This window comes from Nostoc sp. DedQUE08 (assembly GCF_034530895.1).
In the GTDB taxonomy this organism is placed as follows: domain Bacteria; phylum Cyanobacteriota; class Cyanobacteriia; order Cyanobacteriales; family Nostocaceae; genus Nostoc.
In genome coordinates, this window is sequence record NZ_JAVRCD010000051.1 from 1 (window position 1) to 57,671 (window position 57,671).

General features: G+C 42.5%; 40 protein-coding genes, 1 tRNA gene, 1 pseudogene and 1 riboswitch (1 of these 43 running past the window's edge). Of the genes and pseudogenes, 16 read left to right on the top strand and 26 right to left on the bottom strand.

All coding sequences use genetic code 11. The features are described 5' to 3' along the window. Nucleotides 1-255: 255 nt before the first annotated feature. A complete protein-coding gene (locus RMY64_RS27190; RefSeq protein WP_322701638.1) occupies nucleotides 256-1,239 on the top strand; it encodes a CHAD domain-containing protein in 984 nt (327 codons plus the stop codon). 192 nt (nucleotides 1,240-1,431) lie between these two features. Here RMY64_RS27190 and RMY64_RS27195 read toward each other — a convergent pair. Together RMY64_RS27195 and RMY64_RS27200 are read right to left on the bottom strand one after the other, a co-directional pair. After that, nucleotides 1,432-1,710: pseudogene (locus RMY64_RS27195) on the bottom strand (heavy metal translocating P-type ATPase); the annotation flags it as partial. 330 nt (nucleotides 1,711-2,040) lie between these two features. Further along, complete coding sequence (locus tag RMY64_RS27200; protein ID WP_322701639.1) at nucleotides 2,041-2,277, bottom strand: hypothetical protein; 237 nt, start codon at nucleotides 2,275-2,277, stop codon at nucleotides 2,041-2,043. 86 nt (nucleotides 2,278-2,363) lie between these two features. Here RMY64_RS27200 and RMY64_RS27205 point away from each other — a divergent pair, with 86 nt between their 5' ends. Beyond that, entirely contained in the window at nucleotides 2,364-3,728 is a 1,365-nt protein-coding gene (locus RMY64_RS27205) for an LLM class flavin-dependent oxidoreductase (protein WP_322701640.1), read from the top strand. A gap of 25 nt (nucleotides 3,729-3,753) precedes the next feature. Here RMY64_RS27205 and RMY64_RS27210 read toward each other — a convergent pair whose 3' ends face one another. Further along, a complete protein-coding gene (locus tag RMY64_RS27210) occupies nucleotides 3,754-3,903 on the bottom strand; it encodes a hypothetical protein (RefSeq protein ID WP_322674452.1) in 150 nt (49 codons plus the stop codon). Between the two features lie 47 nt (nucleotides 3,904-3,950). On the opposite strand from RMY64_RS27210, the gene RMY64_RS27215 reads away from it, so the two are divergent. The 5 genes from RMY64_RS27215 (at nucleotide 3,951) to RMY64_RS27235 (ending at nucleotide 10,188) form a co-directional block, all read left to right on the top strand. Next, nucleotides 3,951-5,489 carry an amidohydrolase family protein gene (locus RMY64_RS27215; RefSeq protein ID WP_322701641.1) on the top strand — a complete coding sequence of 513 codons (1,539 nt, stop codon included), beginning with the start codon at nucleotides 3,951-3,953 and terminating at the stop codon, nucleotides 5,487-5,489. A gap of 116 nt (nucleotides 5,490-5,605) precedes the next feature. Continuing rightward, nucleotides 5,606-6,274 (top strand): dienelactone hydrolase family protein, encoded by a 669-nt coding sequence (locus tag RMY64_RS27220; RefSeq protein WP_322701642.1) that lies wholly within the window; start codon nucleotides 5,606-5,608, stop codon nucleotides 6,272-6,274. A 154-nt stretch (nucleotides 6,275-6,428) separates the two neighbouring features. Continuing rightward, nucleotides 6,429-7,049: a GDSL-type esterase/lipase family protein gene (locus RMY64_RS27225; protein WP_322701643.1), complete on the top strand. Its 621-nt coding sequence runs from the start codon at nucleotides 6,429-6,431 to the stop codon at nucleotides 7,047-7,049. Between the two features lie 109 nt (nucleotides 7,050-7,158). Then, nucleotides 7,159-8,157: an aldo/keto reductase gene (locus RMY64_RS27230; protein ID WP_322701644.1), complete on the top strand. Its 999-nt coding sequence runs from the start codon at nucleotides 7,159-7,161 to the stop codon at nucleotides 8,155-8,157. Between the two features lie 150 nt (nucleotides 8,158-8,307). Further along, nucleotides 8,308-10,188 carry an ABC transporter ATP-binding protein gene (locus RMY64_RS27235; RefSeq protein ID WP_322701645.1) on the top strand — a complete coding sequence of 627 codons (1,881 nt, stop codon included), beginning with the start codon at nucleotides 8,308-8,310 and terminating at the stop codon, nucleotides 10,186-10,188. Between the two features lie 142 nt (nucleotides 10,189-10,330). Here the strand turns inward: RMY64_RS27235 and RMY64_RS27240 are convergent, their stop codons facing one another. The 19 genes from RMY64_RS27240 to RMY64_RS27330 form a co-directional block, all read right to left on the bottom strand. Then, complete coding sequence (locus RMY64_RS27240; protein ID WP_322701646.1) at nucleotides 10,331-12,628, bottom strand: tetratricopeptide repeat protein; 2,298 nt, start codon at nucleotides 12,626-12,628, stop codon at nucleotides 10,331-10,333. After that, the gene (locus RMY64_RS27245; protein ID WP_322701647.1) at nucleotides 12,585-13,931 is read right to left on the bottom strand and encodes a P-loop NTPase fold protein; all 1,347 of its coding nucleotides are present in this window, start codon (nucleotides 13,929-13,931) and stop codon (nucleotides 12,585-12,587) included. The genes RMY64_RS27240 and RMY64_RS27245 overlap by 44 nt, the downstream gene beginning before the upstream one ends. An 863-nt stretch (nucleotides 13,932-14,794) precedes the next feature. Further along, the gene (locus RMY64_RS27250) at nucleotides 14,795-16,159 is read right to left on the bottom strand and encodes a hypothetical protein (RefSeq protein WP_322701648.1); all 1,365 of its coding nucleotides are present in this window, start codon (nucleotides 16,157-16,159) and stop codon (nucleotides 14,795-14,797) included. Nucleotides 16,160-16,522: 363 nt separating this feature from the next. Next, nucleotides 16,523-17,464 (bottom strand): hypothetical protein, encoded by a 942-nt coding sequence (locus RMY64_RS27255; protein WP_322701649.1) that lies wholly within the window; start codon nucleotides 17,462-17,464, stop codon nucleotides 16,523-16,525. A gap of 1,079 nt (nucleotides 17,465-18,543) precedes the next feature. Further along, entirely contained in the window at nucleotides 18,544-20,775 is a 2,232-nt protein-coding gene (locus tag RMY64_RS27260; protein WP_322701665.1) for a pentapeptide repeat-containing protein, read from the bottom strand. Further along, complete coding sequence (locus RMY64_RS27265) at nucleotides 20,768-21,793, bottom strand: zinc-dependent alcohol dehydrogenase family protein (RefSeq protein ID WP_322701650.1); 1,026 nt, start codon at nucleotides 21,791-21,793, stop codon at nucleotides 20,768-20,770. The genes RMY64_RS27260 and RMY64_RS27265 overlap by 8 nt, the downstream gene beginning before the upstream one ends. 444 nt (nucleotides 21,794-22,237) lie before the next feature. After that, on the bottom strand, nucleotides 22,238-22,630 hold the full coding sequence (gene aroH / locus RMY64_RS27270; RefSeq protein WP_409882178.1) for a chorismate mutase: 393 nt from the start codon (nucleotides 22,628-22,630) through the stop codon (nucleotides 22,238-22,240). Nucleotides 22,631-22,783: 153 nt separating this feature from the next. Continuing rightward, nucleotides 22,784-24,532: a cupin domain-containing protein gene (locus RMY64_RS27275; RefSeq protein WP_322701651.1), complete on the bottom strand. Its 1,749-nt coding sequence runs from the start codon at nucleotides 24,530-24,532 to the stop codon at nucleotides 22,784-22,786. A 432-nt stretch (nucleotides 24,533-24,964) separates the two neighbouring features. After that, entirely contained in the window at nucleotides 24,965-25,876 is a 912-nt protein-coding gene (locus tag RMY64_RS27280) for an SDR family oxidoreductase (RefSeq protein ID WP_322674440.1), read from the bottom strand. After that, nucleotides 25,876-26,865 carry a hypothetical protein gene (locus RMY64_RS27285; protein ID WP_322701652.1) on the bottom strand — a complete coding sequence of 330 codons (990 nt, stop codon included), beginning with the start codon at nucleotides 26,863-26,865 and terminating at the stop codon, nucleotides 25,876-25,878. The genes RMY64_RS27280 and RMY64_RS27285 overlap by 1 nt, the downstream gene beginning before the upstream one ends. Nucleotides 26,866-27,255: 390 nt before the next feature. After that, the gene (locus tag RMY64_RS27290) at nucleotides 27,256-29,361 is read right to left on the bottom strand and encodes a calcium-binding protein (RefSeq protein WP_322684409.1); all 2,106 of its coding nucleotides are present in this window, start codon (nucleotides 29,359-29,361) and stop codon (nucleotides 27,256-27,258) included. Between the two features lie 137 nt (nucleotides 29,362-29,498). Further along, a complete protein-coding gene (locus RMY64_RS27295; RefSeq protein ID WP_322674437.1) occupies nucleotides 29,499-30,647 on the bottom strand; it encodes a 3-oxoacyl-ACP synthase III family protein in 1,149 nt (382 codons plus the stop codon). A gap of 26 nt (nucleotides 30,648-30,673) precedes the next feature. Then, nucleotides 30,674-32,476, bottom strand: a complete 1,803-nt coding sequence (locus RMY64_RS27300; protein ID WP_322674436.1) for a ScyA-related TPP-binding enzyme — start codon at nucleotides 32,474-32,476, stop codon at nucleotides 30,674-30,676. 52 nt (nucleotides 32,477-32,528) lie between these two features. Then, entirely contained in the window at nucleotides 32,529-34,049 is a 1,521-nt protein-coding gene (locus RMY64_RS27305) for a long-chain fatty acid--CoA ligase (protein WP_322674435.1), read from the bottom strand. A 184-nt stretch (nucleotides 34,050-34,233) separates the two neighbouring features. Beyond that, nucleotides 34,234-35,658, bottom strand: coding sequence for a cytochrome P450 (locus RMY64_RS27310; RefSeq protein ID WP_322701653.1), 1,425 nt, complete (start codon nucleotides 35,656-35,658; stop codon nucleotides 34,234-34,236). Nucleotides 35,659-35,676: 18 nt separating this feature from the next. Continuing rightward, nucleotides 35,677-37,380, bottom strand: coding sequence for an aromatic amino acid ammonia-lyase (locus tag RMY64_RS27315; protein WP_322701654.1), 1,704 nt, complete (start codon nucleotides 37,378-37,380; stop codon nucleotides 35,677-35,679). Between the two features lie 76 nt (nucleotides 37,381-37,456). Beyond that, nucleotides 37,457-38,557: a 3-deoxy-7-phosphoheptulonate synthase gene (gene aroF, locus RMY64_RS27320; RefSeq protein ID WP_322674775.1), complete on the bottom strand. Its 1,101-nt coding sequence runs from the start codon at nucleotides 38,555-38,557 to the stop codon at nucleotides 37,457-37,459. Nucleotides 38,558-39,586: 1,029 nt separating this feature from the next. Beyond that, nucleotides 39,587-40,399 (bottom strand): DUF3102 domain-containing protein, encoded by an 813-nt coding sequence (locus RMY64_RS27325; protein WP_322674774.1) that lies wholly within the window; start codon nucleotides 40,397-40,399, stop codon nucleotides 39,587-39,589. 435 nt (nucleotides 40,400-40,834) lie between these two features. Beyond that, nucleotides 40,835-40,957: a hypothetical protein gene (locus tag RMY64_RS27330; RefSeq protein WP_322674773.1), complete on the bottom strand. Its 123-nt coding sequence runs from the start codon at nucleotides 40,955-40,957 to the stop codon at nucleotides 40,835-40,837. A 78-nt stretch (nucleotides 40,958-41,035) separates the two neighbouring features. Between RMY64_RS27330 and RMY64_RS27335 the strand changes: the two genes are divergently transcribed. Beyond that, on the top strand, nucleotides 41,036-41,716 hold the full coding sequence (locus RMY64_RS27335; protein ID WP_104905234.1) for a HEAT repeat domain-containing protein: 681 nt from the start codon (nucleotides 41,036-41,038) through the stop codon (nucleotides 41,714-41,716). 75 nt (nucleotides 41,717-41,791) lie between these two features. Next, a complete protein-coding gene (locus tag RMY64_RS27340) occupies nucleotides 41,792-42,358 on the top strand; it encodes a phycobiliprotein lyase (RefSeq protein WP_322701655.1) in 567 nt (188 codons plus the stop codon). 319 nt (nucleotides 42,359-42,677) lie between these two features. Here RMY64_RS27340 and RMY64_RS27345 read toward each other — a convergent pair whose 3' ends face one another. Continuing rightward, a complete protein-coding gene (locus tag RMY64_RS27345) occupies nucleotides 42,678-43,181 on the bottom strand; it encodes a 2TM domain-containing protein (protein ID WP_322674770.1) in 504 nt (167 codons plus the stop codon). Nucleotides 43,182-43,696: 515 nt separating this feature from the next. On the opposite strand from RMY64_RS27345, the gene RMY64_RS27350 reads away from it, so the two are divergent. Next, nucleotides 43,697-44,413 carry an ROK family protein gene (locus RMY64_RS27350; protein ID WP_322684401.1) on the top strand — a complete coding sequence of 239 codons (717 nt, stop codon included), beginning with the start codon at nucleotides 43,697-43,699 and terminating at the stop codon, nucleotides 44,411-44,413. Between the two features lie 955 nt (nucleotides 44,414-45,368). Next, nucleotides 45,369-45,923, top strand: coding sequence for a peptidoglycan-binding domain-containing protein (locus tag RMY64_RS27355; RefSeq protein ID WP_322701656.1), 555 nt, complete (start codon nucleotides 45,369-45,371; stop codon nucleotides 45,921-45,923). Nucleotides 45,924-46,008: 85 nt separating this feature from the next. On the opposite strand, the gene RMY64_RS27360 is transcribed toward RMY64_RS27355, so the two are convergent. The 3 genes from RMY64_RS27360 to RMY64_RS27370 all read right to left on the bottom strand — a co-directional run bounded on the left by RMY64_RS27360 (nucleotide 46,009) and on the right by RMY64_RS27370 (nucleotide 54,356). Then, a complete protein-coding gene (locus RMY64_RS27360) occupies nucleotides 46,009-48,429 on the bottom strand; it encodes a sucrose synthase (RefSeq protein ID WP_322701657.1) in 2,421 nt (806 codons plus the stop codon). Nucleotides 48,430-49,206: 777 nt separating this feature from the next. Next, complete coding sequence (locus RMY64_RS27365) at nucleotides 49,207-53,826, bottom strand: ATP-binding protein (protein ID WP_322701658.1); 4,620 nt, start codon at nucleotides 53,824-53,826, stop codon at nucleotides 49,207-49,209. 457 nt (nucleotides 53,827-54,283) lie between these two features. Further along, nucleotides 54,284-54,356: transfer RNA gene (locus tag RMY64_RS27370), tRNA-His, on the bottom strand. A 124-nt stretch (nucleotides 54,357-54,480) separates the two neighbouring features. On the opposite strand from RMY64_RS27370, the gene RMY64_RS27375 reads away from it, so the two are divergent. The 5 genes from RMY64_RS27375 to RMY64_RS27395 form a co-directional block, all read left to right on the top strand. Beyond that, a complete protein-coding gene (locus RMY64_RS27375; protein WP_322701659.1) occupies nucleotides 54,481-54,864 on the top strand; it encodes a DUF4359 domain-containing protein in 384 nt (127 codons plus the stop codon). A 139-nt stretch (nucleotides 54,865-55,003) separates the two neighbouring features. Beyond that, nucleotides 55,004-55,750, top strand: coding sequence for a sirohydrochlorin chelatase (locus RMY64_RS27380; protein WP_322701660.1), 747 nt, complete (start codon nucleotides 55,004-55,006; stop codon nucleotides 55,748-55,750). After that, on the top strand, nucleotides 55,747-56,526 hold the full coding sequence (cobA, locus tag RMY64_RS27385; RefSeq protein WP_322701661.1) for a uroporphyrinogen-III C-methyltransferase: 780 nt from the start codon (nucleotides 55,747-55,749) through the stop codon (nucleotides 56,524-56,526). The genes RMY64_RS27380 and cobA overlap by 4 nt, the downstream gene beginning before the upstream one ends. A gap of 49 nt (nucleotides 56,527-56,575) precedes the next feature. Next, a riboswitch (cobalamin riboswitch) is annotated at nucleotides 56,576-56,738 on the top strand. A gap of 21 nt (nucleotides 56,739-56,759) precedes the next feature. Continuing rightward, nucleotides 56,760-57,179, top strand: coding sequence for a DUF1636 family protein (locus RMY64_RS27390; RefSeq protein ID WP_322701662.1), 420 nt, complete (start codon nucleotides 56,760-56,762; stop codon nucleotides 57,177-57,179). Then, nucleotides 57,179-57,671: the 5' portion of a cobalt-precorrin-6A reductase gene (locus RMY64_RS27395; protein WP_322701666.1), read on the top strand. 245 nt of this gene lie beyond the right edge of the window; only the first 493 of its 738 coding nucleotides appear in the window; the start codon lies at nucleotides 57,179-57,181; its stop codon lies off the right edge, out of view. Before RMY64_RS27390 ends, RMY64_RS27395 begins: the two co-directional genes overlap by 1 nt.

The following is a 57,671-nucleotide window of genomic DNA, read 5'->3' on the forward strand; positions in this document are numbered from 1 at the left end:
AAGGAATAAAGCTGTACTGAGTTTTTTTCACGCAATCAAATATGAGTCCTATATATCTCATCTCAACTTAAGGGGGATGAGATGATTGTAATCCTTTGATAGATATTGCATATTTATAAGATAAGATGCAACTATCAATAGTTATAAGCATACCTGGCAATCCTCATAGCTAAAAAAATATCAAAAGTAGATGCATTTTTTTAAAGAATGTTGTTATTATGCAATAACTTCGTGAGGTAATAATTGAGATAAATTATGAAATTAGCTACACAAACTACAGTAAAAACTCTCGGTGACTATGCCTACCAAGCGATTGAAAAACACTTTAATAAAACCTTGAAGTGGGAAAAATCAGTAAAGAAAGATGAAGATCCAGAAGCGCTGCACCAAATGCGAGTGGGAATGCGCCGCCTACGGACAGCGGTAACTCGGTTTGGGCTAGCAGTGGATCTGTCGAAACCAGTCAGCGATAAAAATATTGGTAAAATAGCTCGTCGTCTTGGTAATCTGCGAGATTTAGACGTACTTAAAGAAAGTTTGGAAAACAATTATAAACCAAACTTACCCCGCAAAGAACAGGAATCTCTGCAAACAGCTTTTACAGCTTTGGCGAAACAACGTGAAGATGTAGAATCGAGCGTACAGAAAACATTAAACGATGAATCTTACAAGTCTTTAAAAGATGCATTGGATAAGTGGTTAGAAAAACCTACTTATCAACCTTTGGCATCTATTGCCATTCAGCAAGTACTACCAGACTTACTTTTACCAGAAGTGAGTAACTTCTTATTGCATCCAGGTTGGCTAGTTGGTACTGAAATTGTAGAATCAGAAGTGAAGATCCAGAAAAACTGGAAACCAAAAAAGATAGAAAAACAATTGACAACAGAAGGTGAAAATATTCATAGTTTGCGAAAAGAAGCTAAACGTATACGCTATCAAATGGAGTTATTTACTGACTTATATGGCGAGTCTTACGAAGCTTATATTACAGAAGTGAAAAATATCCAAGAAATTTTGGGTACGATGCAAGATAGTGCCGTTTTAACTGACTGGCTTGGAGATGTATATAAATCAGAAATTCACACTAAGTTGCCCACCCTTGCTAATTTATTAACTGAAAATCGTTATCAGTCGTGGCAGCAGTGGCAACCTTTGCAAGAACGGTATCTTAAAACTGAAACCAGACATAGTTTTCATTTAACAATACTGCACCCACTTTCAGGAGTAATCAGTTAAAAGTTACTCTTTGTTGTTACAGCTAGTGGATATAGAAGTTCTCCTAATGTGTTATCACTACTGGTTTAGCCCTGTTTTGTCACTCTTGGAAAATAATTGAAGCAAGATTCTGAAACTTTGATTTAGTCAACCTTTGAGCCTCTATTTTCTAATAGTAACTAAACTTTGTAGCCAAAACCTGAAAATTAATGCAATGGGAATTTTTTGCTTGTCGCCATTGCGTTCCACCCAGACGAATTGCCCTAGAGAACTAAGTAAATCTAGAGTTTGTTGAGCAGAAGAACGAGCCGTGCGATCGCGGATATTTTCACCGACTTCAATTAAACCGAGCATCAGCGATGGTGTGAGAAATTGCCCTTCGAAGTTAGTAATCGCGATCGCCATCAAATCCAAAAAGTCAATATTCAATTTTCGTTCTACACTAATACCCTCCCATGCTCGTTGGATAACGGGTAGTGTAGCAATGGCGATGGGAAGCACCACTATCAAACCCCGACGATCGCCATGCTACCCCGACACTTAGCGACGTGAATGCATTGATTCATTATTCAATCATAGCCACTTTCAGCAGAGCCTCCCAGAATGGATTCCCAGCCTGGAGCCTGGGAACCAGTCAGGGCTAGGGCTATATCTTAACTTAGTGTCATTCGGTCAAAGGAACCTAGAGAATTGTGCAATAAGCTTTCAATACCATAAATAACTATATACTCAGTAAATAATTAATTTGCAATACTTAATGTTTGAAAAACTAATAATTAGTTTTTCGTGTTATTGTGATTTCCAGCACATCTTTTTTTGTATTTATTGTGTAGGCTCTATCTGGTAAGTAAAATTACTAGATAAATTTATGGTGATTAGAGCGCCAAACAGCAGAATTCCTAATTCTGCTGTGGTATTAACCTGACTTACAGTTCGGTTATTTGATTTTTGAGCAATTAGATAGGTAACTGAACGGCAAGTTACTAGAAAAGCTTTGCATGACAACATTGAGTGTCTAGCAAGAGGTGAATGCCTACCTTTTGTAGCAGTAGTAATCATAACTGGCGTAGCGCAAATCAGCCATACCGAGCCTAAGCTTTCTCTACGAGACGCTCCGCTAACGCACTATAAGCAAAGAAAAATATATGAGTACAACACGCAAAATTCGTTTAGGTGCATTCATTCAAGCCACCGGACATCATGTCTCTGCTTGGCGACACCCCAATTCACAAGCAGATGCGGGGCTGAATTTCGAGCATTACAAAGAAATTACCCAAACCGCCGAACGCAGCTTATTCGATGCAGTTTTTTTAGCAGATAGTCCAGGAGTCTGGGGCGGCGCTCCAGAAACTCAGCATCGCAATGGGAAAATTGCCCATTTTGAGCCTGTTACCCTCTTCTCGGCCTTGTCCTCTGTAACTCAAAACATCGGCTTCATTTCCACCGCTTCGACCACTTATGAAGAACCCTACACCCTGGCACGTAAGTTTGCTTCCCTAGACTACTTGAGTAAAGGCCGGGCCGGGTGGAATGTAGTCACAACAGGCAATGAAAATGCTGCACGTAATTTCGGACTTGAGCATCACCCAGAACACAGCCAGCGTTATGAACGAGCTGAAGAGTTTGTGGAAGTGGTGAAAGGTCTATGGGATAGTTGGGAAGACGATGCTTTCATCCGTGACAAAGAGTCTGGTGTCTATTTCGATCCTGATAAACTGCATACATTGAACCACAAGGGCAAATATTTCTCTGTAAAAGGCCCTTTAAACGTTGGTCGTCCGCCCCAAGGTTATCCGGTGATTGTTCAGGCTGGAGCCTCCGAATCGGGACGGGACTTAGCTGCACGCACTGCTGAGGTGATTTTCACCGCCAATCAAACCCTAGCCGATGCCCAAGAGTTTTATGCTGATGTCAAAGGTAGGCTAGCACAATATGGGCGATCGCCAGACGATCTCAAAATCATGCCTGGTGCTTTCCCAATCATTGGCCGGACTGAATCAGAAGCTCAAGAAAAGTACGAATTCTTGCAATCGTTAATCCATCCCGATGTCGCCTGGGGGATTTTAAAGAACTATTACAAGGGTGTGGATTTGTCGAAATATTCTTTAGATGATGTGGCTCCCGAACTACCCAGCGACACCAACACTAATAAAAGTCGTCTCAAACTAGTTAGAGATTTGGCTACTCGTGGCACTCTCACGCTGCGCCAGTTGTATCTTTCTCTTGCTACTGCACGAGGTCATCGCACCATACTCGGTACTCCCGAAACCATTGCCGACCAGCTAGAAGAATGGTTCAACAACGGTGCAGCCGATGGCTTTAATATCATGCCGCCAATCCTTCCCACAGGATTGGATGAATTCGTTAACCTAGTTGTTCCCGTCCTGCAAAAACGCGGACTGTTCCGTACTGAATACGAAGGCAGTACTTTGCGCGAAAACCTGGGATTGCGTCGTCCGGCCAATCGTTTTGCTGCTAAACAACTAGATGAAAGATTGGTGTTGGCGTAAATGACTTTTCATGTCTGCACTGTGTTTACAGTGCTGTAGTGTAAATGAATTTTTCACGGATGCTTATGCCATACCTTTTAAATTGCACTTTCTGTAGATCGCCACCTACAGACAATTGTGGAGAGACGCGATAAATCGCCGTCTCTACAGGAAATGTATTTGTCAATAGCAGCATTGGATGCTGAAAAAACCTGTAATTTTTGTTGTAGGGAAGGAAAAAACATGACTGAATATAGCCGATTGAAGACTTCACGCTCTGCTGCAATCAGAGCAACCCTTGATTATCCGGTAATCGACACCGATGTTCATACCAATGATTTCACGCCAGCTTTTGAGGATTACATCGCTAAGTACGGCGGTGTGAAACTTGTAGATGAGTTACGCAAGACGGAAGCCTCGCGCCTCAACTCTAAGAGCAACGGTAAAGACTGGTATCAACAAACTCCTGAAGAACGTCAATACAACCGCACAATCCGATCGCCTTGGTGGGCTAGAGTTACTAAAAACACATTGGATCTTGCTACTTACACCCTTCCCGGATTGCTCTATGAGCGTCAGGCAGAGCAAGGATCGGACTATTCGGTGCTGTTTCCCAACAATGTTTTAGCATCGGCTGGAGCGAGTGCAGAGAATCGTCAAGCATTGCAACGCGCGGTTAATCACTATCATGCTGATATTTACCGGAAATATAGCGATCGCTTGACACCGGTAGCTGGTATCCCATTAACTACTCCCCAAGAAGGCATTGAGGAGCTAGAGTTTGCGGTGAAAACACTGGGCTTAAAGGTGATTAATATCACTGGCGGTGTGAAACGGCCAATCAAAGCGATCGCTGATAAATATCCAGCCGATAAATTCCCCGAAATCGCCAAGTATGCTTCTTATATCGACTTCTACGGACTAGATAGTGAATACGACTACGATCCTTTCTGGGCAAAGGTCGTGGAACTTGGCGTACCTGTTACCACCCATTACGGCAGTCAGGGTTGGACTGGTCGCTCCTCCATCAGTAACTACATGAACAACCATATCGGTCACTTCGCCGATGGTTCGGAAGCATTTGCGAAGGCGCTGTTCTTCGGCGGTGTTACCAAGCGTTTTCCGCAGTTGCGTGTAGCGATGCTGGAAGGTGGTGCAGATTGGGGTGCGCGTGTCTACATTCATTTGGTAGATCGGTTCTTGAAGCGCAATATCAAGGCACTGGAAAACTACAATCCAGCGTTGACGAATTCTGATGAGTTGTTTGAAATATTTGAGCGCTACGGTGCAGAAGTGACTCAAGGGTATTCCCTCGATAAGGATGAATTGACCAAGACTGTACTAGGAGCTTCATTCAGCCGTCATAGCCGTGCGCCGATTGGTAGCGAATTGGACGATTTTGCAGCCGCAGGTATTGAAACAATTGAAGACATCCGCGATCGCTGGGTGAATAGTTTCTTCTTTGGTTCCGAGTCCGACGATCGCACCATCGCTACGGCATTTAACGACAAAGCCAATCCCTTGGGAGTTAAAATCAACGCCATCTATTCCTCCGATGTTGGTCACTGGGATGTACCAGACTTAACTTCTCCCTTGGCTGAAAGCTGGGATCTCGTACAAGAAGGCGTCCTGACCGAAGCCGACTTCAAATCCTATGTATTCGCTAATCCCTACAAGTTTTACACCCAAGCTAACCCCGATTTCTTCAAGGGTACAGCGATCGAATCTAAGGTAGGTAACAGCGAATTTCAACAAGTGGACAAGAGTTTAGTAGTGGCATAAAAGCCGAGATCATGGCGTGGGGCTAGATGAGGAAAAATAATCAATGTCCCATGCCCACTTGCCCTGAGCGAAGCCGAAGGGATGCCCAATTCCCAATTAAATTAGGAGTCATAACAATGCCTGTTGAACAACGCTCTCATGACACTAACAATGGTTCCTTGCCTTACCTTTTCTCACCTGTTTCTGACAATGTCAAGCAACCTGCACCCTTAGTACTTTTTCTGCATGGAGGACGCGATCGCGGGACGGATTTGAATGTACTACTGAAATGGGGTTTACCTCGTTTCGTGGATTTATCCGACTCATTGCCTTATGTCTTCGCTGCACCCCAAATTCTGGCTGAACAGACTTGGGCAGATCGAGCAGATGATGTGCTTACTTTGCTTGATGAACTGATTGTTTCTCAGCCTGTCGATCCAGCGCGGGTGATATTAGCCGGGTTCAGCTTAGGCTCGGCGGGTATCTGGCATATCGCTGCTTTACATCCCGATCGCTTCGCAGGTTTAGTACCTGTGTCTGGACGTGTACCAAAAACATTAGCAGAAAGCGAACTAGCTGCACTCAAAAACATTCCCGTTCAGATATTCCAAGGTGGACAGGACAAAAATCTGCCGATTGAGGATACAGAGCATTTTGTTGAGCGCTTACGCAAAGTCGGGGGGAAAGTCGATTTAACAGTGCTACCAGAAGGCGATCATTTTATTGCAGATGAGGTATACGGCGATCCGAAGTTGCAGCAATGGCTAATTTCCCAGAATCGGCGTGAAATTTCTGTAGTTGCTTGAGGTGAAATGTTCAAAAACTAACTTGCAATATTCTCTGAGGTAGGCAGCGTCCTGCCTGCCTAACATAACAATATATTAATATCTTCTAGAATCATGAACATAATGCTTCTTCTCAAGTCAAAGCCGAACTTTTTCGGCAAAATTTAGTTGACTTATGTCAGATTATCGCAAAAAAATCAGAATTTGTTTTATTGGTGAATCCTTTGTCAATGGCACAGGCGATCCAGAGTTTCTGGGTTGGACAGGTAGAGTGTGCCGCAATGCTGAGTCAAGAGGATACGCTATCACCCATTACAACTTGGGGGTGCGGGCAGAGACAAGTCGGTATCTCAAACAACGTTGGTACTCGGAAGTCTCGTATCGTCTCCCAAAAGAATTTGATGGTCGAGTAGTGTTTTCCTTTGGGGCAAACGATTCAGGATGGGCGGGAAAACATCAAGGAATCGAACTTTCAGAGTCGATCGCAAATGCTCGCAGTATCTTAAGCCAAGCAAAGCAACTCTATCCGATCTTGATGGTTAGTCCGCCACCCTGTGGTGATGTCGATCAAGAAAAAAGAAATCAAATTCTTGCAAATCTGTCAAAGGAATTCGCATTGGTTTGTAATGAAGTAGATGTTCCGTATCTCGATGTGTTTTCTCCTTTGCTGAAGTCCCCAATCTGGCTAGCGGAAGCAAAAGCTAATGACGGCGCTCACCCAAAAGCTGATGGTTATGCAGAATTTGCTGCGATCGTCCAAAACTGGGAAGGTTGGTTAAATTGGTTCACACCTTAAAAATCATGGCTTAGTCGATGTGTCAGGGTTTTAGTTTTGCGTTAGCGAAGCGGAACGCACGTCGCATTCTATTTAAAATTTCCACACTTTCTCAATTAACAACATCTTTATGACTTTACCAACCACTAATCTCGGTAAAACTGGATTGACCGTTTCGCGTCTTTGTCTCGGCACTATGACCTTTGGTTTACAAACCGACGAAGAAACTTCTAGGCAAATCCTCGACACCGCCGCCGATGGCGGAATCAATTTTTTAGATACAGCCGACGTTTATCCCCTCGGCGGCGGACTTGCTACTGCGGGACGCACCGAAGAAATCATTGGGCGCTGGCTCAAAGGCAAACGCGAACATTTTATTTTAGCTACCAAGTGCGTTGGTCGAGTTGGCCCTGCACCTTGGGATCAAGGGGCTTCGCGTAAACATATTTTGGATGCGATCGATGCTTCTCTGCGACGCTTGGAAACTGATTATATCGACCTGTATCAGTTGCACTCCGATGATGCTTCAACTCCCCTTGATGAAACTTTGGAAGCGCTGGATGCAGTGGTTCGTGCTGGCAAGGTGCGCTACATCGGGGTTTCTAACTTCTTAGCCTACCGACTCGCCCGCGCTTTGGGTCGTGCTGAAACGCGCAATCTAACCAAGTTCGTCTCAATTCAGCCCCGTTACAACCTGTTATTCCGCGAAATTGAGCGAGAACTATTGCCTCTTGCCAAAGAAGAAGGATTGGGTGTAATTTCTTACAATCCTTTGGCGGGTGGTCTACTTACAGGCAAACACAATTTTACTCAAGGCCCCACATCAGGTACGCGTTTTACGCTAGGTGCTGCCGCAGAACGTTATCAAGAACGCTACTGGCGCGATCGCGAATTTAATACTGTTGAAGATTTACGCACGGTAGCCGATCTCGCCGGATTTTCCCTCACCACTCTAGCAGTGGCTTGGGTTTTATCTAATCCGATTATCACTGCCCCCATCATTGGCGCTAGCCGTCCAGAACAACTTGCTGATAACCTCAAGGCACTAGAACTAAAACTTGACGACAATTTGAAACAAAAGTTAGATGACATAACAGCCGAATACCGAAGAGGAGATTCTCTTCGTTAGAAACTAGGGACGCAGCGAATAACAAATGACAAATGACAAATGACTCAAAGTGGAGTACTTCTAAAAGTCTCTAATGCCATCGGGCGGCTTATCTAGTCGTCCATTTTTATCTGGTAGAAAAGTGAAAATGATGCTAAGAGATCGACTTTCATGACTAAAAAAGCTAGACAATCCAAATCCTTTCAACGTGCCCCTGATGCACCAGATTTGCCATCAACTCCATTTAAGTTCATTTGCTATTTTGTTAACCAGTTTCGCTGGTGGTATGTGTTAATGGTAATCCTGGAGGTAATACACGCAACTTGTGGCATTATGTTGCCTTATGCTATTGGCGAGATCATTCGGGGCGTGACGCGATCGACCGGCGATAGCAAGCCGATTTTTGATGCTATGAAGCAACCCTTGATGTTATTCATCGGCTTGAGTGTGGGTGAAGTGGTATTTGGACGCTCGGCTGGACTCTTACAAACGATTCTCCATCCCATCCACCGACAGCACATTGTGCGATCGCTATATGCCTACTTACAACACCATTCGCATCGCTACTTAAGCAGCAGTTTTTCCGGGGCATTGGCACATCGGATTAGCGAAACTTCTCTGGGTGTTACCCAAACGATGCAAATGATGATTACTGAATTTATGCCAGTAATTGTTGTGTATTCCGTCGCCACGACGATACTGTATCGCGCCTATCCTCCACTGGCTGCACTCGTGGGAATATGGGCAGTTCTCTTCATCAGTATTTCGTTTTGGCTGGCAACTCGCTGCCGATTTTACTCCCGCAAAGCCGCAGCCGCCAGAAGTGAGACAACTGGCATCATTGTAGATACAGTCACAAATCTCACTAGTAGCCGACTGTTTGCTCGCTTCGGTTTTGAACGACGTTATTTGAACGAGCAATTAAGGCACGAACTCAAACACGTGAGAGAGTCCAACTGGTACTCGGAGCGCATTCGCTGGTTTCAGTTCATCTCAGCAGCCATTCTGAAAATTAGCACACTGTATTACTCGCTCTCTCTTTGGAGTCAAGGAAAGATCGCTACTGCTGACTTTGTTGTAGCAACCAGCTTATCACTGTTGATCATCAGTGAAGCGCGTAATTTGAGCCGCCGCTTTCTGGAATTTTTTGAACACGTTGGGAATGTCGCCAATGGTGTTTTCACCATCGTTCAACCCCACGAATTGGTAGATCGCGAGAAAGCGATCGCCCACTCAATCACTCAAGGTAAGATTGAGTTTCAGCGGGTGAATTTCAACTACACAGAAGAGAAGAAAGTTTTCAACAACCTTTCTGTCACCATTCAAGCGGGACAGCGTGTCGGACTGGTGGGCTTGTCCGGCTCTGGAAAATCCACCTTTGTCAATCTGATTCTGCGTTTATTTGACCCACAATCTGGACAGATTATCATTGATGGGGTCGATATTCGAGACATGACTCAGGATGCACTACACGCTCAGATCAGCTTAATTCCCCAAGATCCATCTCTGTTCCATCGCACTTTGCTAGAAAATATTCGTTACGGACGCTTGGATGCAACCGATGAGGAAGTGATGGAAGCTTCGCGAAAAGCTCATGCTCACGATTTCATCGTTCAAAGTAAGGATGGTTACAATTCTCTGGTAGGCGAACGTGGTGTTAAGTTGTCTGGGGGGCAAAGACAGCGGATTGTAATCGCACGGGTAATTCTCAAAGATGCGCCGATTCTGATTTTAGATGAAGCCACCTCTAGCCTCGATTCAATTACCGAAAAAGCGATCCAAGATACCCTCGACTTAGCAATGAATGGCAAAACGGTCATCGTAGTAGCTCATCGATTATCTACCATCGTCCATCTAGATAGAATTCTGGTGTTCGACAAAGGTCGAATTATCGAAGATGGTTCCCACACCAAACTGCTGGCACTCGGCGGCGCTTACTATAGATTATGGAAAATGCAAGCAGGTGGATTTCTACCGGAAAATCTCGACGAGGAACGCATACGCGAGGTTCGCACTGATGCGGATAACGTCGAAAAGGGAATGATTGCTTGACAGGTTGAAGCTGGACTTGCTGACACCATACTCATTGTAACTTTTAAGGATAACTGGAGAAGGATCGCTCTCCCAAACCAATCAAGCAAACGCGTAGATGCAACGCAGCTTGTCGTTAGACATCGCACATCGCCCATATCCTCTACTCCAGTAAACCCTCTAAAATTTCCCGTGCTACCTTAGACCAATATTCATCCTGATACTCAACATATATCTCCAACGCTGCCTGCAAATTAGTCCTAGCCTCTGCATAGTTTTCCTCTGCTTGTGCAAGCGTTCCTAAACAATAAAGCGTGAGAGCTTGCGAATAGCGATCGCCAAATTCGATATATATTTCCAGGGCTTGTTGATAATAATCCCGTGCCTGGTCGTATTGGCGCAACTCTTGGGCAACCCTTCCCAACTGGTGGTAAGTGCTAGCACTCGCATAGCGATCGCCAAATTCGATTTTGATTTCCAGGGCTTGTTGATAATAATCCCGTGCCTGGTCGTATTCCCGCAACTCTTGGGCAACCCTTCCCAACTGGTGGTAAGTGCTAGCACTCGAATAGCGATCGCCAAATTCGATATATATTTCCAGGGCTTGTTGATAATAATCCCGTGCCTGGTCGTATTGGCGCAACTCTTGGGCAACCCTTCCCAACTGGTGGTAAGTGCTAGCACTCGCATAGCGATCGCCAAATTCGATTTTGATTTCCAGGGCTTGTTGATAATAATCCCGTGCCTGGTCGTATTCCCGCAACTCTTGGGCAACCCTTCCCAACTGGTGGTAAGTGCTAGCACTCGAATAGCGATCGCCAAATTCGATATATATTTCCAGGGCTTGTTGATAATAATCCCGTGCCTGGTCGTATTCCCGCAATTGTTGGGCAACCCTTCCCAACTGGTGGTAAGTGCTAGCACTCGAATAGCGATCGCCAAATTCGATATATATTTCCAGGGCTTGTTGATAATAATCCCGTGCCTGGTCGTATTCCCGCAATTGTTGGGCAACCCTTCCCAACTGGTGGTAAGTCCTAGCACAGTTATAGCGATCGCCAAATTCGATTGTGATTTCCAGGGCTTGTTGATAATAATCTTGTGCTTGGTCGTATTCCCGCAACTCTTGGGCAACATTTCCCAACTGGTAGTAAATCCTAGCACAGTTATAGCGATCGCCAAATTCGATAAAGATTTCCAGGGCTTGTTGATAATAATCCTGTGCCTGGTCGTATTCCCGCAACTCTTGGGCAACGATTCCCAAGTTGTGGTAAGTCCTAGCACTCGAATAGCGATCGCCAAATTCGATAAAGATTTCCAAGGCTTGTTGATAATAATCCCGTGCCTGGTTGTATTCTCGCAAGTCTTGGGCAACGTATCCCAAGTTGTGGTAAGTGCTAGCACTCGAATAGCGATTGCCTAATTCGATTTCGATTTCTAGAGCTTGTTGATAATAATCCCGTGCCTGGTGGAACTGTCGCATATCCAGAGACACATTACCTAAATAAAACAAGGAATTGGCGATAGCACGACGATTTTTCTGCTTTTTGGCAATATCTAAAGCTTGTTGATGATAGCTGTTTGCACTTTCAAACTGTCGTTGCTGCTGATAGCTTTCACCTAACCGATTAATGACTTCGATTTGTAAGGAATAATCAGGGAATTTCTTGGTAATTTCGCAAGCTTTTTCTAAATACTCTCTAGCTTGGATTGGTTTGTGCTGACTTAAATATGCTTTGCCCAATTCATTTAAAATATTACCACAATTACGGAGATTTTCTGGGCTGGGTATTTCTCCAGTTGGGTTATATTCCATCAACAAGCCATGTAATAAATCGATGCGTTCTTGTTGTTCTGGTGTTGGTAAGCGTTCTATATTTGTGTCTGCATTCAGAGTATTGGCAATTGCCCTATCTCTAGTCGATTCTGTCGTTTTAAAGCGAAATAAACCTGATTTCCAAGCCCAAAAATCAGGTGCAAATTTTGCTAACCGCGAAATTGCATAATCTGGCAAGATAAATAAAAGCGGATGAGGTACACTTTGACGATAGGAATCGCGGACGAAGTTTAAATCTTGTAAAACTGGTGGATAATCTCCAAAAACACCAATCGATTTTTCTAAATTCCGAATTAATAAAACAATTTTTTTATTTGTTTCTTTAGTAATTTTGGCTAATTGCTCCACCAATTCATCCCGCAGAAATCGCAAATTCTTTTCAGGAAAATCTAAAACCACAAATTGGATTTCTTCACATTGAGGATTCTGTTGCAATCCAGCAATTAATAAATCTATATCTGGTGTAAAGTTAATTTCAATAAAACCTAACGTAAATTTTTCTGCAAAATCGACAAATGTCACCAATTCAGCAAATTCATCTTGATTATAGGCAATAAATTTACCTATTTCGGCTTGAAGTTCACTGTTTTTGTGCTGATTGGAGAGCTTCTTGGAAGAACTCATTTCGCTTCACCACTGGATTTGGATAATTCCACCGTTTATCACCGTTATATTCCAATACGGAAGTATTAAATAACATTAATTGTCCAATTTCATCTTTACTAACATTTTTAGTTAAACAAACCTGAGCCAAATGAGGGTAATGTTCTTCAGGAATAAACCGCTCAAAACTAAATTGTTGCTGTTTAACTGCATACTCTATATCTTCAGACATAATTTTTGCGTGTTTTTTGGTACTCGCTGTTTGACATGCAGAGCGCATCATTTGCATTAGCTGACGCACATGGCCACCACTTGCTTTTGCTAGTTCTAATAATTGATTACGGCTCTCAAAAATTGCATCAATATCAACCCGCTTTTCAATTACACTTGCCATCGCATCTAAGCCTGTCTGATTATAATTTAGATCGCATTTATGCCGCTCAAACTCATAGATATTAATCATCGGCACAATATGAGGATTACCATCAAATTGATTTAGGGGATTTTTTGGCGAGCAAAGAATTGAAATTGGTACTGTATAAATGATTGTACAATTTAGTTCTTGCATCTGAGCCGCGTAATCAAAGAACAAATGTTCTGCTACCACAGGAGGAACCCGATCTAAATTATCGAAGATAATTAATAAACCTTTACACTCAGGAAATTTTTGTCGCAATTTTGTGTAAGCGTCGATTAATAATAGATTAGTATCAGATTTGAGGCGAGATAAATCTTTTTCTAGAGTTTGCCGAATAGTTGTCTTTTGCTTGTCCGAGCCTTTAATTTGTGCCAGCAATTTGACCATTAGTTTGGCAAGAAATGGCGCAGTAGGGCTGAGAGTTGCTTCTGCCTCGACGTTGACTGATTTCTCGACACTTTGCTCGTTTTCTTGAGTGATGTCTTTAAACCATAATTCAAAACTTTTTAATAAATCTTGATTAAAAGTCAAACCTAATTTTCGTAATTCAAATTCAACTTGTTTAATTACAATCAAATATAAATCTGTATACCGGGTATCATTAATATCTGTCTCTTCGTTTGCTTCCAAATAAATAACCCGATAATTATTTTCCCAAAGACTCTGAATTTTTTTTAACTCCGTACTTTTTCCACAACCGCGATGTCCGGTAAATAAAATTGTTGTAAAATCACCTGCTTCTTGAAAATCCAAAATTGTACTGACATTATCAATAGCCGAAGTTTTCCGCACCAGCGACAGATCGACATAATACCGTTCCATTTCTGCTGGTTCAAGCGGCTCAACATTACAAGCCAAAAAAGCCGCTTTAAGAGTATTTGCACGCTGAAAACTTGAGTGAGGCATTCTTTTGAGCAGATAACAATCACCAACTTTTAAATTTTAAGCGATCGCCCATCAAATTTAGCAAATACAGCTATAGGACTCATAAAACTCCGCGCGGAAGTTCGGAAATTAGTTATGATTCCTACAATCATTGCACCCCAAAGAGCCAAAGCTATGCTTTGTCTCCCCTTTTCTTGGTATCAACACTTGTAACTCGCTTAACCTTGAACACTAGTTGCCAAAATTGAAGCGTTTGCAACAATTGCTCTTTCATGTATAAGAAAGGTTTAAGTATTTCCAAGAAAGGTATAAGCAGTTGCTGCAAAGACTTCATACTTTGCAACAATTACTTGTTCATGTATAAGAAAGGTTTAAGTATTTCCAAGAAAGGTATAAGTAGTTGCTGCAAAGGTTTCATGCTTTGCAACAATTACTTGTTCATGTATAAGAAAGGTTTAAATCATTGCAACAATTGTTGTAATTAACTTATATCATGTCCGCATAATTAGTTATGCAAACCACAGTCATTACACCCCACCCCCAACCCCTCCCCGCTTGCAGGGAGGGGAGATAAAGCGTAGCTTTGGCGAGGGTGGGGTTCTTCGGATTTAATAAGCAATCAAGTGGACATAATATTATGAGTTGCTCTATAGTGCGTCACTTCGGCTGCGCCCTTCTCTACAAGAGGCTGCGCCCGAAGCGTAGCTATAGGACTAGTATTTGATTTCTGAAAAAACTCAGTACAACTAAGAAACCTTCTTTCCTGTCGCCTATTGCCTATTGGACAGCATCAATTCTCGCTAATTACTGCTGTAAGTTAACCTGGTAGAGAAACATAAAACAGGAAGTGCGATCGCAATTAGCTGAGAAAGATTGAATTTACGTTAACAGTGTTGTTGTTTTTTGAACAGTGACAACAGCAAACACACCAGTCCCATTACTAACAATGGCACTGAAGCAGCAGGTTCTGGGACAGGCTGAGGGTTTTGCACAGGCTGATAATTGATGAAATTTCCTTGAATTGGGCTGAGTGATGCCAAAAGTTGCTCAATATCCTTAGATATATTAGTGTCATTACCAACACTTTTAGAAGAGATGAGGCGGTTAAAGGTTTGGCTACTCGATTTATCAAAATTTCCTGTGAACCCAAGAAAATTTTGACCTATTTTACCTATCAGAGAGTCAATCAGATTGTTAACATCAGTTTTTATCCCAAGTGGGGATAACTTTAAACTGCTGAGATTATTGACGTTTCCAATCGTTGTATTGTCAGTCTTTGTTAACCAATTGCCATTACCAATAATTTCATTTCCATTGGTAAAAACCCAGTTACCATTACCAATAATTGTATTATCTTTACCAAAATCCCAATTGCCGTTTCCAATGGTTGCGTTGTCGCTGCCAAAGTGCCAATTACCATTACCTAGTGTTGCATTATTACTTCCCTTGTCCCAATACCAGTTGCCGTTACCAAGGGTTGTGTTATCCTTTCCAAATAGCCAGTTGCCATTTCCGATAATTGTGTTGTCATTATTAAAGTTCCAGTTACCATTACCAATGGTTGCACTGTTACTGCCAGAATCCGAGTTAAAATTACCAATAGTTGCGTTATTACTACCAGAGTCCTTGTTACCATTGCCAACCGGTGCGTTGCTCTGATTAAAAGTTTGGCTACCTGAATTAGATGTATTCCCAGTGTTACTAAAAGGTATATTGTTACCAAGGACTTCTTTCAACGGATCGAAAGGCGATTGTTGAAGCAGACCTCCAGCACCTGCGATCGCATTACCACCGCCTGCAAATGGGTTGTCAGCGCCACCTGCGATCGGATTACCACCGCCTGCAAATGGGTTGGTAGCGCCACCTGCGATCGGATTACTGTTACCTGCAAAAGGGTTGTTAGCCCCACCTGGAATGGGATAACCACTGGCTGCAAAAGGGTTACTACCTCCTGCCAATGTCTTGTCAATATTCTTGAAATAGTTATCACCCAAAACTAACTTTAATCGTTCAAAGATTAATTTCTGAAGCCCACTGCCACCATCACCTGCAAACGGGTTAATACCGCCACCTGGAATGGGATTGTTACCGTTACCTAATAACAGATTGCTACTACCCGTTAACAGGCTGCCTTCAGCAGAAAAACTGCTATTGGCAGCAAAGGAATTAGCACTATACAGATTGCTAGCGCCACCTGAACTTAAGGGATTAACTCCACCATTAATGGGATTGACAGCAGACGCTTCCATTGGCACTAATTCTCCTATTTATTAGTTAAAAATTTATGGAGTCTTCAGTACCTGTTATACAAATTATGAATTTGCTCAACCCAAAATCTCTTTAATAATAAAGGCTTTAATAATCTTCCCATCAAATTAATAGAAAGTATTGCTTAAACTTTTATCTCTAAAGAGTTTCAGGGCGTAAAATAGCAAACTAGTACAGTGAGGCAGAAGGCACATAACCGATAATACACGCTTTTGAGGTTTATCGAATAATATGTTTATTTGCGCCAAGCTGTACTAGCATACTATGTACTGAAGAACTCATTATTGTTCTGCTCTATTTATCTGCTGATTTTCGGAACTATTGTATTAAGTAAACGAGCTTTGTCAACTACCAAATGACGGAATTTGTCCACCACCAAATGATGGAATTTGCCCACCACCAAATGATGGGATTTGTCCACCTTCAGATGAAGAAGTTTGTCCACCAAATGAAGGGATTTGTCCACCACCAGATGAAGAGGTTTGTCCACCAAATGACGGGATTTGTCCACCACCAAATGAAGGGATTTGTCCACCACCAGATGAAGGTATTTGTCCACCATCCACTTCCTTGTCGAGCCTTGAGTTAACTAGCTTGTCAATAGTAGCCCTCAAAGTAAACCCGTCCGGTATTTCGGTTGTGCTAATACCATAGGTTTGGCTGCTACCACCAGTCAAAGGGTCGCTACTGCTGCCTGTGGATGGGCTACCGCCGCCTGTGGATGGGCTACCGCCGCCAGTCAAAGGATCGCTGCCGCCTCCGAATGGGTTGCCACCACCTGTGGATGGGCTACCGCCGCCTGTGGATGGGCTACCACCGCCTCCGAATGGGTTGCCACCACCTGTGGATGGGCTACCGCCGCCTCCGAATGGGTTGCCACTACCTGTGGATGGGCTACCACCGCCTGTGGATGGGCTACTGCCGCCTCCGAATGGGTTGCCACCACCTGTGGATGGGCTACCGCCGCCTGTGGATGGGCTACCACCGCCTGTGGATGGGCTACCGCTAACTTTAGATGGGTTTACACCGCCTGCAAAGATATTCCAGAAGTTGTCGCCAGCGAAAGGATTACCACCGTAGGCTAAATCAGGCTGACTGCCACCGCCACCAGCACTACCACCAAATGGGCTACTGCCATCTTCTCCCTTACCAACACCACTGAATAGATTTTTGACCCCTTCCTTACCGACAACTTCTTCCAAGCGACCGAAGGGTGATTGTTCAATCGGATTGTTCCCACTAGTAGAGGAGTTACTGCTACCACCGTTACTCAAATCTTCTGCCATTAGGATTAATCCTCCTATTGTTTGGATAAAAATCTTGCTAACATCGCAACATAAAATAACGTCAGTTCGATAAACCTCTCCCCAACCCCTCTGCGACGCAAAGATGGGCAGAAATATTCTTCGTTGACAACGAGAAAATTATGGTTTCAAAGCCTCTCTCGCTGTGTGAGAAAGGAATGGAAACGGGGTTTTTGAGATCCGTCGAATTCGCGTTAAAATAGACAAAACTTAAGTCTTTTTTGTGACTTATTTGTTATCTTTTTGTTAGCAAAACTAGTTAGTAGCTGTTAGATTATTTTGTTATCTTTATTAGATAATCAATTTTTCATCAATTGCTACTTACACTTACAATGTATATGATTTTATTTTCAAAAACAATGAAAAATGTTTTGATAAAAATATCAAAGTTGTAGATATTTTTAGATAATAATTTAGAAAAAATAAATGATTTATTTGTATAATAAAATTTAATTTTGTTTAAATATTAAGTAGGTTGGTGTAAAAATTTGTCGTTGGGATAAGGTAAGAGACAGAAGTCAAAAGGCAGGAGAGGAAAGGGTTTTAGCCTAGTTTATATTTATTTACATAGTTTGGTTTTATTATGCCGACTTATTTATTTACAATGAACAATCTTTTGATAAATTTACCAAATTTTTAGATATAGCAGGAGGCAGAAGGCAGCACTTCGACTCCCTTCTCTACGAGAGGCTGCGCCAACGACTGCGCTCAGGGCAAGACGCTTAGTGACCAGAGGCAGGAGGTAAAAGTATTACTATTCCTAACTTTCATGCTTTCAAAATATCCTAACATGTGTGACTACGGCTATATTTAATCTGGGTTGATCTGACGTTATAGTGGTTCTCACTTGGGTGCAACACAGTCATATCCTCATCCCGTATTTGAAACGTGTAAACACTCTTCTTTCCTTTGTAAAAGGAGGCGTTGGGGGTGAGGTTGAAAAATTTACTTCATATAAACGATAACCGCTATATACTACGAGACTGATAGCAGTAAATAGTATAATTGCTGGCATTATACACTACGTTGTATCATATTAGCGCTAATAAAAAGTGCAGGAATTACTTCAGATAAATCAGCAAATTCAATCCCGGAATTGTGCGGGAAAGTGTCCATAAAACTAGGGTGATGTAAATTAAACCCAAACTCCATTGATACCAAGCAAGTGCAGAGATAATACCTGGTAGGTGTTCGTCTCGCAAGCGAATGTCGTTAAATCCTAATTTAACTAGATTGTTGAGACTAAAATCATAGTAGTTGAGCCAGTTCCAACGCCGATCGCCCAACAGAGGCATATATCGTTCCCGAAATGTCTCATTCCTTGGTATCACTGGCAAACGTCCAATCAATAATCGTAACTGGCGAAATGTGCCATCTTCTGTGAAGTAAGAAACGTCCATTAAGTCATGATAACGACCTTGTTGGTAAAGTCGGATCAATAAAGCCATTGGGACGGGGACAAGAATTATTACCAGACATCCCAATGTCAGCCAAGGTTGTTCGGCATTGCGAAAGATCGCTAGTAAGCTGAAGAATTCTAAAACGCTAAAACTGATTAATATCGAAATGGTTTCGTAGAATGTGGGAATAATTGGTACGGGATGCAGCCGACGATAGCGATCCACTAGCCAAAATAGTAGGCCGAAATAAGCGATCGCTAATCCTCCCACGCCAAAGACTAACCAAAAATTCGTCCCATAGCCACTCAACAACAGCAATACACTCAATGCCAACCAACTCCAAGCTTGCAGCAACCATCCACCGATAGAAAGGGTTTCGCCAACAATTAAGCGATCGCTTAGTTGGGTATATTTTTCTAAATCGATGTCTGCAATGGTGAGTAACTCACTACTGTTACGAAAGGATTTTAGCAGACGACGCTGGGCGATCGCTTGGGCTTGAGTTGCAGAAAAACCTAAATTCATCAAACTTGCAACAGTTGCACTATTAATATTTGTAGCCGTCAAACGATGCCCAAACTCGATTAATCGCAATCGTTGTTTTGTGTATTCTAGTTTATTAGCATCGGCAACTTGCTGTTGCTGACGAAAATTTTGCCCCAAATTCCGCAAGACGTTTTGATTACCTTGCAATGTTGGGATGCAGAACATCTTACCAATCTCACCGGGATTACCTAAAATTTTCGCTTGGTTAGAGTTAAAAGTTAAACCAGGTACGCTTAAACAAGCCTCTTTAGCAAACCTGGCATCACTAAAATCTGCAAGGTTAAGAATATTTGCACCTTGCAGATTTATCAATAGGTTAAACTCCGCTTCTCGGAAGCTTACACCTTGCTCAAAAGTCGCTTCTGTTAAAAGAAGAAACTGATTAAAACCTGCTTTAGTAAACTGGGCTTGACTGGCAAAATCTACTTCCGAAAAATCAGCATTTCCTTGCCATTGGACACTACTAAATTTAGCCAACTGTTTAAAAGTTGCTTGGTTGAAGTTGGCAGTTGTCTCAAAGATACTACCTTGAAAATCAGCCAGTTCCCGAAATTTAATTTTTTTAAAGTTAGCTTTTTCAAAAAATATACTGCCCTGAAAATTGCTTGGTTGCTGGAAGTTAGCACTGGTAAAACTAACAGGACGAGCAAATCTGGTTTGAGTCCAGTCAATAGGTTGGAGAAAAGTTGCACCTTGGGCATCAACAGACTGAAGAAAAAAAGTATTGGAAAACTTCACTTCGCCGTTGAAGCGAGTTTGCACCAGTGTTAAGACACCACGAAAGACGGCGATTTCACTGGCTGGGGTTGACTCTGTTCCCAGAAGCGATCGACAATCTTTAGAGTTGGGTAAAGCGATGGCGAGTGACTCTAGACAAACAAAGCGCAAACGTTCTAGTTTTTCTTGTTCGGTAGCGGTGAAAATGGGTGCGATCGCTTTTGCATATAATGGTGTTCTTAAACCCAAATCGCTGCCGACAAAATCCCCCAGAATCAAAGCATAGCTGAGGTCTAAACCCAGAGGTTTTGTACCGAGTTCTTTTCGCAGTAGTTGGTAAAAAGTATCACGGAAGCTGGCGTTTTCTGGGCGTAAATCGATCGCCATTTTTTGCAAATCTACGGTTAAATTTCCTTCGCGGAGTATCGGTGTGCGTAGTCGTTCTTGCAATAATTCTAGGGTTAAGGGTGTGCGTTCTGGTTGTGTTTGTGCTGCCGAAGCTGGTAGGGGGAGGAGGAGTAAAACGCAAAGGAACGCTAAGGGAAGCGCAGAGGTACGCCAAGAAACTCCTCTGTGTACCTTTGCGTTTAACCTCTGCGTGCCTTTGCGTTTAAAAGATAAATTATGCAAATTGTTTCGATCGTTCGTCACTAATCAGCAGAACAATTTTACCTGTCACAGACCCACTTTCAATTAATTGGTGGGCTTTAGCTGCTTCTTTTAAGGGAAATTTGTGACTCACATGGATTTTTAATTTGCCTTCATCGATCCAGGTGGCAGATTGTTCAAGAATTTCTGCATGATGGTGGAGACTATCTTGTAATCCTAGCAAAGCTGGTGCCAACATGAATTCTAAACCAATGCGGAGGTTGCGAGTTCTAGCAGTTTTCCAAACAGTATTGGCATTTGGTTCGAGAATTGTGACAATATCGCCATAGACTCGCACTGCGGGGAAGGTTTTGTGAAAAGTTTCGCCACCTACGGTATCAAAAGCCAAGTCTACGCCTTCGCCACCAGTCCAATCTAATACCGCTTGCACAAAGTCTGTTTGTTTGTAAAAAATTACATTATCCGCACCGAGTTCTTTGACAAAATTAGCTTTTTCTTCAGAACCCACTGTGGTGGAAACAGTAGCACCTTTGAGTTTCGCCAATTGAATTGCTACATGACCGACACCACCAGCACCCGCATGAATCAAAACCCGTTCCCCAGGTTCTAATCGTCCCCGTTCATATAAAGCTTCCCAGGCGGTGATTAATACTAAAGGCGCTGCTGCTGCTTCGGCAAAGGAGATAGAGGCGGGTTTACGTGCCACAAACCGCTCATCGACAACGGTATATTCAGCGTAATTTCCTTGGTGTGCGCCCAAGCCACCATAGCAAAAATATACTTCATCACCTGCGCGAAAACGCTGAACGCCAGCACCCACTGCTTCCACGATCCCTGCACCATCGCATCCTAAAATTGTCGGCGTGCGATCGGGGTAGAAACTGCCTCGACTCCGAAGTTTAGTGTCAATGGGGTTAATGCCAGCCGCCACCAAACGCACTAAAAGTTCAGTATTCCCGACAGGAACAGCAGGGTTTGGCAGATCCTGCACTTGTAGAACTTCGGGATTGCCAGCTGCTGTCATCAAGACTGCTTTCACAACTCTTTCCTCCTGGCTTTAGATGCACATTCTTATGCAACTTTACCGCAAGAGGGTAGATCCAGAGATATTTATCAGCCAAAACTGCAATGTCTCCCACGTTTTTAAATATGGGTTCCCTTCCGTCTCCTGCCTCCTGAATTACAAAAGATGATTGTTTTTGTCCAACTTCTTTGGCTGCCAGTAATACACTTAGGGACATCCAAAAATTAAATTACTCAATTTTTGCATCCAATAAAAGCAGGGGGGACAAGGTAGACTTGGTAGACTTGGAGGACAAGGTAGCAATATCTCTCCCAAGTCTTTCCAAAGCGATTGATTATTTTTTATTTGGAAGTCCCTTAGGGCATTATCACATAAGTACTTTCCTCGCCAGCACCATTGACTTCTTCTCGTAAAAAGCTGTGTGCTAGCTTAAATTTTTGGATGAGGTTTTGCGATCGCCTAACGTAACAATGCTATATCTGGACGTAACTGAGCGGCACGGTGTAGATAGACTGGGCGTAATGCATTCTGGGGTAGAGGAGTGTTTAAGTGGATTAGCACCCGAATGCAGCGATCGAGGCTATTGGCAACCTGCATCTGTTGCACATCTAGCAAAGGAACTCGATCCCAACCAGGACGACGACGTGCTACCGCAGCCGGAAACATTGCATCCAAATCTGAAGTTGCCGAAAAGGTAACACTGACGATTTCATCAGGATCTAAAACATTGTTTGTTTCTAAGGCGTTTAATAATTCATCTACAGCCTCAGTAATTGCTTTTATAGAGTTGTAGCTGACTGTCGTTGCGCCTCGAAGTCCTCGGACTCGCCATTCTCCCGATACCTTTGACACGCTGGAATGTTGATCTATGTGCGTTGAAAAAGTGAGCTTATCCATATTAATTTGAAGGTTGCGTATTTAAGTTTTTCTGTACACAGCAATTGCCAATTGTAAATCTCAATTGTTGATAGTTTTATTTGGCAATCTCAGATTAGTTAAAGAGAGCTAGACAATCAAGAAATCAGCACTTGTTATAGTACTGACTTGTACCCCACTCAAGATCGTTAAAGGCTCATTGCTGCTGGTAATATTAATCAAAGTATCATTTACACTACCACCAGTACCTTGATAGATTGTTAAATCGGCAAATGTCAGACCACCAAAAAGCCCAATAGAATCTTCCCCATCAGTAAAGTCAACAATGGTATCAATCCCCGATCCAGATGTAAAGGAGAATGTGTCTTTGCCACTACCACCAATCAGAGTATCCCAACCAAAGCCGCCTACAAGGGTATCATTGCCAGCACCGCCCCGAAGCAAGTCATCACCGCTCAACCCCAACAGATAGTCATTGCCACCCTGACCGTTAATAACATCATTAGATTTGTCAAAGCCACTAGTATTATTATTAAGATCGTTCAGGAATGTTACCGAGTTACGATTGTAAACACTACTTCTTTGTTCATTCGCATTCAAGACATCAAAGCTATCTTGAAACCCCGTCTGCCCGTTAAACAAAATATTGCCAATATCCACCGATGCACCTGTGGCTTGGCGAAGGTTATCTAGGTTTTGTAAGGCAAATTTTTGCAAGACGACCCCAGTATTCTCAACTCCCTCAAAGGTTATGAGCAGATCGTCTTGATTCTGAGTTAAGAGCAGATTTCTAGCAGTCAGCCCATTACCCTCAAATTTTAGAGTATCAATTTCAGCAGATACGTCTGTAGATGGCCGAGATCCCGACCCTACACCACCAAAGTCAGTAATGGTGTCGATGCCGTTACCAAGTTGAACTGTAAACAAGTCTATATTTCCACCACCCGTAAGGAGGTCGTTTCCTTTTCCACCAATAATGTTTTCACTGCTTTTCCCACCGATAAGGATGTTATCACTATCATCTCCAACCAGAAGAACACCGTCTTTTCCTTTGGGTCGAGCGTCATTGTCTACAATTGTCAAACTAGCTGTATTCTGTAATAGCCCAATGATTGCACCGCCAGTAGCATCGCTCAAGGTGAGGTTGATAGTTTTATTAGCCTCGATTGAATTATCATCAACGATCGCAATGTTTACAACTTTAACTCTCTCTCCGTCAGCAAAGTTAACCTTTATTTGCTGAGAACCGTTATAATCTTCGAGATATTTAGCAGTACCATCTTTTAAAGTGATAGTAGCGCCAACTGCCCCTGTATCATCTAACGGGCGGATCAAAGTTACTGCTGCTATGGGAGAACCATCTTCATTGACGCTGTATTCAGTGCCAGCAAAAATTATTGAGTCTAGGGGTACTGATGCGTTATCCTTAAAGGCTTGCACGATTTTATCAAGTCCTTCATCTGTAAATAGCGGAAAAGCCGCAGATATATCTGTCCCTGGACGACTTGTATCCTCAATCAATTTGTCAAGCCCGGAGGGAATACCTTGGATAATCATTCTCGCTGGTCGATCTTCAAGATTGCGATAGGCGTGGGTTTGCCCTTTAGGCACATTCACAAAAGTTCCAGGAGTTGCGGTAATAACTCGATCGTTCAACTGAAATTTTACAGTTCCCTCGACAATGTAAAATCCTTCGTCTTGCTGAAGGTGGATATGCGGTGTAGTCCCGACATTTGATGGAACATAAGCATCAAATAGATCGTATTTACCACCAGTATCTTTGCCAGTGGAGATAAATTTAACCAAGTCTCCAACCACCCACAATGACTTACTAGATTTGTTGGCTGGTGTCTGTTGAAAGCGATTATATTCTGTCATTCTTGTTCTCCTTTCGATCTGAATTGATGGTGAGCTAGTTTTGGTTTGATGTTGTAAGCGCAGACATCGGCTCTATTGCTTGAATATTTTCTTGTTTAGTCAAGTTTTGAGCATCTATGTCTGCATCTGCGAATAAATATGGATTTATTAATCTGGAACTTGACTTACAAGATTCAAGTTTGGTAGGAAATAGTTACGGATGATACTTATTTATCGCGTCTTTCTTTGATATTTACGCAAAAAGTCTGAGAAAACACTTTAGAATTTGGATCGCAGCAATATTGTAGTAATTGCGATCGCTATTAAGTTCACCCTATATTTTTTAGGGTTGCGATCGCCCATAAAAACCTCAATAGATGTAGATTCCACTCTTTTTGTTCCCATCCAAACTAGTTTGGATGAGATTGTTTGGATCAAACTGATGCTAATAAATTACCTCGTTACCGCCAGCCCATTTTGGTTTGCCCAACGTCTAATAGAATCTCTCAAAGACGGAACCTCAGCAAATAAACGACGTTGCAAAGTAGTATCAGCTACATATTTACCTGAAGAAACATATTCCATAGCCTTATCAGTACCCCGAAACATAGGATTAATAACTGCCATAAACTTAAACAAGATTGTTTTGACCAAAGGTGGAATTGTTTGCAATTGCACTTTCTGTCCAGTTATTTCTGAGAGTAAATTAGCAATCTCTCTAAGGTTAGTTGGCTGTTCAGTGCCCAAATCGATGCGATGTCCTACAGCTTCAGGTGTCTCAATAGCTAAGACAAGATACCGGGCCACATCATCTGAGTGAATCGTCGATGCTGGCGCGTCTGCATCAGCCATAGCTCGAAATTTACCATTTTTGATATCTTTAAGACTAAAGCCCAATAGTGTATCAACAAATCCGCCTGGTCGCAACGATACAAAAGGAACTCCAGATTTCTCAATATAGTCCTCAGTCACAGATTTCTGATAAAAGTGAGGTACAGATTTTGCTTTTTCTGCCGTCAAAATACTTGTAAAAACGAACAATTTAATTTGCATTTGCTTGGCTGCATCAACCAGATTGCGATTTCCCTTGTCGTCAGTATTTTCTAAAGAGTCTCCTTTCTTTCTATGTGAGTAACCGTTAGCCGTTGTAATTACAACATCAATATTATGCATTGCAGGCAAAAGTGTCTCATACTCGGTTATGTCGCCCCGAACTATTTCCACACCTTGAGCTTGCAAGTGAGAAGCTTCAGTTCCAGGGCGAACTAAAGCACGGACTCTATGACCTTTTTGCAGCAGTTCTTTAACCACTTTGCCGCCAAGCAAACCAGTTGCACCAATTACGAGAACTTGACGCTGAAGCATTATCTAAACTCCTTAACTCTAAACATTTTATTTGACTTTTCAGACTTGATTAAAGTTCTATTTTTTTGTCTAGTTTTCCGTACTAAATTTGTAGCGATATAAGCAGTAAAACCCAAAATCACCAATGTAGAAGTTGGTTCTGGAACAGCGATAGAAGAAACTGGTAAACCAGGATAAGTAGCGGTGAATTTTCTCAGAGTACTTTCCTCAGATTCCCCGCCTCTATTACGAACTTCTTGACTTAAACCTTTGATATAGTTTGTCCAACCCATTTCAGGAGGCCCCCCGAAATCACCACCAAAATCTCCAAATACATTAGTCAACTGTGTGACAGAGTTAGTATAAAATGTCAGCGTACCATCTGGGTTTTCTTTAAACCCAAATTTTCTTGAGCCGTTCACTGGATGTTTTCCCGTTACGCCACTGGTAATAGTTGATAAGGTAAAATGATCGTCGGTCAAATCTGTAAGCATCACAGAAACATCATCTTCGTAATTAGGAAGACCCAGTGCTGCAAAAAGGCGCAATTTTATATCATAAATATCGCCTACCTTTGGTGGTGTGGAGGTGTTCCTGGGAATTAGCTGATTGAGCGTATCATCACCGCTAGAGAGATAATCATCAAAAGATTGATAATTTATTGCCCCATTTGGGTCTTTAGCTATTTCTAAGAGAAAATCTGTAGGTGTTAGCCCTTGGGGCATTTTGTCAACCAAAACAGAAATTTCGTCATAAAAAACTTTTTTATTTCCAGTAAGTAACTGCAAGTTGCCGTTATCTGCTTGAAGGGCTGCCTTAACTGTGGGATTTTGAGACCAAGGTTCTGTAAACAATTCCAAATGGGTTTTCAGTGGGTCGTAAGGTTCTGATTGCAAACTGAATTCACTAGCAAGAGCTGGACTACTAAAATAAATTACAGGAGTAGTTAAGCCCAAGGTAAATAAAAGTGGTATAAACCCTAATAATTTGTGCTGATAACGCAGTTTCATAATTGATTACTTCAAAAAATTTAAGTTACAAAATACTAGGAACCTGGCATAGCGATGAAGAAATAATTTCCCAAACAAAATATTTTTTGCTGCTGAAAATATATGCGATCGCTAAGAGGTTGTTTGAAAAGTGGTTAACTGTAATTTTAATTGCGTTTTTACCCCCCTTAGTCCCCCCTTATAAAGGGGGGAAACAAGAAAAATCCGATTCTCTCCCCAATACATCCGGGCAGGGTTAGGGAGTGGTAAAAAAATATTTGATACATCAATCATAACTTTTCAAACATCCTCTAAAGCCAGTTTCCCAGATTTGATTTGCCAAATCTCAATGTTGGTAATTTCCAATAACCTATCGTAAAAAACGACTAACTGGGAATTTCCTGAGACTTTTTAAACGCGAACGAAATAGCTATCACTCAGATTTAAACCTGTGACTCCTTGGACAGTAGCAATTAATTCTAGAGGCTGATTTGCTCTTTGTAAAAATATATCTGTGGATGCTACACCTGAAGGAGAGCTAGAACCTGTAGCTAAAACATAATTAGCATCCGTTACACTTTGCAATTGGATGAAATCTTCATTCTTTTTGAAGTCAGTAACGATCGCAGCATCATAAACATCAGAACTGCCACCATCATAAAATACATGACCGTTATTCCCCAGAATAAATGTATCTCTGCCTTGATTGCCGGTGAGCGTATCAACTTCACCACGACCAAACCCAAATAACGGATCGAATGGGTCAACACCAACAATCACATCATCTCCAGCTTCACCAGAGAGAAAATCGTTCCCGGATGCACCAACTAGTAAGTCTGCTTCTGTCCCACCGACGATAATATCATTGCCAGTACCACCATAGAGGTTGTCTTTGCCATCCGCACCATTAAGGAAGTCATCACCATCTCCACCATTGATGATGTCATTCCCGACATCACCATCAAGGATGTCGTTACCTTCTTGACCTAATATCCGGTCATTACCGGCACCACCTAAAACTCTATCCTTACCAAAACCACTATAAATAGTATCGTTACCATCTCCGCCATTGAGGTCGTCATTACCATCTTCACCATTGATTTGATCGTTGCCGATTTCTCCAAAAATGCGATCGTTGCCATCACCACCTAAAATAACATCGTCCCCGACTCCCCCAAAAAGGTCATCAGTTCCAGAACCACCATCCAGAAAGTCATCGCCCTCGTCGCCTAATAATTGGTCAAGACCATCACCACCCGAAATAATGTCATTCCCAAAACCTGCGGCAACGATGTCATCACCAGTTCCAGCTGAGACAACATCATCTCCAGAAGTAGAAACAATCAAATCATTTCCTGCCCCAGCATAGATAGAATCGTTGCCGTCACGGCTGTCGATCAAATCGTTGCCGTCTAAACCATAAATGTTATCGTCACCCGTAGTGCCACCGATAACATCATTACTATTTGTGCCAACAATTAATCCGGCATCGGCGGAAACATAAACGAAGTAACTATCGTTTAAATCCAGATTTTTCACGCTTTGCACGCTAGCAATCAATTCTAGCGGCTGATTTGGCCGACTGATGAGTATGTCTGTGGTGTATTCATTTCCCGCAGTCGAATTAGGCCCAGGAGCTACTACATAAGTGCTACCATCTGTCAACTTTTTCAGTTGAATGAAATCCTCATCAGGGTTGAAGTCAACAATTAAACCAGCGTCAGAAACGTCAGAGCCACCTTTATTATCATAGTAGGATTCAGCAACATCCCCAAGTACAAAAGTATCGTGCCCTGAACCACCGAGCATCTCATCTCTTTCAATACCGTCCAGTCCAGGTATGCGGATAAATGGATTACTGCCAATAATTACATCATCTCCAGAACCACCATTTACATAGTCATTACCGACCGAACCAACAACTATATCGTTACCTTCTCCACCAAAAACTCGATCGTCGTCAAAACCACCCAAGACGCGATCGCTCCCTAAACCACCATCTATATAGTCTTCTCCGGCGACACCAGAAATGTCGTCATCACCTTCTCCACCAAAAACTCGGTCGTTGCCATCATCACCCAAAATTTTGTCATTCCCAAGACCGCCCAAGATGAAATCGTTGCCAGTACCACCCGAAATATCATCAATCCCGTCTTTACCATTGATAAAATCGTCGCCATCTTCACCAAGTATCAGGTCATTGCCGTTAGCACCCGCAAGTTCATCATTTCCGGCACCACCTAAAATGAATTGGTTGCCTCCTGTGGCCGCAACAGTATCATTTCCAGGCCCAGCAATCACTAGTTTATTTCCAGTCCCACTAACGATGAAGTCATCACCTTCACGTCCCGAAATCAGATCGTCGCCCGCCAAACCAAAAATTTGATCGTTGCCTGTACTACCAACCAGTATATTGTCTTCAAATGTGCCAAAGAGTTGACCAGGTGCAGTTAAGGTCTTAGGGAAGTAGGAATTAGTAGAAGTTTGAGCTTGTTTTTGTTTCTGATCTTGAGACATTTTTGTTCTCCTGATAACGATCGCAAATTATGTAGGCAAATATTTTCAGTTTTCCACCAATAGAAACTGTGGAATTGTTGGTTCATTCACAGGAGTTTCTCAAAGAAACTCCTGTGGGATGATTTTGAGATTAATTGCTATACAGTAGTCAGGATGTTGCTAACTGACTTATTCAGATTGACTGCGGAAGCAGGGAGGGTTCCCAGTTTGACTTCACCCCAGCGCATAACGGTGGCAGCAGCAGTAGATGCTGAACCAATAGTATAAACAAGCACTAAATCGTTTTCGCGAATTTTCTTTGATTGAGCGCCGTAGTACAGATTGGCAATGGGGAGGACAGGCCCAATGTTTGCATAATACGGGTAGAGATTGATTGTACGGTCTGGATCGATACCTAGTGAGCGGGCACACAGATTAGCGTACCAGGCAGTTGGTGTATTGAAAGCAAAGAACTTAATATCATCGAGACTAACACCAGCAGATGCGATCGCACCTTCACAGCAAGTACGGACAAGATGAACAGATGTGCCACCTAGTTGCTTACTGGCGCTTTCACCAGTCTGTATCCGCATCCTTGGCAAGCCATTCGCGTCTGTAACTAGTTCATTAAAGAAAGCACCACAAGTTGCTTGAGTGTGAACAATTTTCGTACCCAAGACTCCTTGGTTCGGTTTGAGGGTACTAACTAAAAATGCACCAGCACCATCGGCCATAAACCACGAAAGGGTATCATCTTCATCAACAAAGTGCGAATAGATGCACGAAATCACTACTAGGACATTGCGGTACTCTCCGGTTTGCACTAACGCCGAGGCGTTCTGCATTGCCACTAAAGCACTCGAACAAGTTGATTCCAGATTCCAGGCGGGGCAGTTCAATCCTAATTTACGGGCGAGATAAGAAGCATTACCAGGAGCGATTTGCTCAGGAAACAGAGTAGTTACAATCATCAGATCGACTTCATCTGTGGAAAGTTCTGCCGCTTCCAGGGCACTTCTAGCCGCCCCATACTCTAAGGCTAACGATGTTTCACCAGGAGCCAGCACCCGCCGCTCAACAGTACCTCGGAAGGGATCGGACAGATAAGGTCTTATAGCTTCAGACCAGAGGAGGTCTTGCTCTTTTTGGTTAACGGCAGGTTCAGCAGGTTTAAACAGCTTCGCGAGGGTTCTGCTCTCTGCCTCAGTTACCAATTCTGGGTAATTCTGTTGCCAATAATCGTTGGTACGCACAATGCTAGGGAAGTTAAGGGCAACTGAACGAATACCTACTGGTTGATGTGTCATGATATTACTCCTTAAAATTAAGAAAATTAAGATTCTTTTGCAACTTGTGAAATCAAACTTTGAATCCGAGCGCCAATGGGGGCAGGTCTGGTCGGATCGATTACGACATCAATCACAAAGGGGACATTTGAAATCAGCCCTTTTTCTAAAGCGGCTTCGACATCGGCTTCCTGCTCCACCCGGATGCCATCAGCTCCCATCCCACGAGCAATCATGACGAAATCGGTACTGGGTATCTCTGCGTCTACACCGTTAAATCCCAACAAGTTCATCCCCTGGTCGCACATATTGTAATGGCCATCGTTGAGTACAATCCAAACGGCAGGAATTTTGTATTTGACAGCAGTACTAATCTCGCTGTTCATGAGCATAGCTCCGTCCCCAAGAATAGCAACAGCTTTACTATTGCGTGCCAGTGCAGCACCGACAACACCTGTGGCAGCATGACCCATTGAGCCAAAACCAGTACTGACTCGATATCGTCTAGAGGTGTTAAACCGTAGCCAGTGGGTTCCCCAAGCAAAGGAGTTACCCGCCTCGGTAATTACTATTGCATCACTATTTTCGACAATTACACGTTGAATCCGATCCATCAGTATTTCTGGTCTAATTAAACCATCATTCTGAGAATCAATCGGATCGAATTTGGGTCGGGGCAGCGATGAGACTGGTAATCGATCGGAACGCTTGGGAAAATGCTTCAATAATGCTTTAACAAATTCTCCGACATCAGACTGAATAGGCACTGTCTCAACAGATGGATAAGCAACTCCAGGTACTTCTGGGTCAATATCGACATGTATAAAACCGCGTGAGGGAATCATTTCCAGATTCCAGAATGAGGTAAATTCACTCAATTTTGTTCCCAAAACCAGTACGCGCAGAGGACTTTGTGATTGCATATATGTCAGAACTGAGGAATGTCCACCGAAGCCTGTCACACCCACAAACTGAGGATGATCTTCAGGAAATATACCCTTAGCACGAGGCGAACACATTACGGCAGATCCGGTTCTCTCGGCAAGTTGGCGGATTTCTTCTCCGGCATCCCTGGCACCAAAGCCCACCCAAATAGCAAACGGCCCTTCAGATAACAATTGTACAGATTTCCAAACAGTATCTTCTCCCGCAGATGGCAGAATTAGTGAGCTAGTTATACGGGGTATTGATGCCTTGAGAAAACTTGTCTGAATCACCGGGGGGACACTTAAATGTGCAACAAAGCTACCAGGTTGTCCTAGACCGAGGGCAAGTCTGCGAGCAGTTACTGGAAGTTCATCGCTGCATTCAATAGTCGTTGCATAATGGAAAAGCTTTCCTGAAGTAAAAATACTTGTATTGGACATTGTGTAGGCACTAGTTTCTTGAAAAGCCCAGCGTCCACGTTGCTGTGTTGAGGTAGAAGGAGAGAGAAAAATTACCTTTGCACCTTCCCAGCGTGCAGCAAACATTCCAGTCAGGGCGTTGGTAATTCCTGGCCCGGTTGTGGTGAATACTACCACAGGACGACCATTGGCAAAATACGACTCAATAGCTGCAAAGGCTGCTCCGGTTTCGTGACGAAATTGCAGCACCTGGATTGAGCTTTGCTCTAGCATAGCTACCAGTGGCGTAATTCCACCTCCAAATAGACCAAAAGCTTGGCGTACTCCCAAATCTTCCAGCATTTTGACTATAGCTGCTGCAACTGTTATTTCAGTTGATTCTGAGTAGCTGGGCTTTCCATGAGGGGATAGCAAAGAAGAGCTTGTGGATTGCGATCCAATAGCAGATTCAGCTATTGTATGTTCAACTGACTTATGATTAGTTCTAACATTAGTATGACGCATCGATGAAACCTCTATTTATTTTTTTATTTTGGTAGTTTGTTTGGGTTGTCAACTAATAGGTAATAGTGGCGAATTGAGATGTTGATTGCTTACGTAAAACTCGCTTGAGTACTTTACCTGTAGGATTTTTAGGAATTGAATCCACGAAGTTAATTACATGGGGGATTTTGTAGACTGCCATCCTTTGCCGACAGAATTCAATAATTTGCTTTTCTGTAACTTCTTTACCAGATTTAGCTACGATATTCGCCTGGATTATCTCACCTTTGAAACTATCAGGGATGCCATAAATAGCTACTTCGGCAACTGCTGGATGCTGATAAATGACATTTTCAACTTCAGTTGGATATACTTTAAATCCAGAGACATTAATCATGTCTTTTAAGCGATCGACGATGTAGAAAAAACCGTCTTCATCCATTCGACCAATATCGCCAGTATATAACCAACCATTTTTAATGACTTCAGCAGTTTCAAATGGGCGATTCCAATAACCAAGCATGACGTTGGGGCCGCGGATGACAATCTCACCCAATTCACCAGGCTGTACCTGATGATCGTCAGCATCAACAATTTTCATTTCTACATTTTCAATGGGAGCGCCAATGGAACCGAGTTTGTATTTCAAGTCGTGGTTATAACATGCACATGGTGATGTTTCAGTTAAACCATAGCCTTCATGAATCACTTTTCCATACTTTTTCTGCCAAATTTGAGCTATTTCAATTGGCATAGGTGCCGCAGCAGAAAAGTAATAACGTATGCTCTCAAAGGTTTGCTGAGGTATGTCGCTATTTAAGATTTTGATGAATACTGTCGGCACACCAAAGAACATGGTGATTTTATGAGTAGCGATCGCATTTAAAACTTGTGTCAGATCGAACCGCCGTTGCAGGACGAGGGTGGAACAAGTATTGAGTGCAGCATTGAGAATTGCATTTTGACCAAAGCAATGAAATAATGGTAGAAAAAGTAATAATTGGTCATTAGCTTGCATTCCACAACAACGATTTTGGGAATACATATTAGAGATGATATTGCCGTGAGAAAGAGTAGCTCCTTTAGGAAAACCTGTGGTTCCTGATGTGTAGACTATGCTAGCAGGAGCATGGCGATCCATTTTCACAGCGCGGGCATTTGGGGAAGAGGTTTCTATTAGTTGAGCTAAAATTATCCCCTTTTTGGCGCTACCTTCTGCAATCAAAATGTGTTGTAATTCGGGTAAATCTGCCTCTAATACCTCCAAACTACCTGACTCTGTGGTGATGATGGCTTTAGCAGCACAATCGTGAAGAATATAGCTGACTTCAGAACTTTTCAACATCACATTTACAGAAACAGCGATCGCACCAATTTTGAGAATGCCAAGATAAGAAGTAATGAACTCTGGAATATTTGGCAAAAACAAGGCCACGCGATCACCTCTTCTTATTCCCAATCCTTGTAAACTATTAGCTACTCGATTTACTAACCGATCTAGATGGCTGTAAGTAAAAGATTTATCTTCAAAAATCAGGGCGATTTTCTCAGGAAATAATAAATGACCGCGCTCGATATGATTGGCGATATTCATAACTTAAAAGTCTCTCTTTCATCTGAGTATGGCAACAAATTAAGTTAACAAAACTTTTGGAATAGAATGGCACGAATCAAAAGTAAAATCATTGCTAAGGCTGGGTGTAAGTGAAGCACTACCGCGCCAAGTATTGTGATGTTTTTCCCTACACCCAAAGGCCAGTTAAATTCAAGGTTTGCGTTTATCTTAGTGTGATTCCTTTCTGAATATTTGGTGTGTAAACATCACCAAAACTGATTTGTGGTTCCAATGTCATGAGGATGCCGTAACGGGGACGTAATGTGAACATTGGCTCCTCTTCAACTGGATGTCCAGATACTAAGTGCAGCCGATATTTTTGAGCTACCATTGCAACTATCAACTGCATTTCAGTCATCGCAAATATCTCACCTATGCATTGGCGTGGGCCGCCGCCGAAGGGGTAGTAAGCATAGCGGGGACGCGCAGCCGCTTGTTCTTTTGTAAAGCGCTCAGGGTCAAAGTCTTCGGGATTCTCCCAAAAAGCCGGTAGGCGATGGGTGACATAAGGGCTAATTATGATTACAGAGTTAGCTGGTATGTGATAGCCTCCAACCTGGTCGGCCTGTAAGTTAGTACGAGTATAGACCCATGCACCAGGATAAAGCCGCATCGATTCTTCCAGTACCATCCTGGTATATTTCAAGTTTGGTAAATCTTCAAGAGTCGGAGTACGCCCATTTAAAACACTCTTGAGTTCATCTTGGAGCCGACTTTCGACGTGAGGATGAAGAGAGAGCAAGTACCAAGTCCATGCAAGTACAGCTGCTGACGTTTCAAATCCACCGGTAAAGATGGTCATAATCTCATCGCGCAGTTGTTCATCGCTCATTCTCTGACCAGATTCTTCATCGTAAGTATCCATCAGCATAGAGAGCAGGTCGTCAGGACTATTACTATTTTCCCGGCGGGAGCGAATAATCCGATAGACGATTCTATCTAGTGTTCCCATCGCTTGCACAAAGGCGCGGTTTTTCGGTGTGGGTATCCATAGAGGTAGTTTGAAGACTGCCCATAGTTGACTACTAAGATACTCGTAAGCAGTATCCCATGCTTGATTCATCTCGGAAATTTTGTCTTCAGAATCAATACTCAACAAACTCTTGAGGAGGATATTCTGAGCTAGTTGCATCATCTGTGCAAACACATCTAGGGGTTTGTCTGAGCCGATGCTGCTCCAGGTATCTAGCATTTGACTAATGGTTTTGGTCATGAAGGTGACTAATGCTCCAACCCGATGGCGATGAAAGGTTGGTTGCATTAAGCGGCGTTCGCGCCGCCAGGAGTCACCCTCGGCAACTGCTAGACCATTACCGATTACCTGCTTAATTGATTTAAAGTTTTCGCCTTTAATGTAGTTGCGGCTATTTTCTTGCAGGATATACTTCAGATGATCTGGATGAGAGACTAAATAAAGTTGTTGAGGCCCCATTGCCCCCAGATGGACTACTTCGCCATACTCCTGTACGGCATTCGTGAGAAACTGTAGTGGATTCCGCAACATTTGCGGGAGGTTACCTATAATCGGGTAGCCGATAGGGCCGGGAGGAGCTTTGCTGATACTTGGTGAAATGCTCTGTTTGTGCATCTTAACTGTCCTCAAGATTTAATTGAGACTTGACAAAATATCTTGAACTGCTTGCACAATCTGCCCACCAGATGCGATATCTGCACTAATTCGGGCAATATGTTCGTCAAGAGGTTGTTCGTGGTCGTTCCAGATATAAGGACGGTCAGGTGAAGCTGGTTGTCCGATGACATCGCGCACTGCCATATATAAATCTCTGGTAGCAGGAGATAAACAAGCACGAGCATCATAATGGTCTGCAACTAAATAGGTGCGTAAATCAACTGCTTGTACCCCAAATATCAAAGCGATCGCCATATACTGTTGGAAGGTATCTACTGAACGACGCGCTAAGTTTGCCGAAGCAAAACCTTGGCTATTGATATTTTGGTTAAATTGTTCGGCATGGGTAGGAAATCTGTCTGCGATCGAATTTCCATAGAAGGTTAACAATGGCATGATGGAGTTCCCAGATATTTGCAGACCTTTTAGCCCCATATTGACACTGCGCTCTCGGTTCCCTACCAAAGATGCTGGCAGGCCATTGTTAAATTCTGGCGCTACCAGATAGGCTATTTGCACATCCAAATGTTTAGCCAACAACCCGATGTAGTAGCGCAACCGATCCATTCCTACACCGATATACTGTCCCAAGAAATTACCGCCATGATAGCTAACTTGGTTCTCAATATCGATCAGTGGGTTGTCGGTGACAGAATTAATTTCTACTTCGATTTGTTTTTTAATCTGCTCGATCCCATCTACAATCGGCCCCATGTATTGTGGTAAACAGCGCAGTGAATAACGGTCTTGAATTGGATCTCCACCCCGATAGTTGTGAGAACCATCTAGTTCTTCGCGGACTAAGCGTGAACCTGCTAGTAAGTTCAGCATTTGGTTCGCAGCCCATTTTTGCCCTGAATGTGGTTTGAGTTGATGAATAAATGGGTGGAATGATTGATTGGTACCATTCAAACCTTGAATTGCTAGGGCATGTGCCCCCATTGAGAGAGCTAATAAAACTCTGGTGTCGTAAACACAATTGGCAGCAATACCTGTCATGACTGAGGTGCCATTCATCATTGCCAATCCTTCTTTAGGAAGTAATTGTAATGGCTCTAAACCCAGATGGCTCAATGCTGTCGGCGCGTCGATTTCTTCGCCGTTAAAGTCAACAGTATAACAACGGTCTAAACCAACCAATGCCCCAGTAATGTAGGATAAAGGCACTAAATCACCGCTTGCACCAATAGATCCAAATTCATATACATGGGGTGTGACACCAGCATTTAAGAAAGTTTCCATACGCTGGATAAGTTCTAGACGAATACCAGATGCACCATACAAGTGGGAGTTAGCACGCAAAAGCATGGCGGCGCGGACATCAGCTAGCGGTAATTTTTGTCCGGCTCCGGTTTTGTGATACCAAATCAGGTTGTTCTGAAGCAGTGCCGCAGATTCAGGGGAAATGACAACATTGGCCATGCCACCAAAACCACTTGTCACACCATAAATTGGTTGACCAGATTCCACAGCATTACTAATGTAATCGCACGATGCTTGAACGCCTTGCACAACATCTCGATTATCGGTTAGGCGTACTTGAACACCCTGACGGGACACACTAGCTACTTCGTCTATTGTTAGGTCTTGGTTGCCTACAACTACAGTTTTACTGGAATTTACTAGGGAGGTTACAGAAGGTTGAAAGGTCTTGTTTTTGTTGAGTGATGTTGTATTCATTGAACTTCCAATTATTATTTAGATTGCACAGATGATGGACTGATTGGATGTCCTAGTTGGTAGGGTAATGGCAGGCTTATAAAGCCCTAATGGCGGTGGTAGAAACTCGTGCAGCAAACTTGGGGGTAACGCTATGTTGTTTAGACCAACGACCAAAGAACTTAGCTAAAGAAGCCATTTCTAGCATTAATTCTTCAAATGCTTCCGGTGTTAAAGATTGAGGCCCATCTGAAAGAGCCTTAGCTGGGTTAGGGTGAACTTCAATCATTAAGGAATCTGCGCCAGCTGCCAAGGCAGCCAAAGTCATCGGTTGGACAAACTCTGATTTCCCGGTGGCGTGGCTAGGGTCAATCATAATTGGTAAGTGAGTCAAAGTCCGCAAGACAGGGATTGCAGATATATCAAGGGTATTCCGTGTATACTGTCGGTCAAAGGTGCGAATTCCCCGTTCGCACAAAATTACATTGGGATTACCTGCTGCCAAAATATATTCAGCTGACATCAACCAATCTTCAATTGTGGCTGATAGTCCCCGCTTCAATAACACTGCTTTACCAGTAGCGCCTACTTTCTTCAGTAGGGAGAAATTCTGCATATTGCGGGCACCAATTTGGATTACGTCTGCTACTTCAACAATCTTGTCTAAATCAGCTGCATCCATAACTTCTGTGATAATACCCAAACCAGTAACTTCGCGAGCTTTTGCTAACAAACCTAATGCGCTTTCGCCATGTCCTTGGAATGCATAAGGTGAAGTCCGAGGTTTGTACGCCCCACCTCGGAGAAACTGTGCCCCTGCTGCTTTTACTATCTGTGCTGTTTCAACAATCATTTGCTCGTTTTCAACAGAACATGGCCCAGCAACTACAACTAAAGGATGGGTTTGTCCAAAGGTAACAGCTCCATTAGGTGTAGGTACAACCACTTCACTATGTTCTCCATAGCGGAATTCTAAAGAAGCACGTTTAAATGGTTTTTTTACTCGGATAACCTGCTCGATAAAAAGGCTAATATTTTGAATCTGCCTAGTGTCAATTTCTGCCGTTTCGCCAACTAAGCCAATTACTGTTTTATGTTGACCTTGGCATACCTCTGGGGTGATTTGATAATGACTGATTTCTTTAACAACACGCTCGATCTCTGTTGATGGCGTACCTAATTTCATAACTATAATCATTGTCTTGAATCTCCTAATTGCAACTATTTGAGTTGTGATGTCTAAACTTAAGAATGTTGTTTGTTGTTTGTTTAACCCTTCAAATAACAATCAGTCTACTCTTTGAGTTTTATGCAAGATCCTAGAAAATTTCTATTTGGTTAAAATTGAGCGAAGTAATTATCCAAAATATCTCCGATCTTTATTGCTAGATTCCAAAGTTTTCATTGTAAAAGCCTCTCGATTCTACGGCTAATTATTGAAATTTATCTTATGTTAATTTTTGCAGCATTATCTATCAAACCAATTGCCAATACGTCTACAACTAAAAACACTAAGTTCTTTATTCGGGTGCTGCTTGGTTTTACATCTACCATTGTTTTCAAAAAAAAGCAAGTGTTTTCATTTTTATTTCCGACTTTTATAATTTTCAAGAGATTGTTTTATTTACCATCCAAAAATCTATTGTTTAAAGATTTTTTCTTACTTGTTTGAGCTTGTTTATTTTTTATACAAATCTAAAACTGGATAATTTTTCCAGTTTAGGAATTTACCAAAAATAGATTTTTAAAGAAAAACTAGATGTACAGAGCCTTACTCAATGCTAGTACTGGAAGAGATTGTAAAATCATGAATGGCATTGTAGAAGACATTTTAACATCAAAAAAATCAGGCTGTGTAAATTATAAACTCACTCATTTCTAGCACGTGTTTATAATCGCAAGCTTCAAACGAACATATTATAAATAACGTGAGTTCGACAGATATCTCCTTCCCAGCCTCCCTCTTTTAAAAGGCGAGAGAGGAGTAACGAGTAAGGAGAGTTTTTGCTCCCCTCTCCTACCAGGAGAGGGGCTGGGGGAGAGGTCAAAATAGCACTCGTCGATCTCACGTTAAAAATATGAATATAAATGAATGTAGAGATGTAGCAATACTATGTCTCTATAAGGTTTATGGATAATGCATATTTAATTTTTGAAGATATCTATTTATTCTAATAGATGAAAGTTAGCTCAAGAATTAGTATTTAGACAAGTATCAGAGATTCCTCTAACTACTGCTACTTTTACTAGTTTGTAATAAAGTTAGTTCTGAACGAAGTTTTGCAATATCTTGCTTAAGTTTCTGATTTTTTATCTGTAGTGCTTCTAGTTGTGCTTTATAAGTATCGCGCTCCGCTACCAATTTTTGCAGTTCATTTTGTGGAAGTGGAGAAGAAAGTGGCAGATGATTAGTGGTTGTTTGTTCAATGCTAGAAACCTCAGTCTTGGGTAAGACTAATGTTTCTACTTGATTTGTATCTATCTGCTGACTAATTGAAGAAATTTTTTGTTGTTGTTCCTTTACTGCTTTAGAAGTTTTATATTTTTTGATGAGATTTTTAGCAACCTCTGGATCGACTACTTCGCCTGTTTTCAAAATCTTTATTGCTTCATCTCTAGCCGCTTCAGACGTACTAGGCGCAGCCAGTTTATAAAGAGCAGTAGGAGTAATGCCATTAATCAAATTTCCGATAATCGGAATTTTTGACTCAAATGCTCTAGCAACGTGAATAAACTCATAGGCTGAAGTTTTTCCCATTCCAAACTCCTGTCGTAGCCAAGGTAAAAACTCACCATGTTCGATAATTTTTTGAGCTTCTAGCAAGTTGACACCAATACAATAAATGTCCATAGCGCTTCGTTTTAGCCTACGTCGTGTATCTTCTGCTAAAATAGCTAAACGTTGTTGTTTTTCCTCTTTACTCTCAAAGTCTGACTTGCTCTTAGCTACTAAAGGCTGGTCAATAATTTTCTCTGATTGGGTAGGTATTACTTTGATTTCTATAGGAAAAGCTGTTGACTCATGCTTACTAATTTTCATACAATCTATTCCTGCTAGCATTTGTATTTTTCTTAGAGATATTTTTGCAAAGCAGTTTTTTAGGCTTGTGATTTTATGTTTAAGGGAACTTGTAAGCTAACCAGCATTCAAGTTGCATAATCAGGGCGGGCTTTTCGGCCCACCCCACAAGATATTGAGAAAATTTTGATCTGCAAATTAGATGTGTTTTAGCTTATTAAGTTACTCAGGTCAAGCTAATAACTTTACGCAACTTCTTGTTATATCTTTACAAAAGTACATAATCGATTGCTATCCCAAATACTATTTTAAAAATGCTAATGTGTTGTTATTCGCCAGTTTTGTGGCTTGTTGGCGATGTCTACGACGAGCTACGCCTACGCAGAACTACTCGTACCAATTCACGATGAAGATGTACTTAATATTTCTTAAATGAATTGGCAAGTACGCCTTTTCTTAGAGAGGGCGATGAATGCGAGTGATTTTCCCAATTGGCAGAGGCTTTACACCGATTTCCTTCACTGGTGTAAGCGCGATCGCTTTTTTATTCATAATTGAGCCATTTTGTAAAGTCGCCAAACTCCTACTTCAGTAGGGCGACAGCGTGATGAACAAATCAGGTAAATTAAGATAAGTAAAGAAAACGCTTTGAACTAAATGGCAGCTCTAAGCTTACAAGAAATTTCTACTCAGCTAGAAAGTCCGAATTTACGCGATCGCATGGTAGCCCTTGCTAATCTGCGTCATGTTGCGGCTGAGGATGCAGTGCCTTTGATTAAAAAGGTACTAGACGATGAATCTTTGCAATTGCGATCGATGGCAATATTTGCTCTGGGAATCAAGCCAACACCAGAATGTTATTCTATTTTGGTAAAAATTCTCGAAAATGACCCTGATTATGGTATACGCGCTGATGCCGCTGGTGCTTTAGGATATTTGGGTGATGCCAGAGCTTTTGAGGTGCTTTCACGGGCATTTTATGAAGATACTGATTGGCTAGTACGTTTTAGTGCAGCTGTTTCTCTAGGTAATATTAAAGACCCTCGTGCCCATCAAATTCTGATTCAGGCATTGGATAGCAAAGAAGTCGTGTTGCAACAAGCTGCAATCTCTGCACTGGGAGAAATTCAAGACATCGAGTCTGTAGATAAGATCCTGCGCTTCGCCCAATCAGATGATTGGTTAGTGAGGCAGCGTTTGGCAGAAGCCTTGGGAAATCTTCCCACTCCCAAGAGTGTCTCAGCTTTAAAATACTTAGAAAAAGACAATCATTTCAACGTTGCTGAGGCAGCCAGAATTGGCCTCAAGAAGCTTGAGGAAATAGGCAATCAAGCTTAATATTAAAACCTCCTGCTAGCTTTTAATAATAATTAAGTGGGAATTTTAGCATTTTGATGCAGGGTAATTTCATTCATGAATATTGAAGAGTTTTTTCAGTTAAGTGCTGGTAAATGGTTTTCTCATCGCACTAGTCAACATTTGGCTTTTAACCAATCAGAACATAGCAAGTCAGATATCATCATTGAGACGCTGCCATTAGATCATCCAGAAGCAGTTAAGCTGTGTCAAAGTTACAACATTAATCCTAGTTCTGCTTCCTGTGCTACCAAAATTATCTGGAACGGCACAATGGACAAGGATCGAGCAAAACATAGTGGATCAACTGTGTTAGTTTCGGTACCTGATGCAGATAATCCGACCCAAGGCAGGTTACTCAGAGAAATAGTTGATGCCAATAAAACTCCAGTTGCCGGACGCTATAAATTTGACAGTGATGGTGCTTTAATCCTAACTACAGAGGATGAAAACATATTCTCAGAGGAACGGCTGTGGTTTGCTAGCCCCAATTTGCGAATGCGGGTAAATGTCCTCAAGAGTTTTGGTGGATTTAGCATCACTTCCTTCACTTCAGAGATTCGCATGGGTGGCTTTCCACCCCCTGAGAAGGTTTCCGAGGCGGCTAATTCAGTATCTAGTTAAGTTCGATCGCAAAATATTACCCCCGTTTCTAGGCTACAGTGTACAGACAAATCAAATTACCCCCCTTAATCCCCCCTTATAAAGGGGGGAAAAGGAAATCTAGTTCCCTCCCCTTTGTAAGTTGGTTTTGTAGCTTGCGTGCCAATTTTATTGGATTTACGACGGGGGGAAAAAAGAAATCCAGTTCCCTCCCCTTGGCAAGGGGAGGGTTAGGGTGGGGTAAAACCCTAGTTAATCAGCTTATTTCAGACTTGTGTGTACACCGTAGATTTCTGGGGGGAATTAAGTAGAGATGAGTTAGAGTTAGGGAAAGTTTTGATTAAGCCTGTAATACCTTAAACCACTTATTCAAAACTGTGCTGATGGTTTTCTTAATCTGATGGTTGCGGCTCCATTTTTGGAATGCCATTTCATACTCATCACCTTTGATTTGAAAGGTATTCCAGACATCAAGCGCTACAGGCAATCCGCAGAATAGTAAAATGTACAGCGACCAAGAAATTCCGCCACCAGTAATTAAATCAAGCAGTATAAAAAAACCATTGGAAATTGCATATTTGCTTAAACGCTTCTGAAATCTTCTGATGCGGTAAGCGTCAAAAGCTTTTCGTTGTTGAACTTGGCCCTGTTGTAATACCCAATCGCGCTCTGCTAATTTTAAAGACTCAGGTGAAATTTCTAACTCAGCAGCAATTTCTAATATATGCTCATAAGAAAATTCTGTGTCTTTATCATCTGCTTGACGAGCGATCGCTAAGTGCAGAATTTGTTGGACATCTTCTTGGCTATACGAGCGGATGCTTTGAGGTTCAAACGCCGTCATAATTTTTTCTCTTATATTACTTTTAATAGAAATTTGCTGCCCGATAGATTTTAAGCAGCTACGCTAGTACTATTTCCATTATTCTTAGATTAACAAATCTAGATGCTGTCCGGCATTGAATGTATGGGATTTTTAACTTTGGGCATAGGGTAAATGTCACTAAGAAAACGTGAAACCTCGTGTTTGGCAGGGTGTTGGGGGTAGGGTGTTGGGTGTAGTGTTTAAGACAATTAACCTTTAGTTGCGTCAAGGAGTTCAACATTTTCTTGATTCCCTACACCCTACACCCTACCCCCCACACCCTCTCATCCGGTTATATCAGGGGTTTGTGCTTAACAAGCGTGCCATTCGGGCATAGGGTAAAGAGGCAGAGGGGCAGGGGGCAGGGGGGAAAAATTTACTGCATCTGCCTTCTCTCCACCAATATAGAGACTCTCCAAACATCCAAGATATTATCAAATGCAGCAGAGCATAATTAATAACGAAATAACAAGCATTAACAAGGATGTAACTCAATGGTTGAAGAAAATGGATCGATTCGTACCCTATCGGTTGATATTGGCGGTAGTGGTGTTAAGGCTATGGTTTTGGATATTACGGGGCATCCTGTAACAGAAAGAGCGCGTTTAGATACACCGCAACCTGCGACACCGGAGGTTGTAATTAATGCAATTGTAGTTTTAGCCGCCGCTCAAGGTGAATTTCATCGTGTTTCGGTCGGTTTTCCTGGTGTGGTGCGCTGTGGAGTCACGGAAACAGCGGTAAATTTACATCCAGATTGGATCGGATTTGATTTGGAAAAAGCATTATTAAAACACTTAAACAAGCCTGTACGGGTGATTAATGATGCAGACATGCAGGGATTTGGTGCGATCGCTGGTAAAGGTGTCGAATTGGTGATTACTCTGGGTACGGGGTTTGGTTCGGCTTTATTTGTAGATGGTAAGCTGGTACCAAATATGGAAATGGGGCATCATCCGTTTCGCAAAGGAGAGACTTTTGAGCAACAGTTGGGGCGTGCAGAGTTAGAAAAAATTGGTGAGAAAAGATGGAATAGGCGTTTAGAAAAAGCGATCGCATCCTTGCAACATCTGTTTAATTATGACTACCTTTACATTGGCGGTGGTGAAGCGGTGAGAGTGAATTTACAGCTGCCGTTAAATGTCAAACTCATCCCCAATATCACTGGTTTATTAGGCGGTATTGCTTTGTGGCGAGATGATAAAAGGTAAAAAGTTTTTCAATATCCACAACTTAGAGTACTAAGCGATATCTAAGGGCTACCTACACCTACACACTTTTTGATTAAGGTGCATTCTTTCTCAAAGTTTCAAAATGATATAAAAATTAACACAGATTAGAAAAGAGAATTGCACAAACATTATGTTCAGTGCCTCTGTGTAATTTGTTCATGTAGTATCTAAACTTTAACTCCAATTCCATACCGTGCAACAAGGTTGTGCGGTTTCATTCTTTTGAGGTGAAAGTGTGAGCTTTTCGAGAATAGCTTGAAGGAGCGACATAAGTTGCAATACAGTTCAGAATGAGCAACAAAACCCTTATTATAGAGACGCGATAAATCGCGTCTTCAAAGACCAATAATCCTTAAGTAAACCGTATTTACAGAAATTGTGATTGATAAAAAGTATTTGAAATTAAGAGCTTTTAATCAATAGTTAAAAAACTGCCTCAATGAATTAAGTAGTATTTTTACTGGCAGTATAAACATGATAAAAGTAACATCAGCATATCAAGCATGAGCTAAATATAACTAGATAAATTTGTTTGATGCGATTCCCTGGCGATCGTATAAGTAGAACAGGCGGGAAAAATCAAACTATGTTAATAAAAGTAAAGTGGACTAAAACCCTCTTTCCTTCTGCCTTCTGCCTCACTTCGACTACGCTCAGTGACCACCTGCCTCCTGTCTGAACCTGATGATAAATATTCACAGCGACTTACTTAGTATGTTATTGTCTAAACCATTGATTTAGATAGTATGTCTGATAACTTGATGGCTTGATTAATGATATTAATCTGATTAAATGGGATCGGGGGTGAGCAAATATGAACATGAAAATATTACCTGGAAAAATTAGTACATGACTTTTTATTTGGTCAGTATGTACTATCCTGGACAGCAAATGTTGGTTAAAAGAAATATTGGTTGAAGTAAAATAAACTAAAATGAATGAAATTGGCCTGATGATGACGGGCGTGTTAACAATAAGACAAGCATCTGGGATCAATTTGCCACAGCAGCAATTATTTCAGATGGAAAATGATGTAAACCAGTCAAAACAGAGTCAGTTAGAGATAGCTGCTAAAGTTACGCCACCTGAATTTATGCAGACAGATGAGATTTCCCAGGCTTCTCTCTCAGCGCTAAAACTAGAAAAAGAACACATACTTCAGAAAATTAGCAAAAAGAATCTGGGACTAATTTCTTCTAATTTAGGTAAGCCTAAGAAGTCTTTTCAGTCTGGAGGTAAAGTCCGTACAAAGGCTACAAGACGGTTTCAGAAGTTTAGTAGCCAGCCTCTACCGACTCTTTATTTCGGTAGTTCTGGTATTGCTGTCAGAGCCTTACAACAGTTATTAGTGTCTAACGGTTATGCTGTGAGAGTAGATGGGATTTTTGGCGCACTAACAGAGACTGCTGTCAAAGCCTTTCAAAACCAGCAAAATTTAGGTGTGGATGGAGTAGTTGGCCAACGAACTTGGAGTGCGTTGACAATTTAGTTAAAAGTTAGGAGTTAGGAGTTAGGAGTTAGGAGAATTTTAGATTTTCATAATTACTCACTCTTCACTCTTCACTCCTCACTTATTATCGGTACTGATGCTGTTCTAATAGCTGTTGCGCTCTTGGCTTGTAAATTAAATAGAACAAAGCCTCAAGATAACGCAACAAATCTTCCCGATTTTCCATAGAGGTAAAGTTCCAGAAGCCATAAATCCGTGCTAATGATAACAGCTTGCTAGTGTGAATTTTCCAAGTATAGGTGCTGTAAACTCGGTCAATTCCTCGCTGAGAAATTTCACTCCAATAGTTAGGATTTTGTTCGCATTTAGTGATGAAGTCCACAATTTTGCTGGCTGTCTCTTCTAAATTCGTTGGGTTAATCAAAAAGCCATTCACCTTATCTTGAATAATCTCCAGTGGCCCGCCAAACTGTGTGGCAAGAGTTGGCAATCCTGAAACCATCGCCTCTAAAATTGTTAAACCAAAAGCTTCAAATAAAGCTGATTGGACAAAAATCCCCTGACGATCGGCAATGACTCGATAAATTTCACCAGAATCAGTTTTAGAGAGGCGCACACCCAACCAACGAATTTTCCCGTGGAGATTGTACTGGTCAATTATTTGGTAAAGTTTGATAATTTCGCTGCGTTCTTCGTTATCATCTGATTCTTCGACGCGTAACTTACCCGCGACTAAAATTAAGTTGCAATGCTCTTGTAATTCTTTACTTTGACCATAACATTCAGCTAAACCTGTGAGGTTTTTGATGTGGTCAAGACGCGCCATTGAGAAGAGAGGGCGCTTGTTAGGATCGTCGAGTTTGCCAAAGATTTGCGTGGGATCTTCCAGAGTAAAAAGCATTTCTGCAAGGCGTTGGCGATCGCTCTCTACTCGGTCTTTAATCCGCGTGTAAGGGAAGTAATTATTTTCATTTACTCCCGGCGGTACAACATTAAATTTGGGGCTAAATAATTCAATGCCATTGGTAACATGATACAACTCCGGCATGGTGAAGCATTTATATGACTCGTACTGTCCCACACTATCCGGTGTTCCGACAATTTCTTGGTAGGTGCTGCTAATCACAAAATTGGCAGCATTCATGGCAATCAAATCAGCTGTGAATTGCAATGAAAAGTGATATTTATCCTCTAATTCTTGCCAGTAGAGGTTACTGAACAAGTATTTAGATTTTTCTAAAGCATGGGCAACATTGCATTGAGTAACTTTCAGCCGTCGCGCCAGCAAGAATGCTACTAAATTCCCATCAGTATAGTTTCCAACTATTAAGTCAGGTGTGCCGTGAAATTCTGCCCGTAGTTCTCTTTCGGAATCAATGGCGAAAGTTTCTAGATAAGGCCAAAACTCAAACCGGGAAATCCAGTTTTGAGTCATGTTAGGATTAAATTCCCGTAAAGGCACTCGCAAAATCCAGGCATTTTCGCTACCGTGAACTTTTTCTAGCCGTTGATTACAAAGGGTGCCATCACTATTGGGAATCAAGCGGGTGAGAATAATTACCTTTGGCTCGACATTCAATTTCTCTAAACCCGCAAGCAGGACATCTTCTTGTAACTGCTTCTCTAGGCTTTTTGCCTGGTCAAGAACGTAAACTACCTGACCGCCAGTATCGGGACGCCCCAACACTCCCTCTTGCCCAAACCAACCGTGAGCTGACACCAAGACGATCCTAAAAATCATCGGGACACGAGAAATGAATGCTTCTAAAGTCTGAGGATCGGCAGAATCAATCAATTCATCGAGAATATTTAAAGTTTCCCGCACTCGCGCTGCGGTGTTACCCCAACCCGGCTCAAAACCCATTGACTGCAATTGAAACCGGAATTGTTCGTAGGGTTCATCATCGGGGCGATTATTAACAAAGCCGATCGCTTTCTTAACTTGCTCGGAAAGTTGCTGCTGTGATTGAATGCGATCGTTGAGTAGCAGTTGCACACCGTTGTAGTGGTGCAGGCGCAAGAAATTCAATAAGCTGTCGAGCAATTGTTTGGAATCTTGAAATATTTTGCTGGATAGATAGCGGTTGAGAAATTGTACTCCTTTACCAATATTTTTGGGGTCGCGGATGATTGGGGTGTAGTCATAAAACGGGCCGAAGTCCAATTCTAGCAGGTCGCCTTCGTTGGGATGATATTTGTTTACCAAGCGATCGCGCAGATCCAACAAATCCTGCACCGTCATCGGCTGAATGCTTAAGTCTGATGTCAGCCAGTAAACTTCTTGGCTGGCAATCTTAGAACGGATGATGAAACAGAAGTTTGAGTCCTCTTGAATTATTTCCTGAGTATAGTAAATGAGTTTTCCCAACTCAGAAGAAGTGTAAAAAGTCTCAGGTTTCTGAGACTTGGAGCAATACTCACTATATACATTCAGTATGTCGTTCCGTAGTAAGTACTTCTTTTCTTTTTGGCGTAATTCACTAAGAAAAGAACGTAAATCACTTCTTTCTTCACTATCTAAGACTGCTTGAAGCAATTCAGACATAGCAACTCCACTAAATGACGATGTTTGCATTGTTAACTTTCTAGGCAAGACAAATAAGCCTCCACCTTTTGTTAGACATATATAAACACGAAACAACACAGATAAATTATATTTACCTGTGTACATACAAGTATCAACTTTTTAGCAGACACTTAAAGCGTGTTCTTCTTTACCTAAAGTATCTATGACTCAGTATTTTTGGATCTCACTAAAGGAATACAATTTTTATTTCTTTTGATAGAGGTTACTAAATAACTGCATAATAATATTTGGGGCACAAATTATCGCACCCTCAATTGCTTAATGTAATCTTTACTATATCATTTATTTGCGTATATTTTGATTATCAGCACATCTAGAAGGAAAAGATTTAACTAAGTAAGTTGGCACAATAAAACCAAACTGTGTGAAGAAAAATAAATAAGGCTCAAACCCTTTTTCTTCTTGCTCCTTGCTCCCTGCCCTCTGCTTTATCCCAACGATAATTATTTACGCCGACCTACTTATCAAGCTCTATAAGACTTTTAAATCAATATTTTTTAATTATTTCAGAGTGCTAATATTCATTTTTATAGTGCATATAAATAATTTATTCTGCAACTTGAGTATTGGCGATATTGTGCTAATTTTGAGAATAAGTAATTGTGCCGCTATTATCTCTTTGTCAAAAAAATATAGAATAATTTAGAATAATTTGTATATTTATTCATCAAATGTTCTTCTGATTTTTTAACTATTTTAAATTTTGAATTCTGAACTCTGAATTCTGCTGTAAGTTCACATTTCGACGACGATCGCCACCAAAGTTTCTGGATCGATAGGTTTGGGGACATGACGTTGAAATCCGGCGGCGATCGCTTGCTGCCGATCGAGTTCTCCGGCATAAGCTGTTAAAGCAATAGCGGGAATTTGTCCCCCTTGCTCAAGCCCAAGGGTACGAATTTGTCGGATCAGCATATAGCCATTCATCTCTGGCATCCCAATGTCACTGATGATGATGTTGGGAATGGATTGGGCGATCGCTTGCAGCGCCTCAGTCCCAGATCCAACAGCAGTGACGATCGCCCCATATTGTTCTAAAACAAAAGCGATGAAGTCTCGCGAGTCCGTTTCATCATCGACGACTAAAATCTGAATGCCGTTCAAATCACCTTCCTGAACGGGCGATCGCTCTAAGGTTGGTGCTTGAGTTAACTGAGGTGCAAGTGGAATTTTAACCGTAAATGTCGCTCCTAGCCCAACACCTGGACTTTCTGCTGTTACGGTTCCACCGTGCATTTCCACAATTTGGCGCACAATCGCCAATCCCAACCCTAGTCCGCCGAATTTGCGGGTGGTTGCACTATCTTCTTGCCGGAAATGCTCAAACACGTAGGGCAAAAAGTCGCCACTAATTCCTTTTCCAGTATCGGTGATTTGAATTTGGGCGCGATTTTCAGCTTGAGATAGGGCAATCGTGACTTGTCCCCCATTATGTGTAAACTTAACGGCATTCGACAGCAGATTCCACACGACTTGTTGCAATCGCCCTGCATCCCCGACTACCACGCCCAAAACGGGCGAGACGATAGTCTGAATTTGGATTGACTTGGCTTCAGCGGCTAACCGAACTGTTTCCAGCGCGGCCCAAATCACTGTATTGAGGTCAATGGGTGAGGTTGATAAGCTCATTTTGCCGCGCAAAATCCGGGAAATGTCCAGCAAGTCATCAATGAGTTGCACTTGAAGCTGGGCGTTGCGCTCAATCGTGGCGATCGCAGCATTCGTTTTTTGGGCATCTAGCTTTCCTTGCTGCAACAGTTTTGACCATCCCAGAATTGGATTCATCGGCGTTCTCAGTTCATGGGAAAGAACTGCCAAGAACTCATCTTTAATGCGATTACTTCGATCTAACGCTTCGGCTCGTGCCTGTAGCTCTGCAATTAGACGCGATCGCTCTAAGGCAACAGCTAGTTGATTGGCTACTGTTTGCATGAGGTCGAGTTCGTCGGGCGTAAAGCGATCGCGTTGACGAGTTCCCAGTCCCAGAGTGCCTAAGACGCGTTCGCCCACGATTAACGGATGACTAGCATAAGCTCTGATGCCGCTTGAATGATGAACTGGAATAGGAAGTCGATCGGTGGTTGAGAGGGCATTTTCAACGATAGCTGGCTGGCGATGTTGTACCGCATAACCACATACACCCTGCCCTAACTCCAAAAATTTAGCGGATAAAGCGATGTCTTCTGAGATACCCCCATAGGTATTAAGTTCAAGGCGTTGCTGGTCTTCTTGAAACAAGTAATTAAAGAAAACTTCCAGTCCCAAATAAGTCGAAATTTTTTCAAATAAACTGGCTAAAAATACCTTGGGATCTTCGTTGAGCAACAGATCGTTGGCAACTTCTGAAAGCAGCTTCAGCCGTTCGTTGCTTGCTTTCAAAGTCGCTTCAATTTGCTTGCGATCGGTAATATCGTTAAACAATATCGCTACTTTTCGGCTCTGTGGCTGGCCAATGGGAAACGCATATACGTCAAACCAACGGTGCAGCGCTTCGGCGCGATTCTCAAAGCGATGGGGTTGCCCTGTTAGGACAATTTTACCGTAAATTTCAAACCAATGCTCTTCATGATTTGGAGTTAACTCGCGCATCCTTTTGCCTTGTGCGTCCTTGAGTCCCGTTTGTTTCTCGAACGCCGGATTTATTTCCAAAAAGCGATAATCGATGGGCTTACTGTTTGCATCAAATAGCACTTCAATTACACAAAAGCCTTCGTCAATGGACTCAAACAAAGTTCGATAGCGTTCCTCAGATTGGCGCAAAGCGGATTCGGCTTGTTTGTGTTCGGTGATGTCTGCTAATGCTCCAGGAAAAGCAATCGGTCTGCCATCAGCAGCATATTCAACTCGACCGCGTGCGGCAAGCCAGCGCTCCTCGCCTCTTGCCGTATAAACGCGGTACTCACTAAAATATTCTTCCCCGGTTGCGATCGCCTGATTAATTGCAGCAACCGTTTGTGGGCGGTCTTCTTCGTGCATTGCTTGGACAAACAGTTCAATCGGCAAACCTATTGTTGCTTCCACAGGGTCAACGCCAAACAAGCGAGCAAAGGCTGCATTCACGATTACTAGATTCTCAGAAATCTTCCACCGCCATGTGTAAATGGCTCCTGCTGCTAAAGCGGACTCCAATTGCACGTGGGTTTCCCGTAAGTCAGCTTCGGCTTGTTTGCGATCGCTAATATCGATGGAAATCCCGATCATGCGTTTTGGATTTCCCGCCTCGTCGTCAATTATATGCCCCCGAACCAGCGCCCAGTGCGTGCTGCCATCATCCCAAACAGTGCGATACTCCACCTCATAATTGCTGCTGTTGGTAATCGAATCTAGAATTGCCGCCTGCACCCAAGTCCGATCTTCTGGATGAATCCGCTCCATTAGAACTTTGTGCGAGAAATCAGTATTAATCGGCAGACCATAGTTGACTTTGCACTGGTCAGAAGTAGACAGAACATTGGTCTTAATATCAAGTTGCCAAGAGCCGAGTTTGCTCGTCTCCAGAGCAAGTTTAAGCTGCTGTTCGCTGGCTTGCAGTGTCTGAGCCGCTTGTTTGCGGATATCTATCAGTTTTAAAGTTGACTCAACACGAGCCAGTAGTTCGCGAGCCGAAAACGGTTTGATTAAATAATCATCGGCTCCCGCTGCCAGCCCTTCTACACGAGCCTCTTCACCCGCCCGCGCTGACAGCAAAATCACGGGCAATTCTCTGGTTTGGGGGTCAGCCCGCAGTTGATGTAGCAACTCATACCCACCCAGCCCCGGCATCATTACATCACTGAGAATCAAATCCGGGTGCTGTACCTGGATTGCAGCCAAAGCCGCCATTCCATCAGCGACTGCCTCAACCTCATACCGTTGACTCAACAATCGCCGCATATAATCGCGCATATCGGCGTTGTCATCTGCTAAGAGGATACGGGCACAAGCAGAGGAGGAAAGGAGCAAAGGAGCAGAGGCGAAAAACACTCTATTAAAACTACCTTCTTTCTCCGTATCTCCTCTGCCCCCCTGCCCCCCTGCTTCTTCCAAAAGCCAGCGCGAAGCTTCTTCAAGGTATGGCGTGGCGCTGAGTGTGTTTGATGCCACAGTCTCAGGGGCATTTAACCGTTCTTGTGGTAAATGCGCGCACCCAGTTGGAATCGAAACTGTAAATCGGCTACCCTCTCCTAAGATGCTGGTAACGCTGATAGTACCGCCATGCAACTTCACCAGTTCTTGCACGAGCGATAAGCCAATTCCAGAGCCTTCAAAACTTCGTCCCTGTAACCCTTTGACTTGATAAAACCGTTCAAACAGACGCGAAATTTCAGCTTCTGGAATGCCACTTCCAGTATCTTCAACGATTAAATTAACAGTATTGCGATCGCGCTGCAATCGAACGGTGATGGTTCCCGTCAACGTAAACTTAAAGGCATTCGATAATAAATTAAATACAATTTTCTCCCACATTTGGCGATCGATATAGATTGCCTCTGGCAAGGTCGGACAGTCGATCGCGAACTCCAGACCAGCCTGTTTCATGAGCGAGCAAAACATACTAGCTAGCTCTGTTGTGAATGCGGCTAAGTCAATTGGTTGATATGATGCTTGCATTCGCCCCGCTTCCAGCCGCGAAAAATCAAGCAGCGTGTTGACTAATTTCAGTAACCGGAGTCCGCTTCGCTGCACGAGTTCAAGGCGATCGCGCTGTTGGGGCACTAATGGGGTTTGAGTGTCGAGTAACAAGTCTTCGAGGGGACTCAACATCAGTGTTAAAGGCGTGCGAAACTCGTGGGAGATATTGCTGAAAAAAACGGTTTTGGCGCGATCGAGTTCTGACAATGCCTCATTCGCCGCTTGCAGTTGTTCGTTGACCTCTCGTAACTCCTGCACTCTAGTATAAATTTCCATCTCCATTTGGTCGGTGCGAGTCTGGAGTGATTTATTCAACTGACGCTGTTCGTTTCGCTGTTGCTGCACCCGCATAAATTCGGTGACATCTTCGGCTCGATGAATAATGTGCGTCATTTCACCGTTTTCATCAAAGACTGGCGAGTTGGTTGGTGTCCAGTACCGCTCCTCAAAGCCACCGCCTTCTGATTCCGGGCGGCGAATGTCATACTTCTGCACTGCCATTGTCTGAGGCTGGCGATACTTGAGTACGTTTTCTAACGAGGCACGTAAATTCCGAACTCCAGTAGCATTTGGATCGTCGGGATTATCCGGAAAAACCTCGAATAAATGGCGACCAACGACCTCTTCTCGTTTGGTCTTGGTCGCCCGAAAGTAAGCATCACTTCCGGCGACAATCACTAAGTCGAGTGAGTAGACGATATACAATCCTGGTATTGATTCAAACAAGGTTTGAAAATTCAGCATCCCTTCTTTTGAGCGGTATTAACTTCTTGGCTTAAAAAGCTATTAAAACAAACAGCAGTCCAATTAAAGGGTGCTGCAAAGCCTAAATTTATAGCTTCAACAGTCCAGAGCTTGGGTTTAAAAGGACAGAGGTTTGCAGAAGCAGAATTACGATGAAATCGAGGCACTCACTATATAGTAAAAGAATAAAATAATTAAAAGTGATATTACTTGCCTCGATCGCATCAGCCCAAAAGGATATAAGGCATTGCATACCTAATTTTAATTTAGCAAGTAATTTTGCTTATATACATAAACTTATTTAATAAGATAATCTAATGAATTATTATAGACTTGCAATCCTTGCAAGTCTATAAACTTATGAGATGACAATTGTTGGTAAAGTGATGCTTATGATTGTTCGCACCATACAACACACCTTTAATAGGAGTATAGCTATAAATATGAAATTATGTAGGGCGAACGATGGGACTCGAACCCACGAATGGTGGTACCACAAACCACTGCCTTAACCACTTGGCTACGCTCGCCATTCAACAATTTGAATTATAGCAACAATTTGGCAAGCGATCAAGAGTTTTTCTTCAAGGAACGGACTTAGTTGATTTAGAGTCTCTGGAGTCTGACGATTACAACGAATTTTACTTGGAAAATATGAAACCATTGACCATCATCGCGTATACTGGAGCAGCAGTAGGACTTGCCGCCTTGGGTGTGACAATGGCGAAAACCAATCCCAGTCAAGTTGAATATGAAGAATATGCAGTTCAACGGCTGACAAAATACTTAAAAACCGATGTATGTAATAAAACTACGAATATTCTTGAAAATTTAATTCGTTTTAATTGCGATCGGTTAGTTGACTCGGCTAACCCACAAATCCAAAAAATTATTGCCAAGACCACAGAAAGGCAAGATTTCGTGATTTTTAGCATTTACCGTACAGATTTAAAAATAAACTCTTGGATACCTTCGTACAAATTTGAAACGGTAGGAGCTTTCGATCAATTTTATACTTACACTGCCGAAGAACAATAACGTAAGGAGTAGGGGAGAATATAAAAGTGGTTAAGAATACTTCTATTTAATAATTAATAATAGTTTCAATAATTACCAGAGTACTTATTATCCCCGGCTTAATCTTAAATAAAAATAGTAACTAAGAATTCAATTACCGATGTCATCTGCCTATCTACTACTATCTCACGGAAGCCGCGACCCGCGCCCAGAAATTGCTATGCAACAACTAGCTAGGCTGGTGTGTCACAAATTGTCAAAAAACCATAACTCAGTAAATAGCGAACATTTAGTTGGCATCGCTGCTTTAGAAATGAATCCTCAGCCTTTACACGAGCAGATTCAACAATTTGCTAAAAGCGCTTTTGGCGATTGCCCACTGTCTCAAAATGAAAATCGTCTCAAAATTGTACCGCTATTTCTACTGCCGGGAGTCCATGTGATGACAGATATTCCTGCCGAAGTAGCACTCGCCCAACAGGCTGCTGGTCAAGATATCATCATTGAATTGCAACCATATTTAGGCTCTCACCCTAATTTAGAGAAATTGCTGGCAAAACAAATAGCTGCTATGAAAGCAGAAGCATGGATTCTCTTAGCTCATGGTAGCCGTCGCCCAGGTTCGCAAAAAACTGTGGAAGCAATAGCGGCGAGTTTGCCAGCCGTGACTGCTTATTGGGCTGGGCCTCCTAGTTTAGAATCACGGGTGAAAGAATTGGTGGATGCTGGTTATCGGGAAATTGCAATTCTGCCATACTTTTTATTCGCTGGTGGAATAACCGATGCGATCGCCACCTCAATAGAGGAACTAAAATTACAATTTTCTGCGGTGAATTTCCAATTGGCAGAGCCACTGGGAGCAAGTGCAGAATTAGCCGAGCTAATTTGGGATTTAATAGATAGATGAACCGCACAATGACACAAAAAAACAAGTATTTAGGAAAGGTTTATTTAGTCGGTGCAGGGCCAGGAGATCCAGGACTAATTACCTTGAAGGCAAAAGGTTTGTTGGAATGTGCAGATGTAGTCATCTACGATGCCTTGGTGAGTCCGGCAATTTTGGCAATGATTAATCCCCAAGCCGAGCAAATTAATGCTGGTAAACGTGCTGGGAGACATTCGTTGTTGCAGTCAGAAACAACTCAATTGCTGATTGATAAAGCGCAGGATAGTGCAATTGTAGTGCGGCTCAAGGGTGGCGATCCCTTTATCTTTGGTCGCGGTGGCGAAGAGATGGAAGAATTAGTCAAAGCTGGAATATCAACGGAAGTTGTGCCAGGTATCACTTCGGGAATTGCAGCAGCAGCTTATGCAGGTATTCCTTTGACGCATCGGCTATATAGTTCATCGGTGACATTTGTAACTGGTCATGAAGCGGCGGGTAAGTATAGACCGCAAGTAAATTGGAGTGCGATCGCTCACGGTTCCGAAACCATTGTAATTTATATGGGAATTCACAATCTGCCTTATATTGTGGAAGAATTAATTACGGCTGGGTTGAATTTAGAAACGCCGATTGCTTTGGTGCGCTGGGGTACGCGCCCAGAACAAGAAGAATTGATTGGAACATTAGAAACAATTGTCAATCAGGTAGAGCAAACTGGATTTGGTGCGCCTGCGATCGCAGTTATTGGACAAGTAGTAAATATGCACAGTATTTTATCTGGTTGTCGTCCAGTTTGATAGTTGGCGCAAAGCTTATTGTTTCGTATTCTCCGATAACTTTAGTGTACGATCGATAAGGTTATTCGGTTCTGGTGGGAGTCAGCTACCAGAGGTAACGGGGAAAGTCCGGTGCAAATCCGGCACTGTCCCGCAACTGTGAACCAATTTGAGATTAAAGAAAATCTCAAGTTGAGTGAGTCAGGATGCCCGCCGAAATCGATTTATTAGTTTCACATATCTGCGAGGTACAGATGACTACGACTGTAAATATTTCCCCAACTAATCCCTTGGATGTTGCTGAACATACTTTATTTGTTTGCAAAACCTGTGCCAGTGTTTGGCAAAATGGAAAACGCTTAGGTGAAAGTGGTGGTGAAAAACTTCTACACCAACTTCAGCAGCTGGCACAAGATTGGGAGTTACGAGATCAATTCCCAATTCAAGAAGTTGAATGTATGAGTGCTTGTAATCGTTCTTGTGTAGTCGCCTTTAGTGCCAAAGGCAAATTAACATATTTATTTGGTGATTTAGCCGTTGATGGGAGTGCCTCTGCGGTGCTGGAATGTGCTAGTCAATACTATGCTAAAGCAGATGGTTTGCTGCCTTGGTCAGAGCGTCCAGAAGCAATGAAAAAGGGGATTTTAGCAAAGATTCCACCTTTATCTAAATGATGCGCGTTTTGATTCTGGGTGGGACGGGTGATGCAGCAGAATTAGCTGCCAAAGTTACGACTATCCAAGGGTTAGAAGTAATCACCTCTCTAGCTGGCCGTACCCGCGAACCGTCAGTACCGTTGGGCGATTTACGGGTTGGAGGCTTCGGGGGTGTGGCTGGATTAGCTAGCTATCTGCGAGTCATGCAAATCGACTTATTAATTGATGCAACCCATCCTTTCGCTAGTCAGATTTCCTTCAATGCGGCAGATGCGGCAACGGAAGTTGCAGTACCCCGTTTGATGTTAATCCGTCCGCCTTGGGAAAAAGAAAGTGGCGATCGCTGGATTGAAGTTGACAGTGTTGCAGCCGCAGCAACTGCGCTGCAAAATCAGTCACAGCGAGTGTTTTTGACAGTTGGCAGGCAAGAACTCGCCGCTTTTGCTCATTTGGAGAAAATTTGGTTTTTGATGCGGATGATTGACCCTCCTACCGATGATGCTTTAGTAC

What these genes read in the sequence shown, in the direction of transcription:
- RMY64_RS27190 (WP_322701638.1), top strand. Translation starts at nt 256, where the DNA reads ATGAAATTAGCTACACAAACTACAGTAAAAACTCTCGGTGACTATGCC.
- RMY64_RS27200 (WP_322701639.1), bottom strand. Translation starts at nt 2,277, where the DNA reads ATGATTACTACTGCTACAAAAGGTAGGCATTCACCTCTTGCTAGACAC.
- RMY64_RS27205 (WP_322701640.1), top strand. Translation starts at nt 2,364, where the DNA reads ATGAGTACAACACGCAAAATTCGTTTAGGTGCATTCATTCAAGCCACC.
- RMY64_RS27210 (WP_322674452.1), bottom strand. Translation starts at nt 3,903, where the DNA reads ATGCTGCTATTGACAAATACATTTCCTGTAGAGACGGCGATTTATCGC.
- RMY64_RS27215 (WP_322701641.1), top strand. Translation starts at nt 3,951, where the DNA reads ATGACTGAATATAGCCGATTGAAGACTTCACGCTCTGCTGCAATCAGA.
- RMY64_RS27220 (WP_322701642.1), top strand. Translation starts at nt 5,606, where the DNA reads ATGCCTGTTGAACAACGCTCTCATGACACTAACAATGGTTCCTTGCCT.
- RMY64_RS27225 (WP_322701643.1), top strand. Translation starts at nt 6,429, where the DNA reads ATGTCAGATTATCGCAAAAAAATCAGAATTTGTTTTATTGGTGAATCC.
- RMY64_RS27230 (WP_322701644.1), top strand. Translation starts at nt 7,159, where the DNA reads ATGACTTTACCAACCACTAATCTCGGTAAAACTGGATTGACCGTTTCG.
- RMY64_RS27235 (WP_322701645.1), top strand. Translation starts at nt 8,308, where the DNA reads ATGACTAAAAAAGCTAGACAATCCAAATCCTTTCAACGTGCCCCTGAT.
- RMY64_RS27240 (WP_322701646.1), bottom strand. Translation starts at nt 12,628, where the DNA reads ATGAGTTCTTCCAAGAAGCTCTCCAATCAGCACAAAAACAGTGAACTT.
- RMY64_RS27245 (WP_322701647.1), bottom strand. Translation starts at nt 13,931, where the DNA reads ATGCCTCACTCAAGTTTTCAGCGTGCAAATACTCTTAAAGCGGCTTTT.
- RMY64_RS27250 (WP_322701648.1), bottom strand. Translation starts at nt 16,159, where the DNA reads ATGGAAGCGTCTGCTGTCAATCCCATTAATGGTGGAGTTAATCCCTTA.
- RMY64_RS27255 (WP_322701649.1), bottom strand. Translation starts at nt 17,464, where the DNA reads ATGGCAGAAGATTTGAGTAACGGTGGTAGCAGTAACTCCTCTACTAGT.
- RMY64_RS27275 (WP_322701651.1), bottom strand. Translation starts at nt 24,532, where the DNA reads ATGACAGAATATAATCGCTTTCAACAGACACCAGCCAACAAATCTAGT.
- RMY64_RS27280 (WP_322674440.1), bottom strand. Translation starts at nt 25,876, where the DNA reads ATGCTTCAGCGTCAAGTTCTCGTAATTGGTGCAACTGGTTTGCTTGGC.
- RMY64_RS27285 (WP_322701652.1), bottom strand. Translation starts at nt 26,865, where the DNA reads ATGAAACTGCGTTATCAGCACAAATTATTAGGGTTTATACCACTTTTA.
- RMY64_RS27290 (WP_322684409.1), bottom strand. Translation starts at nt 29,361, where the DNA reads ATGTCTCAAGATCAGAAACAAAAACAAGCTCAAACTTCTACTAATTCC.
- RMY64_RS27295 (WP_322674437.1), bottom strand. Translation starts at nt 30,647, where the DNA reads ATGACACATCAACCAGTAGGTATTCGTTCAGTTGCCCTTAACTTCCCT.
- RMY64_RS27300 (WP_322674436.1), bottom strand. Translation starts at nt 32,476, where the DNA reads ATGCGTCATACTAATGTTAGAACTAATCATAAGTCAGTTGAACATACA.
- RMY64_RS27305 (WP_322674435.1), bottom strand. Translation starts at nt 34,049, where the DNA reads ATGAATATCGCCAATCATATCGAGCGCGGTCATTTATTATTTCCTGAG.
- RMY64_RS27310 (WP_322701653.1), bottom strand. Translation starts at nt 35,658, where the DNA reads ATGCACAAACAGAGCATTTCACCAAGTATCAGCAAAGCTCCTCCCGGC.
- RMY64_RS27315 (WP_322701654.1), bottom strand. Translation starts at nt 37,380, where the DNA reads ATGAATACAACATCACTCAACAAAAACAAGACCTTTCAACCTTCTGTA.
- aroF (WP_322674775.1), bottom strand. Translation starts at nt 38,557, where the DNA reads ATGATTATAGTTATGAAATTAGGTACGCCATCAACAGAGATCGAGCGT.
- RMY64_RS27325 (WP_322674774.1), bottom strand. Translation starts at nt 40,399, where the DNA reads ATGAAAATTAGTAAGCATGAGTCAACAGCTTTTCCTATAGAAATCAAA.
- RMY64_RS27335 (WP_104905234.1), top strand. Translation starts at nt 41,036, where the DNA reads ATGGCAGCTCTAAGCTTACAAGAAATTTCTACTCAGCTAGAAAGTCCG.
- RMY64_RS27340 (WP_322701655.1), top strand. Translation starts at nt 41,792, where the DNA reads ATGAATATTGAAGAGTTTTTTCAGTTAAGTGCTGGTAAATGGTTTTCT.
- RMY64_RS27345 (WP_322674770.1), bottom strand. Translation starts at nt 43,181, where the DNA reads ATGACGGCGTTTGAACCTCAAAGCATCCGCTCGTATAGCCAAGAAGAT.
- RMY64_RS27350 (WP_322684401.1), top strand. Translation starts at nt 43,697, where the DNA reads ATGGTTGAAGAAAATGGATCGATTCGTACCCTATCGGTTGATATTGGC.
- RMY64_RS27355 (WP_322701656.1), top strand. Translation starts at nt 45,369, where the DNA reads ATGAATGAAATTGGCCTGATGATGACGGGCGTGTTAACAATAAGACAA.
- RMY64_RS27360 (WP_322701657.1), bottom strand. Translation starts at nt 48,429, where the DNA reads ATGTCTGAATTGCTTCAAGCAGTCTTAGATAGTGAAGAAAGAAGTGAT.
- RMY64_RS27365 (WP_322701658.1), bottom strand. Translation starts at nt 53,826, where the DNA reads ATGCTGAATTTTCAAACCTTGTTTGAATCAATACCAGGATTGTATATC.
- RMY64_RS27375 (WP_322701659.1), top strand. Translation starts at nt 54,481, where the DNA reads ATGAAACCATTGACCATCATCGCGTATACTGGAGCAGCAGTAGGACTT.
- RMY64_RS27380 (WP_322701660.1), top strand. Translation starts at nt 55,004, where the DNA reads ATGTCATCTGCCTATCTACTACTATCTCACGGAAGCCGCGACCCGCGC.
- cobA (WP_322701661.1), top strand. Translation starts at nt 55,747, where the DNA reads ATGAACCGCACAATGACACAAAAAAACAAGTATTTAGGAAAGGTTTAT.
- RMY64_RS27390 (WP_322701662.1), top strand. Translation starts at nt 56,760, where the DNA reads ATGACTACGACTGTAAATATTTCCCCAACTAATCCCTTGGATGTTGCT.